This is a genomic window from Blastococcus sp. CT_GayMR16 (assembly GCF_004570875.1).
GTDB lineage: Bacteria > Actinomycetota > Actinomycetes > Mycobacteriales > Geodermatophilaceae > Blastococcus_B.
The window spans coordinates 109809-167479 of the sequence record NZ_SPQK01000001.1 but is presented as its reverse complement, the minus strand read 5'-3'; the positions used below and the strand labels follow the sequence as shown (position 1 = coordinate 167479).

Genomic DNA, 57671 nt, shown 5'->3' with positions numbered 1-57671 from the left:
CCGCGGTGCCGGGCTGGCGACCTTGACCAAGGTCGACGACCTGCTGCTGACCGCCGGGCGGCGGCAGCGGCCTTCGCGCCCCGACGAGCCGCCGCGCCCGGTCGCGGTCCTCGATCCTTTCGGCGCCGCACCTGGGCTGCCGGAGCTGGTGTGGGATCCGGTCGCCGGCTGCGTCGATCCTCGGATCGCCGAGCGACGAGCCAGGGCGTTCGCTGCCGGCACCGTCGCCGGCGCGGTCACTGGAGGCCGGCAGGACAACGCCGCCCGGTTCTACGCCGCGGAGACAGCCAAGGTTCTGCAGGGATTCCTGCACGCGGCGGCACTCACCGGCCGCAGCCTGGAGAACGTCCTGGAATGGGTTGCCAACCCGGTCGCCGCCGAGCAGCCCGCCGAGATCCTGCAGCAGCATCCCCACGCAGCCCGGTTCTGGGACGGGCTGCTGATCGGCGCCCTACACGGCAGCCCGGACACCGTCGGCAACACGGTGACCACGGTCCAGCAGGCGATGGCGCTGTTCTTCCAGCCGAGCATCAGGGCTCGCTGCGTGCCTTCGCGCGGGCGGCCGACGACCGATCTGGCCGACCTGATCGCCCGGCAGGGAACGGTGTACCTACTCGGCCGGGAGGACCCCTACGCCTCGGCGGCACCGCTGATGACCGCGGTCGCCGAACACGTCCTCGACACCGCCCTGCACGTCGCCGCCACCTCGCCGCACGGGCGGCTGACGCCGTCCTTCCTGGCATGTCTCGACGAACTGCCGTCCACCACGCCGCTGCCGACCCTGCGGGTGCGGATGGCGAACGAGCGCGCGCTCGGTCTGTCGTTCATCTACGCCGCCCAGACCTGGAAACAGATAGTCGTCTCCTACGGCGAGGACGAGGCCCGCTCGCTGTTCGGGCTCACCAACAACCTCGTCATCTTCGGCGGCGGCAAGGACGTCCACTTCTACCGGGAACTGTCCGACCTGCTCGACGATGTGCGGATCAGCCGGCGGACCGTCACCGACGGGCCCGGCGGCATGGGCACGTCCCGCTCGGGCGAAGACGTGCGGGTGCTGCGGCCCGGCGACATCCGTCGCATCCCCGAGCGGCACGCCCTCGTCGTCGCAGGCACGGCGCCGCCGATCATCGCCCGGTTGCGACGCTGCCTGGACGGCAAGGACGGTCAGCAGCTCGGGGCCGAGCTTGACGCCGCCCGCGCGCGCGTCCGCCGTGCCCGCCCCGACGCCGACGACGTCGAGCAGCGCACGGTTGCCGCGCTGGCCTACGCCCGCGACCACCGGCTCGGCCCGAGCCGGCACGTTGTCCGGGCCGACCCGCTGGCCGCACCGCAGTCGGAGACGCGGTCCTGGTGATCGTCCTGCCGTTCCCACCGCCACCCCTCGCGGTGCTACATGCGCTTGAACTTCTGGGGAACGCGCGTCGAGGCGACCGAGGGGGAGCGGCCCAAGCCAGCGCCGTAGCAGACCTGGAACGCCCCTGGGAGCCGGCCGCCTGCACCGGGGAGCTGGGCACAGCCGTCTGGACCTGGTGTGACGACGTCGTCGCATGGATCAACCACGAGTACGCGTGGCGGCCCGCGCAGATGGTCCCAGTCTGCTGGCCCCACCACGCCCACATCGCCCGGGAACTGCCCGTGCTGGCGGTGCTGCGGTGGGAATCAGAGAACGCAGTAGGTCCCCAGCTGATGGAGGAATGGAACCGCTACGCCTTCCCGATGTTCTGCGACCGCATGGCGCAACGGCTCGGGGAGAGCACCTGCCGCACCGGCCGGCACCAGGACTGGCCAGCCGAAGGCCGCTACACTGCCTCCCTCGACGCCTCCCCTCGATGATCAGCGCAGAAGCCAACGGCGCACCGCGAGGGCGCGGGCCGCCAAGGGCCCTCCCACCAGCCGGGTCCCTGGGTGGAGGTCTGGCTGAGCAGCCCGCGATTCGCCGTCTACCTTGCCGCCACCGGCCCCGATCGGGACCGGGCGCTGTACGAGTGAAACGCCCAGTTCAGTGCCGCGCGGCTCCACGACTTGGCGCACGTGGAGGTCGGTTGCGCCACGCCTAATACGCCAACCTGTCCGCTCGCTGGCCCCGGCCGCTGCATTGGACGCTGGCTGCAGACACCGTCTTCGCTCCGGTCTATCGCACGAAGGGACGACGCCGCGCCGACGTCAACGACAAGCCCCCGGGACAGCCTGCGCCATGCGGTCACCAACGCCGGCGGCCGGAACGCCCCGCCAGATCGTCGCCGAGCTCCTGTTCGGCTTCTGGCGCTAAGTCGACATGTCGACCTCATCCGTCGACGCGCACGTACGTTAGCCGACGGGCTTCGATTCTCTCCGCAATGTGCAGTCACTGGCCCCCACCCGCGGTGTGGGGGACCAAGCTTGACTCTCTCTTTGGATTCTGTCAGTCTCTCAGTATCCAAAGTGAAAGAGAGGAAAGTAGCCATGCGCCGAGTGGAAATTGATGAGCAGGTGTACGAGAGGCTCGCCCAGCACGCGGTCGGCTTCGAGACTCCAAACGACGTTCTTCGGCGCCTTGTCTTGACGGACGAGCTGCATGTCTCCGGCAATGGCGCGGCGGCCGACAGCACCCGCCCTGCAGCTGCAGTGCCTCCGAGCCCGCCGACGCCGCTACCGGGAGCTCTCCAGTTCCTTGTTGCGGCAGGGGCCGTGAAGCCGGGAGATGGACTGGTGCATCGTCAGGTTCGAAAGGGTCGGAGCTTGGCTGGCCAGGTAGATGAGCACGGGTGTATCCGAACTGACCTTGGGCACTACCGCGAGCCCTCGCCGGCGTTGAGAGATCTAGTGGGGACGCAGATCGATGGCTGGGCGTATTGGACGCACGAACCGTCAGGGAAGACGCTGCGACGGCTCCGAGAGGAGAACGGCGGCAAGCCGCGCGGTCGGCGGCGGTAGGCCTCTACCGGCCGAATCCCTTCATGTGACCCCACGAGCCGGCTGCGTCGTCGACGTCATCCTCAGACAGCAGGAGGTACCGCCACTTGCCGTCGGCCTGACCCGAATTGTTAACCGTGTTGGCCCACGTCAGGGCGGCGCGCCGCTTGGCGACCACCTCGGCGGAAGTCATCTCGCGGTTCATCTTGGTCTCGACCAGCCAGCAGGTCCTCTGGTCGTCGATCTCCTCGATGACCACGAGGTCAGGGTTGTACTCCCGTCCTTCGATGGTCCACATGATCGGGATGTCGCCACGGTGCAGGCGGGCCCACACGATCACGTTCTGATCGTCGTCGACCGCTCGGGCCGCCTTGAACTCGGGGGAGGAGTCAAACCACGCGAACTCGTAGAGGTTCCTCATCCACCCGTTGAAGGCGACCCCGCGTCGGAACGTGCCCTCGTGGCTTTGCTCGTGGAAGCGCTGAACCTTGCGAATTTTGTCGAGGTTCGCCACGCGTACCTCATCGGAAAACGTAACGTCCGCGGCCGAATACCGCCGCAACTGGTTGGCGATCTCGTCCTGCAGGCGACGCGCGGCGCGGTCGAAGTACGCGGATAGGTTCCCCTCTGCTGACACTCCCATCGCGTCGACGACCGTCTGCACGATGGACTTTGCGGCTGCAACCTCCCCGGACCTGCGCTCAACGCCTCGGACCTGCATAACCCGCTCAACAAGATTGCGCCGCAACTCCTCCAGCGGTAGGTCGAAGGACATGGCTTCGACGTCGCCTTCAGCACGTCTCGTCACGATCCGGCCCTGCTCGGCTTCGAGAAGCGTCCGGCGAAGCGTGCTGCCCCCCTCCTGAGTCAGCGTGGCGCCAAGTTGCGTGAACGGCGTCAAGTCGTGCACCTGATTGAGGGAAACGGCACGGGGCTGCGGGACTCGTTCCACATACGGGATTTGAATGGGTGCCCGCTCAACGAGTGGACTGTGCTCACGCGTCTCGTTGGCTGCCTCGTTAGCCCGCTCCTCCGCCTGCCGCACGCGCTCCTCGAACGACTGGACCGTGGCGGCCGGAGAGTCGCGTTCGGCGCCGGTGTTGTCCTCCGACGTCTCGGCGTCCCCCGTGGACTCGGTGCTCGCCGAGGGCTCGGTGGTCTCCCGTTCGTGCGGGTCGGCGAACGTGAGTGGCGCCTCATCGGTTTGCCTACGCGCGACCGTGCGGCCGTCGCCTGTCTGCCGGGCAGCGAAGTAGACCCGGTGATCGACGAAGGCCCTGTTGAGTGATTCGCGACGCCGCAGCAGGTCCTCGTAGCGCTCGTGTGCCAAGACCTCGACCGTATCGAGCATCTCGTCGTAGGTGTACGACCCGAACGGGAGCCTCATTCCGCGCCCGAGCGTCTGCTCGGTGAGTACGTCGGAGACGGACGGACGCATGGACGCGATGACATAGACGTTCTTGACGTCCCAGCCCTCTTTGAGCATGCCGACGGCCAGGATGATGCGGACCGGTGAGTTTGGGTCCTCGACCGCGTCCAGCGCTGCGAGGGCGTCCTCCTTTGCGTCACCACTCAGTTCGGAGTGGACAAGAAGCGTCGTTCCGATCCACTGGCCGCCGTCAAATGACTGCGAGTCGATCATGTCGCGGAACTCCTCGGCCCGCTCAATGCCCTCCGCGATCACCAGCATCACGGGGTTGACCAACGGCAGATCGTTCTCCACGCAGTGAGCGTGGGCAACCCGCGCCTTAGCTTTGAGAAGCGTCACGCCATCGAGCAACTTTGTGCGATCGTCGTGGCGGTCATCCTGGCGCGCTACGAGCACAGGGGTTTTAACGTACTTGTCCTCGATCGCAGCCGAAAGCGGATACCGGTAGATCACGATGCCCTCGTCGGCCCGGTCGGGGGTCGCGGTTACACCTACGACGACCTCTGGGGTGAGGTTGCGGATAGTGCGTGAGAAGGCGGCCCCGCGGTAGCAGTGGTGCTCGTCGGCGAGGATCACGAGGTCGTCGAGATTCGCCAAGAACTCGTAGAAGGATCCGCCGAGTGTTTCCTGATACTCGTGCGTCGCCCTGCCGTCGCCGGTGGCGGAAGTCAACGCCTGTACGGTGAAGATATACAACTTCGTACGGCCGGGATCGCGCATCACGGCAAGCGTGGCGGGACTCGAAAAGTTGTCCTTTGTCACGACGTACGGATCCGACCGCAACAATTGCGTAATCGACTTCGCGTGCCCCGGGGTGAAGTTGTTGACGGACTTGTCTCGGATGGTCCGTCCGGGAGCCAGTAACAGAAAATTCCGGGCGGGGTCGGCGGCGCCGGCCAGATACTCCATGATCCCAGCCATGATGTAGGTCTTCCCCACGCCGGTGGCGGAATCAACGATCATCTCAAGAGGGCTCTCGCCGCCCTCTACGTCGTAGTGCTGCGAGATAACGTTCACGACTGACTCAAGAGCGAGTGCATTTGGGTCGCGGAGGGTGAGTCGGTGACGAACCTCAGCCACGAGATTGCTGTCGACATTCAGGTCCGGCATCACGCCTCCTCGGCATTCCCGTCGATGGCGCTCAATTCAGCAACCCGGCGCCTCTTGAACGGTGAACCCTTTGCGGCCTTATGTCGGTACGAGTCGAGGACCGAGTCGGGGATCGCCTCCAGTCGGGAGCCAGGACGCTCGCGCCGAAGCTTCGTGACAGCCTCGTCGTCGTACTGCGTCGCCCATACCTGCACGACTTCACCTGAAGGCACTTGGTCCAGTATTGAGGCCACAGTGCCCCCTCCTACGAGGCCGTCGATGACGACGTAGCGGACGCTCCCCTTGTGCGCAGCAAAGATTCCGTTCGGCTCGTAACGGACCTCCAATTGCGCGCACATCGCCTTCGCAAGTTCGCCCCGCGTAGCCCAGTCCGCTAGGACGATGACCCCGTCGATCTCCTCGAACATGGAGGGACCGACCTCGAGGTGGGCAAAGCCACCGCCGCCGTGCCACATTGTCGTCTTGCGGTCTGCGGTCGCCGTGCGCTGCAGGATGGCCGAGCGAACAGTCTTCGTGATGTCCAGCGCTGTCAGTTCAGCCGCGGCGACCTTGCGTAGAAGGGCTGTGAGCACCTTGGTCTCTGCCTCGTCTAGCGGACTGTCGCCAAACTTCTTCGCCGCGCGGAGAACCTTCTGGAGCTCCCTATCAAGCGAGATCGTGAGCGGGGAAGGCGGCTCGACCGGCTGGTCAGGCTCATCTTCGACCAGATCGAGGTCGTCCACGTCCGCGGGCTCGTCCTCGTCGAGCGGCTCGTCCTCCAAGGGCTCGTCTGCTGTTCGGAGCACCTTCCGGAGCACCTTCTGGAACTTCTGGGCGTCTTCCGGTTCGACACCTGGCGGAAGCGATACTCCAGCGGCTGCGACACGCTCCTTCACGACCGTCACACCTCCTGGGTCGCCCCCGTTAACCAACTTGACGAGGCGGGGCTTGGTGTAGGTATTGACCGTCGAGGGGAGTAGTTCGCTCGTTATCCAGCGTCGACCCATCTTGTGTGCGACGGCGGCGGTGGTGCCGGAGCCGGCGAAGCAATCCAGGACGATGTCGCCGGGGTCAGTCGCGAGGTGAATCACTCGTTGAATCAGGCGCTCCGGCTTGGGAGTGTTGAAAGGATTAATGCCGGGAAAAAGCCGCTTAGTCTCGGCTTTGGAGTTTCGGTTCGAACCAACTACATTAAACGGCCAGAAGGTTCTGGGGACTAGCCCTTCGGGCTTGTAGCCCTTGACCTGAATCAGTGTGCCCTCATTTATGAAGTAGACCTCGGGGAGGACGCCGTCCTGCTTCTCAGTCGCCATGAGCTGAGCCTCGTCAGGCTCCACATCAAGCAACATGGCTTCGACGTCTCGCATATCACCGATCGGTAGATCGCAGATTCTCGCACGGTCTTCGGCGTCGTCGAGAAGGACGCGCTTATAGGGGGCCCACTCGTTTAGTGCGGCCCACATCCGCTCCTCTCCCAGACGCCAACACCCACTGGGGGGCGGGTAGAGAAGCTCTCCGGTGAACGGCGACTGGACCGCGTACACCATGCCCTGGTGGGTCTTCGCTCCCGGGGCGTGACCGGGTTTGGGCAGCCAAGGGTGTGGGTCACCATCAGGGCTGCTGTAGATCGCATCCTGAGCGGCTCGACGGGGGAGCCTGTTGGGACGCCAATTCTCCGACCTCGAGTAGACGAGGAGGTAGTCCTGGTCCGTCGAGAACTGCTTGGCATCGTTCCGACTCGTGTCGGCCTTGCCCCAAATGACCGTCCCAACAAAATTCTCTGGACCAAGTTCTTCGTCCATGACGGCCCGACAACGGTGCACCTCGGCGTCGTCGAGGTGCACCCATATCGACGCGTCCGCGGCCAGAAGGGGCTTGATCTGTCGGAGGCGATCTCGCAGCAATGTGAGCCAGATTGAGTGCTTGATATTGTCTTCGTAGTTATCGAAGGTCTTGCCCGTGTTGAACGGCGGGTCGACGTATACAAGCTTCACTTTATTGACGTACTTCTCCGCGTACTCGGGAATCTTGTTGAGCGCATCTAGTACGTGCATCGCGTCACCCGTAATGAGCAAGTTGTCGTCGGTGGGCTCCGGCAACCCGTCCGGCCTATCGCCAGGAGTCGGCGCCTCGACGCGATCAACGAAATGCAGCAGTCGAATCTCTGAGACTCGGTAATCGGACGTCTCAACGAAGGTGTAGTCGTACTGCCCATCTCCCGTGGACAGAATGGCCTTGTCCTTGTCGGTCCACGTAAGTTCGAGTCCGCCATTGTGCTTTGCCACTACTCATCCGTTCCAGTCAGCTGGCTGCCGTACATCACGCGTTGGAGATCCGAAGCCTTCACGGGGGAGCGTCAGTAACCCCGCCCCGAGTCCGGCTCGCCAGCTAACCACGCTGTTCAGCGTTGGCCGCGCCGACTCTCGGACGCCTGGTGGGGCCGACCCCGTGAGCCTGGCTTCTGGCCCCACACTTGCCCGCAGGCGGCCGGCGGGCCGGTGCGGGCGACCGGTAGGAGACCTTGAGTGACGAAGGTCCACCCCGTCCGACGACGGTTAGCCTCCGTGGTGTCGGCGGAGGGCCGTCTCGTCACGGTCTGCCAGCCAGGCAGCCCGCCACCGAGCACGTCTCGTCCTTCTTGCTTGCACGGGGGTGATGAGCTTGCCAGATGGTTTTCATGTCGGCCGTCTTCTTCGCCTCCCGCATCCGGGTGAACGCGTTGTCGGAGTACGCACGATGCTTCGATTGGCCGAAGACGAAGTCGTGGAAGCACTTGGTGTCCTTGTCAACGGCCAGGTGCACACGCAGCGCGGCACTCTTGGGGCCGGTGAGTCCGAGATCTTCCGCCAGTTTCGTGGCGGTGCGATGGAACTTCTTCTGAAGGTCGACCTCGCGGATTCCGGCAGCCTCCTGGGCCTCGTCAGCCAAGTAGCGCACCGGTGCGCCGTGGGTCTTGGTGAAGTGCACTGTCACATTGATGCCTGCGCCCTCCACCGAGGTCCCGAGTCCCTCAAGCTTGGGAAAGACCTCGGCGCGGCTCTTCTTCAGGCGGATGCCCTTCTCCACCCGATCCACGTCCCGGCTAGACACGCGCGTGTCCTCGTCATTGTGAGCCTCCATCGCCAGGAGCGTGCGGATTCGGGCTCGGGCCCGCTCGCGCGCCCGGCGGCCGGGCTTGAGGAGCGCGGCGATCTGGCTGAACTCCTCGTCCAGGAGCAGCGTCAGCTCCTTCGGTGCGTCGGTCGAGATGGGCAGCACGCGTGTAGGCAGAAAGCTGGCCAACTGCTCTCGGAAGACTCGATCGAGGACCTCGTCGAAGATCGTTACGCCGGCTCGGGCGTACCGGTAGAGAATCTGCTCGCTGACCTCGTTGAACCAGTGCTGTTCGTCATCCCTCATCGCGTCGATTGCACGAAGGGTGCCCGCGTCCTCGGCGGTCAGCTTGATGGCTGCATGCCCTTCCGCCTGGCTAAGGCATGACTCGAACCCGATCGAACGCCCGGTCCGCTTGTCGAAGACCTTTGCGCCGTTCTGCACCAGGGCAGACTTCAGAAGCATCTCGAACGAGTGCTGGAGGCTCAGGAGGACCTGCGTCACCCGCCCCACGTCACTCGGTGAGTTAAACGCCGTCGTGGCCACGGTGATCGAGGAGATCGCCTTGTCGTGCAGCACCTGGGCGTCCCGTTTCACCCATGCATCGTGCGGTCCCAGTCAAGCGGGAAAGCCGAAATCCATGGAAGAGAGGCTGCGGAAGCCAATGGGAGGCGTGGCGTCGCCCGCATCCGAGATGGCCTAGAACTGTCGGAATGCTCAGGTGTCACATCCGTTGGCGTGCCCGCGGCCGAGCTGGGACGCGAGGATGTCGGCCCGCGGATGCAGCCCGCTCGGCTGCGTGCGCGCTATCGGTCAGCGTCCCCGACGCTGCCTCCGCGGCGGACTTCACGGGCGCGGAGGGTTCCATCCTCGCGTCAGTGGCCAGCTCGGACAGCTGGCCAGCGATCAGTGTCCGTGCCGGCACGTGCGCACCCTCTGTCCGAGCTCGAGCGGCGTTGAAGACTTCCGACAGCGCGATGTCGGGCGCGATGCCGGTGCTGGCCACCACTCGAGTGAGGTGCGCCGGCCAACTGGTTGACGGGACGGCGGCGATGACCTTCGCGGCGCGGCGGACGGCGTGCACTTGGCCTTCGACGGTGTCCAGCCGGTCGGCGTAGACGGCGACGCGGGCGTCGATGAGCGCGCTGGCCAGGCTGGGGGAGGCCGCGAGGGCCTGACGCAGAGCGGGTGGTCCGGCTGTCTGCAGCAGCTCGGCAGGGTCTTTGCCACTCTGGATGGCGAGGCTGCGGGGGTCGTCGCCACGGGCGGTGAGCTGCCAGAAGATGCGCTGGGCGGCCTGCTGTCCGGCCCGGTCGGCGTCCGTGGCGACGATGACGCCGGGCTTTCCGTCGCCGCGGAATGGGCGAAGCGCCTCGGCCTGTGCGTCGGTGAAGGCGGTGCCCAGTGGGGCGATGCCGACGTAGTCGCCCTCGCTGGCGAGGGTGACTGCCAGCGCGTCGAGGGGACCCTCAACGATGACCGGGACGGCGCCGGTGGCCAGCGCGGCGGCCCCTTCAGTCAGGCCGTACAGCTCGTGGCCCTTGGTGAACAGGTAGGTCTCGGGCGTGTTGAGGTACTTGGGGACGGCGTGGCCTCCGTCCTGGTCGTGGTCAGGATTGCGGCGGCCGATCCAGCCGTGGATCTCCGCGCCGTCGCGGATGGCGAAGACGAGCCGGTCGCGGAAGCGGTCGATGACCCGGCCGGTGGAGGCGTAGATGCCGAGGCCGGCGGCGACGATCTCGGCGTCGGTGGCGCCGAGGCGGCGCAGGTGACTGGTTAGCGCGGTCCAGCTGTCGGGGGCGTAGCCGACGGTGAACCGGTCCTCTCCCGTCAGATCGGTGCCGAGCCGGTCGGTGAGGTAGGCGGGTGCCCAGGATTCGCGGTATCTGGCGCTGAAGAAGTCGGCGGCCTGCTGGTTGAGCTCCAAGAGACGGTTCCGGTCAAAGCGAACTCCCTCTTCGTCAGCCCGGTCGGCTGCGGCTCGGTGACTCGTGTCGGCGGCCCGGCGGTCGCGTTCTGTAGCGACGGGGTGCTCGTCAGCGGCCGCGTCGTCGCCGTCCAGATCCTCATGGAAAAGTTCGGCGTCGTCGGGCTCAACCAGGCCGGCCAGCCAGTCGTCGTCGGCAACTCCGTCCGCAATGGGCAGCTGCTCGAGGTCGGCCGGCGGCGTCGGCGCGTGGGCGCGTGCGGCGGACGCCGGGTCGGTGAGCACGCCGACGCGCCAGACCAGGGCGGTGGCAAGCTCGTCAGGGCGCAGTTGGTCGTCGTCGGGATGACCGGCGCGCAGCAGGTCATGGGCCGTGGACAGCACCTGGTCGGGCTGCCAGCCGGCGCGGCGGGCGGCGGTGACGGCGGCGACCAGCGCGGGCCAGGCAGGGTCGGCGACAACACGCTCGGCGGCGGCAGGGCCGACGATGTCGGCCAGGACCGGGGTCCAGTCCGGGCGCAGCGTCTCGGAAGCGGAGGCACCGGTGGCGGTCATCGCGGCGGGGGAGAGGTGCCCGCACAGTCGCCACCACAGCGCCGCGGCGGGCTGCTCGTCCGGCAGGGGATGTTCGGCCGCGACGGCGCGGGTAAGGGCGGTGATGTCGATGCCGGCGCGGTCGGCGGCGGCGAGCCGCTCGGCCAAGACTGGCCAGTAGGGATCGCCGGCGATGCGTGGGTCGATGCTGTCGACGAGCGGTGCCCAGCGTGCGGTGAGCGTGCGTCCATCGCCGAGCAGCCGCGTGACGCGGTCGTCAAGCGCCCGCTGGGTTCGGGCGTCCGCGGCGCGCGGCAGCGCCGGGCCGGTGGGACGGCGGTCGGCGTCGTCAACGCCGTGGGCGGTGCGCCAGACGGCGAGGTCGGCGACCAGCTGGGGATCGCGGTCGATGAGCGGAAGCGCCCACACTGGGGCGCTGGTCGGGGTCCAGGCGCGTGCACGGGAGGCGACGTCAGCGGCCGGTGAGCTGACCTGGTCGGCGGAGTTGGCGAGGTAGTCGCCCCACTCGAGGTCGTCGCCCAGCGTCTTCGGAAGGGCGGGCAGCCACGGCAGGGGGCCGGTCCCGGCAGAGTGGCGGCCGGTGGGGTCGATACGCCAGTCCAGGACCGCGGCCACATCATGGGCGTCGTCCAGACGTCGATCCGAGGCCAGTGCCTGCCGGAGGACGCCGGCGGGATCGCGACCGGCAACGGCGCACAGCGCCAGGTGCGCGCGCAGGACGGGGTAGGCAGCCTGCGTGGTCAGGCCCGGCACCGCGGCGTCGGCGGCGGCGTCGACGGCCTCGAGCGCCGCCAGGCCTAGGCGGTCCTCCGCGGCGGTGTTAAGCGCGTCGTAGTACCGATCTGCGGCGCAGGCGAGGAGAGCGGCGGGATCGGCCAGCGCGCGGGCCTGGCCGGTCGCCGAGCTCGGGGCGCCGTCGCGAGCGAGCACACGAGTCAGGACGTCGACGGCGGTGGGCGGCAGCAGCGCGTCGCGGGTGATCACGCTGTGCGGGTCGCCGTTGCCGGCGGTGGTGAGGAAGAGGTGGTTGGCGTGCCGGCCGCGGGTCAGGGCGACGTAGAGCAGCTGGCGGGACTCCTCACCGGTGGCGACGGTGTAGCAGGTGTCGGCGGTGAGGCCTTGTGCGCCGTGCACGGTGGTGGCGTAGCCGAGGCTGACGCGGTCGGCGACGTAGTCGGCAGGCAGGGTGAGGCGCCGTCCGGTTCGCTGGTGGACGACGTCGAGGGCGCCGGTGTCGCGGACGGCAGTGACCGTGAACCGGTCGCCGTTCTTGACCCAGTCGGTGGCGCTGATCCGAAGGGCGCGGTCGTTGCGGCGGGTAATGACCGCTTCGCCGGCGGAGGCTTGTGAGGCGTCGGCGAGGGTGACCTGGGGTCCGACCGGGCCGTTCTGCTGGGCGAGGCGGTCGCGGCGGGCGCGGGTGTTGAGTTCGGCGACCAGCTCGCGGGTGGGCGCCAGCATGATGGCGTCGCGCCCGGCGGCTCGGTCGGCCGACCAGGCGGTGTAGGCGTCGTCGGTGACCGTGGCCAGGTCGCCGACGTGCACCCGTCCGTGATCGATGTAGTAGGCAAGGGCGGCCGGGTCGCCGTCGCGCAGCGCCAGGGACGCGGCGCCTTCGGAGTGGTCCGGGGCGCCGGTTTCGGGGTCGGTGAAGCGCAGTACCTGCGAGAGGGTGACGGCGCCGTGGGTGGCGATGATGTCGCGCAGCACTCCGCCGGCGCCGATCGCGGCCAGCTGCTGGTCGTCGCCGATCAGCCGGACCGACCCGCCGGCCTCGGTGACGAACGCGATCGCCCGGGCCAGGTCGGGAGTGCTGGCCATGCCGGCCTCGTCGACGACCACGAGGCTGTCCGGGCCGATGCGCTCGACCCACGGCGGGACGGCGTTGCCGGGGGCCAGTGCGTGGATCAGCTTTGCGAGGGTGTCGGTGTCGGTGCCGACTTCTTCACCCAGCACCGCGGCCGCCGCCGCCGAGGGAGCCAGGCCGACGACGTTCCCGCCGTCAGCCCGCCATGCCGCGGACAGCGCACGCAGGGCGGTGGTCTTGCCGGTGCCTGCCGGGGCCAGTGCCAGTTGTACCCGGGTGCCGGAGGTGGCCAGCTCGCGGACGAGCTGAACCTGGCCGGGGTTGAGCTCGACCCGGTTGGCGGTGGACTCCAGCAGCGCGACGTCGACGGCCGCCGTCGGCAGCACGCGTCCGTCGCGGCGTCCGGCCGCGGCGAGGATGGTGCGCTCGGCGGCGAGGATCGCGGTCGAGGTGTACAGCGTCGAGCCGGCCACGGTGTAGACGGAGCTGCCGTCCGAGCGGCGCAGCGCCGGGGGTTCGGTCACCGGTTCGCGGCTGCCCATCGGCGTCGACAGCGACAGCGCTCTGTCGACGACGGCGTCGACAGCTCGGTCGAGGTCGGTCAGCCGGATCGCGGCGGCGCGGGCCTGCCGCTCCGCTTCGGCGCGGACGTGGTTCACCTGCCAGGTAGCGCGCGAGCTCTGCACCGCCGACAGCACGTGAGCGGCGGTCTGGTCGACCCACCTATCCGTCGGGAGCTTCGGCAGGGGTCCGCGGCGGGGGGCGAGTGCCTCGTGGAGGTAGTCACGCAGGCCGCTCTCCCCGCCCAGCACCGCCAGCGCCTCGGTGCGCCAGGCGGCGCGCTGCTCGACGTAGGAGCGGGGCTGGTGCTTGCGCTGCCGGGTCTCCAGGTTGGCCCGCTGCGCCAGCGACACGGCCTCCTTCGGCGTCGGCGGCCGCCCGTGGTCGGCCTGGAACTGTGCCGACAGCGCCGCGCGGCGGGTATCGATCGACGCTCGCCGCGAGGACCAAAGCCTGGGCAGCTCGCCGTCTACACCGACGATCTCCCGCACCGTCCGCTTGCTCGGATCGGCGCCGGGGCGGTCGGCGAAGCGGACGCCGAGCCGCTCGGTGAGCAGGGCCTGCAGGCGGGTGTTGTACCGCTCGGAGGCCGTGACGTTGTTCTTGTATAGCAGCCGACCGTCCAGCGCCAGCCACCGCCCGTCGCGGGTCTGCACCTTGTTGCTGACGGCCACGTGGGTGTGCAGATCCGGGTCGCCGGCGCGCGAGTCGCGGTGGGTGAACGCCGCCGCGATCAGCCCGCGCACCTCCACCTGCGCCACTCCGTTTCGGCCCGTGCGGGTGTAGGCGGCGTGGTCCTCCAACCAGGTCAGGGTGTCTGCCACCGCGTCGGCGTGCGCCTGCTCGATGACGGCTGCGACTTCTGGTGGAGCGATCGCCCACAGTGTGGAGACGCTCTTGACCGGACTGAACGCCAGGTCGTACCCGGCGACCGCGGTGGTGGCCTGCCGGGAGATGCGGGCCAGATGACCGGACAGCTCACGGGCGTCGGCCGGCGGACGGCCGTAGGTCTCGGCGAACATCGCCGAGGCCAGCTCGGTGCGGATGCGGGCTCGTTCCTCGGCCGGCATGGGGGTGTCGGCGGACAGGCCGAGCGCGGTGTTGCGGTCGCGGAACGCCCCTGCCGAGCGACGGTGGAACATGTTGGCCTGCTCGTGAATGCGGTAGGGCGCGCCCAGGCGGCTGGCCTGATCGACCTGCTGCGGGTTCTTCCCGGCCAGCTGCGCGTCGCGCTCGATCTGGTCGGCGTTCGGGTGCCGCCCCTCCCCGAACAACGCGACCATCTGCGCCTCGGTGACCCGATCACCCACCGGAAAATCGGGCACGGCGGCAAGCCCGCGTCCCATCCAGACGCCCGGAGCCTCGCCCTTCTCGCTGTAGTACGCGCCCAGGTTGTCGAAGCCTCGGGTCGTGGCGTCGTGCGCAGCCACCTGGCGGGTCAGATACGTGTATCCGTCCCCCGCAGTGAGCTTGTGCAGCGTCATCACGACCCGAGAGTCGCGAGCACCTATGCCATGGTCCGGCCCCTCGGAGCATCGAGAGGGGCGGTTCGGGCCGTGATGCATGAGGTGTGTCAGGTCGGAGGGGGCGGGGTGACGCCTGCTGCGGTGCCGGGCTGCTGGGGGTGACGCTCGGGTCGAGAGCCGTGTCATGAGGCCGTGTGATGATCCGGCGGTCGGTCTGCTGGACGAGCGGAGGAAGCGGTGGCCAGAACAGTGAGTCGGCAGGCGGCGGCGCTGACGAAGGCGCGGGAGCGACGACGGGCGCTGGACGCCGCCCGCGATGAACACGACCGTCGGATCGAGCAGGCGACAGCGGAGGCGCTGGTGGCCCTGGAGGCGCGAAGCGAGGCCGAGCAAGCCTTGGCGGCGGCGACGGCGGCGCTCGGCGAGACGCTGCGCACGTTGCTCGCCGAGGGCGTGCCGGCCGAGCGGGCGGCCGGGCTACTGGAGCTGGACACCGCCGAGGTTCGGCGGCTGATGAAGGCGGCCGACCGGCCGTCGCCCGCTGCCGCGAAGCCGGTCGCGACGCTGACTTCCTGACGGCCGCAGCCGGAGCCGGAGCCGCCCGAGTGGCGCACGGGCTGTTGAGGTGACTTGAGCGGTGCTACCGAGCGGTCGGGGACTCGCAGGCCGTGCCACCATCGGGAGCGCTGGAGCTACCCGGCGCGGCGTCATCGAGATCGAGGACTGCGACGAACCGGTGGTGACGAACTCACGGCCGATGCGAAGATGCGCCGGTGGGGCACTTCTCCAGCGACCGGCTGCGGCACGCTCGGCTCGCCGCCGGGTTGACCCGCGAAGACCTCGCCCAGACGGCTGGCGTGCGCTCGGCCGACCGGATCCGGGACTGGGAGCGGGGCGCGCATGCGCCACAGGCGCGGTACGTGCCGCGGCTGGCGGCTGCCCTCGGGGTTGACCCGGTCGTTCTGTACGACGTCGACCCGGCCCGGCCTCCGCTGCGGGTACTGCGCTTGGCCCGCGGCCTGTCCCTGCAGCAGCTGGCCGAGCTGGCGGGTGTGCCGATCATGACTTGCCAGCGCATCGAGCAGGGCCTGGGCCACCGGCACGACCTGACGGCGCTGAACCGGGTATCCCGCGTTCTCGGCATCCCTGCCGGCTAGTCGATCGGCGGGGCCGCGTCCCGCTGCTGCACTACCGGAAGACCGCCCCCGGCGGCAAGAAGAGCAGCCCCTTGGATGGCCTCCACCTCAACGCCTGGCCAGCCGAGTGGTCCGCCGAGTCCACAGATCTCCTGACCTTGCTTGCGCGCCTGGTCGACGCCGAACCGGCCCAGCAGGACCTGCTCCATCGAGTCCTCGCCGGCCCCCTGCTGACCCGCTCAACGCTGATGGGACACGGTGTGAACTGGCCGGTGACGTCAGCCGATCGCAGGCCCCGACTTCGCGAGCCCCGTAGCGACGGAGCCATCGTCGGATCGCCTGTTCTAGGAGATCGTTTCCCGTGATCAGCACGGCAACGGCCGTCCCGCTGGGGTACACCCGAGGGCAACCTCTACGACCTCGACGAGCTGCCCGCGGTCGTGGCTCGCCGCGCGGGTAAGACCGACGACGCCTCGGTGACCAAGGGGCGAGCGGGTCGCTGGACGGAGCGACACGTGACCACCCCCAGCCCCGTGGGCGTCACCCGCAATCGCGGCCCTCGGTTCCGCGGCGGCCTGATCGGTGCCGGTGCGGCCGCCTGTGCCGTCTGCTGCGCCGCACCACTGCTCACACTGCTCGGCATCGGCGTCACCGGGGCGGCCGCCACCGCGCTCACTCTGGCCTTCGCCAGCCTGGCCTTCGGGGTCGTGGTGGCCGGAGCGACCCTCGCGGCGATTGTGGTCCGCCGCCGGCAAGCCCGGCGCAAGGCGTGCGCTGATGGCGCCGCGGCTTCGGCCATGGGTGCCGTGCCCGTCCAAGTGCTCGGCACCCCGCCCGATCCCTTCTGAGCACTGCCGCTGTCCGGGCCCGCTGAGCCGGGCCAGCTGGTGAACGTGCGATCGGAGCACCTCGTGGAACTGCGGTTCGGATGGTTGTCTGGAAATGGGTTCCGGTTATGTCGTCAGACTTGGGCCCATCGAGCTCGTGCCTCAACCGTGCCACAAGCACCGGACAGGTCCGGTGGTCCCGGGCCAACCGGGGCGGCAAGACTGAGGCACGAAGGCAGCGCCAATAGCCGGCTGAGCTGGACAGACGGGCATACGGGCTGGCCAGTACCTGGAGTGGGTGACCGGGATCGGGCCGGCATGGCCAGCTTGGAAGGCTTGGGAGCCGGAGCGCCATCTTTGCTGGTCGGCGCCAAGTCGAGCCCCGGCCGTGCCCTCCGCGTGCCTCAGTGCACACGGCGACAGGAAGAGCGGTTCCTCGCTGTCGCTCGGCCGCTACCAGTCGAATGCCGCAGTTCGTTGCTGCAACCGCGGCCGCGCTCGGGCGGCGGGGCTACAAGTGGCTGGCCCGCTGACGGGCCGAGAGACCAGCCGGGCTGTCGGACCGGCCAAGTCGCGCGCACCGGGTACCAGGCAAGACGCCGCCCGCGCTCGAGACCCAGGTGCTGGCGCTGCGCTCGCAGCGCAAGCTGGGGCCGGCCCGGATCGCGCCGCTGGTTGGACTGGCGCCGTCGACGGTGCACGCAGTGCTGCAGCCGGCACGGCATGCACCGGCTGGCCTGGTTGGACCGGCCGACCGGGGAGCTGTTCCGCCGCTGCGAGCGCGCCCACCCGGGCGAGTTGGTGCACGTCGACGTCAAGAACCTCGCCGTCATCCGTCCCGGTGGTGGCTGGCGCGTCCACGGCAAAGGCTTGGCCCAGCACAACCACACCCGCACCGAGCAGCTGGCCGGCCGTCAGGTTGGCTACAACTACGTGCACAGCTGTCGAAGGGACGGATGTAGGCCGCCCAATTCGTCGGCCGGCTGGCTGCACACCTACAACCATCACCGCAGCCACACCGCGCTCGGCGGACAGCCCCCATCAGCCGTCTCGCCGTCAACAACGCTGCTGGGCAATACACCTATCGGGCGACGTGGGGGGGGGACGTGGCCGTGGATGTCGCCGGTGATGGCGATCGAGGTGTGGCCGAGGATCACGTCCAGCTTCAGCGAACACCGCGGGTGAGCGTGAGGCTGCCTGAGTGCCGCAGCGTGTGCAGCCTGGCGTGCGGCAGCCCGCCCTGGCGGCGGCCTGCCCGGCAGCGCCGGTCGAGTGCGACTCCGGCGACGAGCATGGCCGGAAGGAACGGCGCCGACCCGAACGCCCGTCAAGGCACGAAACTCAACCCGCCGTTCGGTTACCGCCTCATGCGACGGAAACCGATTCGACAGTTGACGGAAACATGCTCGTGCCCCTAGCGTCGCTTCTTGCGCGGACCACCGACATCGCAGGGTCGATCTCAGGGAGAACGCATGGCCGTTCTGGTGCACGACTTCGTCTACTCGGCAGTGCAACGGTTCAAGGACCGGCTGGCCCTGGTCGACGACCGCGGGACGACCACGTACACGGAGATGTGGGACCGGAGCTGCCGGCTGGCCGGGGCGCTGGTGGAGCTCGGTGTCCAGCCGGGGGACCGCGTCGTGGCGCTGATGAACAACTGCAGCGAGTGGGTCGAGATCGACAACGCCGTGTCGATGATCGGCGCCGTGCGCGGGCGCCTGAACTCCCGGGACTCTTCCCGGGAGTTCACCTTCGTGCTCGAGGACGTGACGCCGACGGTCGTCATCACCGGGCCGGAGTTCACGGCACAGGTGCAGCAACTGGTCGACACCGGCGCCGTGCCGAAGATGCGCGTCGTCGGTCTCCGGGACAGTGGCGACTACGAGCAGCTGGTTGCCGAAGCCAAGCCGTACCAGCCCGAACCCCTCGGGGAGGACGAGCCCTACCTCGTCTTCCACACGTCCGGCACGACCGGCCGCTACAAGGGTGCTGTGTACAGCCACCGCAACTGGGTGAACACCTACCGAAACATCCTGGCGACCATCATGGGCGAGGTCGGACCGGATTCGGCCCTCCTCCATGTCGGTCCGCTGTCGCACCAGTCCGGGATCCTCACCTCCCCGGCCCTGTTCCGGGGGGCCCGGTCGGTGATGATGTCCCAGTTCGACCCGGAACGGTTCTTCGAGCTGGTGGAACAGGAGCGGATCACCCACACGATCCTCGCGCCCGCGATCATCAATGCGCTGGCGAGCCATCCCGCTGCCGCGTCGAGCGACCTCAGTAGCCTGCGCTGCATCTACTACTCGGGTGCGCCCATTGCGCCGACGGTGCTGCGCAGGGCCATCGACGTGTTCGGCCCGATCTTCCTCCAGGGCTACGGCTCCACGGAGGGCGGCACGATCTACAACACGATCCTGTACCCCGACGAGCACGTCGAGGCGCTCAAGAGCCACCCGGAGCGGCTGAGCTCCTGCGGCCGGCCGAACCCCTTCTTCGATGTGCGGATCGCCGACCCGGACGGCAACCCGGTCGCTGTCGGTGAGATCGGGGAGCTGATGGTCCGCGGCGACGCCGTGTCGCAGGCCTACTGGAACCAGCCGGAAGCGACCGCCGCCGTCTACGTCGACGGATGGTTCCGCATGGGTGACCTGGCGACCCAGGACGCCGACGGGTACATCACGATCGTCGACCGCAAGAACGACATGCTGATCAGCGGCGGGCTGAACGTCTACCCGCGGGAGGTCGAGGACGTCATCGCGGCCCACCCCGCGGTCAACGAGGTCGCCGTCGTGGGGGTGCCCCACGAGAAGTGGGGGGAGGCGGTGATGGCGTGCGTGTCCCTGCTTCCGGACGCGACGCTCACCCTGGAGGAACTGCAGCAGCACTGTCGCGACGCCGGCCTGGCCAACTACAAGAAGCCCCTCTTCCTCGAGGTCGTGGCGGAGATCCCGAAGACGGCGGTGGGCAAGGTCTTCCGCCGCGCCCTTCGCGAGCCGCACTGGGAGGGGCACGATCGCCGCGTCGGCTGAGCCGGCACCACCTCCGCTCCTGGGAGGTGTGCGGGTCATCGACTTCAGCTCGAACCTGCCCGGTCCGTACGCGACGCTGCTCCTGGCGCAACTCGGTGCTGACGTGGTCAAGGTCGAGCCGCCGGGCGGTGACCCGGCACGGGCGTTCCCCCGCCTGTTCGCAGCGGTCAACCAGGGCAAGACCAGCGAGTGCCTCGACCTCAAGAGCGAGGCCGGCCGCGCCCGCGGGCGCGAGTTGGTGAGGGACGCCGCTGTCGTCGTCGAGGGATGGCGCCCGGGTGTCGCGGCCCGGCTCGGTCTGGGGTACGGCGACGTCCGGGGCGAGTACCCGGACTCGGTGTACGTCTCGATCTCCGGCTACGGGCAGACGGGGGACCGGGCCGGTGCTCCCGGTCACGACGTGAACTACCAGGCGGAGGCCGGGATCCTGGCCGTCGACCCGACGCACGTGCCCGCCGTTCCCGTGCTGCCCGTGGCCGACATGGCGTCGGGGCTGTTCGCGGCCTTCGCCGCGTGCGCTGCCCTGTTCGCCGTCGCCCGCGGCCAGGGCGGCCGGTTCATCGATGTCTCGATGACCGATGTCGCGCTGACGTGGACGCTGCCCCGGCTCGACCTCGCGGACGGGGGCGACGTCTTCACGAGAACGCCCCACTACGGCGTCTACGCCTGTTCTGACGGACGGGCTCTGGCGCTCGGCATCGTGCACGAGCAGCACTTCTGGCGCGGTTTCTGTCAGGTTGTGGGGCTCGACGACCTGGCGGGGGCGACGTACGAGCAGCGGTGTGACGATCCGCGCCTTCGCGCGGTCGTCGCGGATGCGGTCGCCGGGTGGCCGAGGGACGAACTGCTGGCACGGCTACAGGCGGCCGACGTGCCGGCCAGCGCCGTCCGCATGCCCTGGGAGGCGGTGGGCGCGGAGGCCTTCGCGCACCGGGGGACGGTCCATCGAACCGCCGGCACGGCGACGATCGGCCACCCTGCGCAGTACACCCCCGGCGGCGGCGGCGCCGCCGGGCCGCTGGCCGCCGCGCCCGCGGCTCAGCGGTAGCCGGAGAACCGCGGGGGCCGCCGCTCGGTGAACGCCGCGACGCCTTCGCCGGCCTCGTCCGTGGCCATGTAGAGGTCCAGCGTGTCGAGGGCGAGCTGGGCCCGCCCGGCGATCGCCTCACTGGCGGCGTTGAAGGAGTGCTTGAGCACCTTGAGGGCCGTCGGGCTCTTGCTCAGCATTCCGTCCGCCCAGCGCCGTACCTCGGGCCGCAACTCGGCGAGAGGGACGACAGCGTTCACCAGACCCCAGTCGAGAGCGGTGTGCGCGTCGTACTGCTCGCACAGGTACCAGATCTGGCGCGCACGCTTCTCGCCGACGACCCGCACGAGGTACGCGGTGCCGAAACCCGCGTCGAACGACCCCACGTTCGGCCCGACCTGGCCGAAGCGGGCGTTGTCGCTCGCGATGGTCAGGTCGCACAGCAGGTGCAGCACGTGCCCGCCGCCGATGGCGAGGCCGTTCACGGCGGCGATGACGGGCTTCGGCACGTCGCGGAGCACGCGGTGCATCGACTCGAGTTCGAACAGGCCTGAGCGGCTCGGGCCGTAGTCACCGGTGAGCTGACGCTGCTTCACGTCGCCGCCGGAGCTGAACGCCTTGTCGCCTGCACCGGTGAGCGCCAGAACCCCCACGGAGGGATCTGCCCACGCGCGTTTCACGCAGTCGACGATCTCCTCGATGGTGCGGTTGCGGAATGCGTTGTAGCGCTCCGGCCGGTTGATGGTGATCCACGCGAGGCCGTCGTCGACCTCGTACACGACGTCGGTGAGGTCCGGCTGTCCCGTCATCGCAGGTCGCCCTTGCGCAGACGCGCCATCACGGGCGCCAGCAGGTCGTACTGCCGGTGGTGGTCGACGGCGGCGGGATGCAGCAGCAACTCCTCGACGCCGCTCGCGACGAGGCCGGCCAGGTGTGCCGTGACCTCGTCAGCGGTGCCGACTGCGACGTAGCGCTCGACCTTCTCGAAAGGAAGCCGGTACTGCCCGCTCACGAACGCCGCAGCCTCGTCGCGGCCGGTGTCGTCCTCGCTCACGTGCACGAAGACGTGCAGACCGACGCGCGGCACGGGACGGTTCTCCTGCTCGGCGAGCTGATGCAGCTGCTCGCGCGCCTGGAGCACACGACGCTCGTCTCCCCACATCCCGAGCCACCCATGGCCGAACCGCACGGCCCGCCGCAGTGCCCGCTCGCTGCGGCCGCCGATCCAGACCGGTGGCATGCCACCGGTCGGGAGCAGGGCGGGAACCTGCAGGTCGTAGGGCGCGGGGACGGTGGCGCGCCGGCCAGAAAGGAGATCCGGCAGGGCGCCGAGGACGGCGTCGCTCCGTTGACCGCGTTCCTGCGTCGGCACCCCGCCGGCCGCCCACTCCTCGGGGTTCTCGCCGCCCACGCCGATGCCCAGGACGACCCGCCCCCCGGACACGGCCTGCAGGGAGGACACCTGCTTGGCCGCCCAGGCAGGCTGCCGCAGCGCGAGGAGCATCACGCCGAAGCCGAGTCGGACCCGCTCCGTGACCGCGGCCGCCATGGCGAGCGTCACGGTCGCCTCCACGACAGGTGTGTGGAAGGCGAGGTGATCACCGGCCCACACGACGTCGGCGCCCACGCGTTCCAGGTGGCGGGCCGCGGCGGGGATGTCGGCGGTGCCGGTTCCGACCGGGTCCGCGATGGGCAGCATCACGCCGAGGGCGGTCACCACCCCGCCGCCAGTCCGCCGTCCACCACGAGTGTCTGGCCCGTGAGGTAGGACGATGCCGGCGCCGCGAGCAGGAGAAGGGCGCCATCCATGTCTTCCGGGACCCCCCACCTGCGCGCGGCCACACGGCGGAGCACGCGCTTGTCGAAATTCGGGTCGGCTCGCAGGTCGGCGACCATGTCGGTGTCGACCCAACCCGGGCAGAGGGCGTTGACCGTGACTCCTCTGCTCGCCCACTCGACGGCCAGCGACCGCGTCAGGCCGTTGAGCCCTGCTTTCGATGCCGCGTAGGGGGCGGCCCAGGCGTCGCCCACCAGGCTCAGGACGCTGCTGACGTTGATCACGCGCCCCCAGCCCCGGTCCAGCATCCCGGCGGCCAGCGCGCGCGTGAGGGTGAAGACGCTCCGCAGGTTGACGTCGAGTACGGCGTCCCAGTCCTCCGTCCGCAGCTCGAGAGCAGGGGCGGGACGGGACAGGCCGGCGTTGTTGACTAGGATGTCGGCGCCACCCCACGCGTCGGCGACCGCCGCCGCCACCTCGTCGACACCGGCCTCGCTCCTCAGGTCGGCCGGCACCACGAGGGGCACGTTCGTGAGTGTCTTCGCGACCTGGTGGAGCTGGTCCTCGCTGCGGGCGACCAGTGCCACCGTCGCCCCGGCCGCGTCGAGCGCCTGGGCCGCGCGAGCGCCTATGCCCCGGCTGGCGCCGGTGACCACGGCGCGTCGCCCCGCGAGACCGAAGAGGTCGTCGAGCAACGCCGAGCTCATGGAGCGGGTGGACGGAACAGTCTCAACAGGCTCGCCGCCGTCGTCTCATACATCGTCTCGTAGTCCTTCTTCCTCTTCGCCCGGAACCAGACGGGCACGTAGTTCATGGCGCCGTGCAGGCAGTGCACCGCCGTCGACTCGTCCTCGACGACGAACTCACCGCTGGCGATGCCGTCGCGGATGACCGTGCGGAAGGCCTCGTCGTGCTCCTTGCGCAGTTCCTTGGTGCGCTCGCGGTAGGACTCCGGCCAGTCCAGGGGTTGCAGGAACAGCTGTGCCATCTGCGGGTGCTCGCGCACGATGCTGTCGAGCTGCACCCGGATGAGTGCCGTCAGCCGCTCGCTGGCAGTTCCTTCGCGGTTCTGCGCGGTCGCCATCAGCCGGTCGTTGACCAGTTTCCCGACCCACTCGAGACAAGCAGTGACGAGTTCGTCCTTGCTCGGGAAGTAGTGGTAGAGCGAGGCCTTCGTGAGGTCCAGCCGCTCGGCGATCTCGTCGAGGTTCGTCTGGTGGTAGCCGCGCTCGGCGAGCACGTCCGCGGTAGCCGTCAGGATGTCCAGCACCTTCCGGTTACGACGTCGTTCGACCCTGCCCGGACCCTCTTCGTCGACAACTTCAACCGTGGACACGTCTACTCCTCAACTGAACGCCGGGTTGCAGCGAGGCTTGCCCAGCCGACAGCCACGGGCAACATCGGTCAGGGCAACGCTGCCGTTCTCGCCCAGCCGGGCTCGCGCGGAAGCTGTTCAGCGATGATCTTCTGCTGGATCTCGCTGGTGCCACCGCCGATGGTGAACAAGCGGGCGTCTCGGTAGAGACGCTCGACCTCGTACTCGCGGATGTACCCGTAGCCGCCGTGGACCTGTACCGCCAGGCTGCTCACGCTGTTGGCCAGCCTACCGCCGACGAGTTTGCCGATCGATCCGTCGACGACCGCCGGCCGACCGGCGTCCACGAGCCCGGCGATGTGCCGGTAGAGCAGGCGGCACTCGAGCAGGCCGGCGGCAATGTCGGCCAGCATCCCCTGGACGGGGCCGTGCCGGTCAAGGGACTTCCCGAACGCGGTCCGGTCCGCGGCGTAGCGGCTCGTGAGCTCGAGCGCACGCGCGCACATGCCGGCGGCGATTGCGGGGATCGCGAGGCGCTCGTAGTCCAGGACGTCCATCCCGATCTGCCATCCGTGGCCGACGGGGCCGAGCCGGTCGTCGTCCGACACGATGACGTCGTCCAGGACCAGTTCGCAGGTCGGCGAGGAGCGCAACCCCATCTTCTCCAGCGCGCGCGGGACCGTGATCCCCGGCAGATCCATGGGAACGACGAACGTCGTGAGCGTCTCGCGAATGCCGGGGCCGCCCGTGCGGGCCAGGACCAGCAGGCAGTCGGCCACCGTGGCGTTGGTGATGAACATCTTCCGGCCGTTGAGCCGCCAACCGTCCGGCGTGCGCTCGGCCTTCGTGGTGATGCTCGCGACGTCCGACCCGGTGTGCGGCTCGGTGACTGCCCAGGAGCCGATCATCTCTCCATTGGCGATCGGCACGAGCCACTTCTGCTTCTGCAGCTCGGAGCCGTGCAGCGCTACCGCCCGAGAGAGCAGGTAGGTCGGCATGAGGGACATGGCGAGCCCCGCGTTGCCGTAGCCGAGCTCCTCGATCCCCTCGTGCAGTGCGAGCGAGTTCGGGCCTGTGCCGCCGTACTCCTCGGGAATGACCGCGCCGTAGAGACCGAGCTTCCCGGCCTGGAGCAGCAGCTCACGGATGAGCGGCATGTCCTGCGGGTGCTGGTCGAGCTCATGGCTCCTCGGGATCACCTTCTCCTCGGTGAACCGCCGGATCGTCTGCGCGAACGGTGACGCCGCGCTCGCGCGGGTGTGGGACATGGTCGCTGTCACGCTGTCTCCTGGTCTCGGAAGCGGAGCTCGGTCCATTCGGGGTGGTCGACGAAGTCCGGCGCGACGCGAGCGCCGATCGCCGGGGTGGTGTCCATGCGGGCCACCATGCGTCCGCCTCCGTCGAGATCGACGGTCGCGACGGTGTACGGGACGTCGGCTGCGAATGCCGCATCGAAGGCTCGGTGAACGACGATGTAGGAGTAGACGGTGCCGGTGCCCGCCGCCTCCTCCTCGCTCCACTCCGGATGCGCGCAGTAGGGACAGGACGGAGTGGCGGGGAAGCGTCGCCGGTTGCAGGACGTGCAGGCCTGCAGAGTGATCCGGTGCTCGCGGAGGGCCGCCCAGTACTCGCGGCTGTCCTCGTCGGGCAGGGGGCGTGGCGGTGCTGCGGGGCGTGCGGCGGTGGTGGTCACGGAAGGCTCCTCGTCATCGTCCGGTGAAGGCGGGGCGACGCTTCTCGGCGAATGCCCGGAGGCCTTCGGGAGCGTCGTCGCTGGTGAGGCAGTAGCGGCCGGTCACCTCTCGCTCCAGCCGCATGCCGGCGGGAATCCCCGTGCCTTCCCAGAAGGCGGTGTTGAGGACGCTCTTGGCGTTCGCCACCGCCAGTGGGGACTTCTTGGCGACCTCCTTGGCGAAGGCGATCCCGGCGTCGACGAGCTCGTCGTCCGGGACGACCTTGCTGACCAGGCCCCAGTCGAGCGCTTCCGCGGACGGCAACAGGCGTCCGGAGAGCACCAGCTCACGGGCTCGAGCCGGTCCGACGGCCCGGGGGAGCAGCGTCAGGACCCCACCGCCGCCCATTTGCCCGAACGGCAGGTGGGCGTCGCCGATCTGGGCGGACTCCGCGGCGATCGCCAGATCGCAGGACAGGATCAGCTCGATCCCGCCGGCGACTGCGATCCCGTTCACCAGGGCGATCACGGGTTTGGGCTGCTGGGAGATGCGGCTGAAGACCTCGTGCAGGTCCGCCAGGAACTGCGGGAAGTCCTGCGGGTCCCGTTGGAGCTCCTGGTACTTCTTCATGTCGCCACCCGCGGAGAAGGCGCGGCCGGCACCCGTCACGGCGATGACCCGGACGGCGGAGTCCGCAGCCAGCTCGTCGAAGATCCGTCCGAGGCGACGACCGGTATCCCAGTCGAGCGGGTTCATCTCTTTCGGGCGGTTCAGCGTCACCAGCCCCAGGAGTGATCCGTGCTCGTCGACCGGCAGTCGGTCGACGAGGATCGTGTCGTCGGTGGTCACGGGCGTCCTCCGGAGATTGCGGCCGCGGGCAGTACGGGGCCCGGCGGATCGATGGTCGGTGTGGACTCGAGGGCGTTGCGGAGCCATTCCGGTAGCGGCGCCGACGTCAGGGAACGGCTCCTGCCCGTGCCCGCGAACGTCGACCAGACGTGCCAGCTGCCGACGTGCAGGACAGGCGTCCCGTCGTCGATGCGTCGTGCGGTCGCCGCGATGCCGAAGGACGTAGTCCCGATACGCGTCGGGTGCAGCGAGAGCCAGAGCTCGTCGTCGACCGAGATGGGCGCGGGATACGTCGCCGCGGAGGCCACGCAGGGGCAGGCCGCGTCGCCCTCGAGCATCTCGCTGATCGCATGCCCGGTGTCCTTCAGCCAGCCGGTGAACAGCTCTTCCTGCCATCGGTAGGCCGCCGGGAAGTACAGGATCCCCGCCGCATCGACGTCCCCCATGGTCACCCGGCGCCTGGCCGAGAACAGGTGGAGTCGGGGTCCTGTGGTCACGGCCGCACATTAACACCGAGTCGGGAATCGACGTCAAGGAAAAACTTTGACCGGATGGTTGACGAATGAATCGCCCCGCTCCTATGGTCCCGGTCACACAAAGGAGGTGCTGATGAAGACCGCTGCCATCGCAGGCGTTGGGTTCACGGAGCTCACCAAGTCATCCGGCCGGAGCGTTCTGGACCTGGCCACCGAAGCCGGCCGCGCGGCCGCCGAGGACGCCGGACTGCCGCTGTCGCAGATCGACGGTGTCGTGAGCTTCAGCGTGCTCAACGACTCGGTGTCGAGCGAGGCAGTGGCGACGTCACTCGCGCTGCCGGGGTTGCGCTTCGTCATGGACTTCCAGCAGGGCGGCCAGTCGCCCTGCTTCATGGTTCAGCAGGCGGCGATGGCGGTGGCGCAGGGATACGCCGAGAACGTCCTGGTCTTCCGGGCGCTCAACGGCCGATCCGGTGTGCGGGTAGGGAGCGGCCAGTTCCCCGGCGGCGCGTCCCAGTACCGCTATCCGATCGGCTACAACGCCTACCTGATGTACATCGCCATGTGGGCGCAGCGGTACCTGCACGAGACGGGGACCGACCCACGGGCACTGGGTGACGTCGCAGTGGCCCAGCGGGCGTACGCCGAGCTGAACGACCGGGCGATCCTGCGGAAGCCCCTGGACATGGAGTCCTACCTCGCGTCACCGATGATCGCCGACCCGTTCCGCGTGGCCGACTGCACGAGCGAGGTGGACGGCGCCTGTGCCGTCCTCGTGACCAGCCTCGACCGGGCCCGCGACCTGCAGCAGGAGCCGGCGGTCATCGCCTCCGCCGCCTACCGCGCCGGAGCTCGACCGGGTCTCGACATCGGTGACCAGCTGCTCTACGACGACTACACCCGCAACTTCACCGACCTGCTCCGCGACGAGCTCTACGGCCGCGCGGGCATCTCCGCCTCCGACGTCGACTTCGCCGAGATCTACGACTGCTTCACGGCGGTCGTCCTCATGGGCCTCGAGGGGCTGGGCTTCTGCGACCGGGGCGAGGCGGGCGACTTCGTGCGCTCGGGGGCAACCGCTCTCGACGGGAGTCTGCCGGTGAACACCCACGGTGGCCTGCTCGCGGAGGGCTACCTGCACGGCATGAACACCGTGGCCGAGGCGGTCCTCCAGATCCAGGGCCGAGGCGGGTCGCGTCAGGTGAGCCGGCACGACGTCGGCGTTGTCACCTCGGGCGCCCTCGCAGACGGCTCCGCCCTAGTTCTCACCACCGACCGCTAAGACGAAGAGGAATCGGCGTGAACGCGTTGTCCAACCGGCTCACCGAACTGCTCGGCATCGAGCACCCGATCATCCAGGAGGGCATGGGCCCTTACAAGACGAACAGCATCGCCGCTGCCGTCTCCAACGCCGGAGGCCTCGGCACGGTCAGCATGCCCGGGATGACCAAGGAGCCCGGTCGGGGCTCGGAGCTGCTGCGCGACAACATCGCCTCCGTGGCGTCGCTCACCGACCGCCCGTTCGCCGTGAACGTCCCGGTGGGCCGGGACGGCAGCGGCGTCGTCCTGCCGGTCAGCGAGGCCTACATCCGGGCGGTCATCGAGGCGCGGCGCAGCGACAGCGCGATTGAACGCCAGCTCGTCGCCCTCACGACCAGTGCCGGGTTCCCCGGCGAATTCCGCGACATGATCCGCGACGCCGGCCTGATCCACATGCACAAGGTCGGTTCCACCCGCCACGCGCTCAAGGCGCAGGAGCAGGGCGTCGACGTCGTCATCGCGTCGGGATACGAGATGGGCGGGCACACGCATGCGTCGCCGGTCCACACCTTCGTCCTCGTTCCGAACGTGACCGAGGCGGTGTCCGTCCCGGTGGTCCTCTCCGGTGGCGCGAGGGACGGACGCACGCTTGCGGCCGCTCTCGCCCTGGGGGCGAGCGGCGTGGCCATGGGCACCCGATTCATCGCCAGCAGCGACAACACCGACTGGCACCCCGCCTACGCGCGAAAGATCGTGGATGCGCGGGAGGGCGACGACGTCGTCTTCCCGGCCGTCTACGGCCCTGCCCGCGGACTCCGGAACGCCGGCGTAGAGCGTCTGCTCGAGATCGTGCGGACCAACGAGATGACCGACGCCGAGCTGATCCGCTGGAAGGACGACGGCCTGATCCGCGCGCAGGAGACCGGCGACGTCGACAACGGGATCATGGCCGCCGGGCAGGTCTCGAGCGGCATCCACGAGGTCATCGACATCGCTGACTTCGTGCCCACCATGGCGGCCGAGGCGGCCGAGATCCTCAGGCGGCTCGCCGGCGCTGTCAGCCCGGCTCCCGTCTCCTAGGGGTGAGGAGGCCGTGGGAGCCGCAATGCCGCTCGCGCTCGACGTGTCCGACCTGGAACTCCGGTTCGGTGGGCTGACCGCGCTCTCCGGCGTCTCACTGCAGGTGCAGCAGGGTCACATCGCATCGCTGATCGGTCCCAACGGCGCCGGCAAGACCTCGCTCGTCAACTGCGTCACGGGCTACTACCGCCCGACGTCGGGCCGGATCAGCTGCTACGGCACCGACGTCACGGGCTCCTCCCCGCACAAGGCGGTCGCGGCCGGCATGGCGCGGACCTACCAGAACATCGAGCTGTTCAAGGGGATGTCGGTTCTCGACAACCTCCTGCTCGGCCGCCACCGGCACCTTCGGTCCGGATTGATCAGCGGCGGTCTCTACTACGGCCGAGCCCGCAGGGAGGAACTCGCGGCCCGGGCGGCGGTCGAGCACCTCATCGACTTCCTGGAGATCGCGCACGTCCGGCGGACACCGGTGGGGCTGCTGCCCTACGGACTCCAGAAGCGGGTGGAGCTCGGACGCGCGCTCGCCGTGGAGCCCCGCCTGCTGCTGCTCGACGAACCCATGGCCGGCATGAACCTCGAGGAGAAGCAGGACATGGCCCGTTTCATCCTCGAGACCCGGGAGGAGCGCGGCGTGACGGTGCTGCTCATCGAGCACGACATGGGCGTCGTCATGGACATCTCGGACCACGTCGTGGCCCTGGAGTTCGGACGTGTCATCGGTGCGGGGACGGCCGAACAGGTGGCGCAGGACCCGCGGGTGATCGCGGCCTACCTGGGCGGCCAGCGGGCCGAGGGCGACGGGGAAACCGGGGCGTCCCTCGTGGGCGCGCCGCAGGGGGCACCGTCGTGACCGGCCCGCGCACCCTGCCTCAGGCGCTCCAGCAGGCGGCGGCCGAGTGGCCGGAACGCCCCGCTCTGCGCGAGAAGGTCCTGGGCATCTGGTCGCCGACCAGCTGGCGGCGTTACCAGGAGCGGGTCAAGCACTTCGCCCTGGGCCTCTCCGCCCTGGGCGCCGAACGCGGTGTGCGAGTGGCGATCCTGGGGACGAATCGGCCCGAGTGGTTGGTCGCGGACCTCGCTGCGCAGAGCCTCGGGGGCGCGGGCGTCGGGCTGTTCGTGGAGTCCCTCCCGGAGGAGGTCGCCTACGTCATCAACCACTGCGACGCCACCGTCGTCGTGGTCGAGGACCAGGAGCAGGTCGACAAGATCCTCGAGGTCCGGGACCGGCTCGAGAAGGTCACTCACGTCATCTACGACGACCCGCAGGGCATGAGCCGCTACGACGACCCTCTGCTCATCTCCTTCAGCGACGTCGAGCGCCTGGGTGCGGAGCTCGACTCCGCCGAACCGGGTAGGTACGACGCCGAGGTCGCGCTCGGCCGGCCGGACGACGTCGCCGTGCTGCTGTACACCTCGGGCACGACAGGTGCGCCCAAGGGCGCGATGCTCTCGCACCGGAACATGGCTGCCGCCATCGAGCAGTTCCTCGCGGTGGAACCCGTGGAGCCTTCGTTCGAACTCGTCTCCCACCTGCCCATGGCGTGGGCGGGGGAGCGGCTCTGGTCCACCGCGGGTCACGTACTCAAGGGATACCGGGTGAACTTCCCGGAGTCCAAGGAGACCATCCGCGGCGACATCCGGGAGATCGGGCCGCATCACATCTTCGCCTCGCCGGCGATGTGGGAGGAGTACCTCTCGACGGTCGAGATCTCGGTGGGGGACGCGACGCGGCTCAAGCGGGCGCTGTACCGGTGGGCTCTGCCGATCGGTCACGCCCGAGCCGAACGGATGTACCGCGGGGAATCGGCCGGCCTGCGCGATCGGCTCGTGACCGCGCTGGCGGACCTGCTCGTGTTCCGGCCGCTGAGGGATCAGCTCGGACTGCTCCGCGCGGCGCGGATCTACTCCGGGGGTGCGGCGCTCGGGCCCGACGTCTTCCGCTGGTACCACGCGCTCGGCATCCCGATCAAGCAGGTGTACGGCCAGACCGAGGTCGGCATCGTCAGCGTCCACTGGGACCAGATCAAGCCCGACACGATGGGCAGGCCGGTTCCCGGCGCGAGCATGCGGACCGGCGACGACGGCGAGATCCTCATCGCCGGCGACAGCGTCTTCCTCGGCTACTACAAGGACGACGCCGCCACGGCGCGGGCCGTCAAGGACGGTTGGCTGCACACCGGCGACGAAGGCCACTTCGACCAGAGCGGCCACCTGGTCGTGGTCGACCGCATGAAGGACGTCGCGAAGCTCCGGTCCGGGCAGCGCTTCAGCCCCGCCTTCGTCGAGAACAAGCTCAAGTTCAGCCCCTACGTCAAGGAGGCCGTCGCGTTCGGCGACGGACGCGACCACGTCGTCGCCCTGGTCAATGTGGACGGCAAGAGCGTCGGCAAGTGGGCCGAGCAGCACGGCATCTCCTTCACCACCTACGCGGACCTGACCCAGCGGGCCGAGGTCCTCGAACTGATCCGGAGCGAGGTGACCCGGGTGAACCGGGATGTCCCGGAAGCGAACGCCATCGTCCGGTTCTGCGTGCTGCACAAGGAGCTGGATGCCGACGACGGTGAGGTCACGAGGACCCGCAAGGTCAAGCGGAGCCTCGTGGCAAAGCGCTACGGCTTCATCGTCGAGGCGATGTACGCCGGCCAGGACCTCGTGCCCGTCGAGGCCGAGGTGACCTATCGCGACGGCCGTCAGGCCGTCGTCAAGACCGAGCTGCACATCGTCGACCCGCGGGTGGCCCCCCTGGAGGCGATCGCATGACGCTGTTCCTGCAGCTGCTGGTCAACGGCGTGCTCATCGGCATTCTCTACGCGCTGCTGGCCCTGGGCTTCGTCCTCATCGCGAAGGGCAGCGGCGTCATCAACTTCGCGCAGGGCGAGCTGGTGCTCCTCGGGGGCTACCTCGTCGCGGTGCTGCTCGGCGCGTCGGGCGAGAACGTCTTCGTCGCCCTCGGGGGGGCGATGGCGGTCATGGTGATCGTGGGGGTGGTGATCGAGCGCGGCGTGCTGCGCCCGCTGGTCAACGAGCCGCTGCTCTCCCTCGTCATGGCCACGATCGCGATCGGCACCGTCATCCGTGGTGTGGTGCCGTTGATCTGGGGGACGAGCACGAGGTCGGTCACGACGGTCTTCCCGACCGGGACGCTGGAGTTCGGCGGCATCCGCGTCCAGCAGCCGGTCCTGTGGGCCGCGGCGTTCGCGCTCCTCTTCATCGGCGCCTTTGCGATGTTCTTCATGCGCTCCCGCATGGGGCTCGCGATGCAAGCGGTCTCCGACGACCGCATCGCCAGCCAGTCCCTGGGCGTCGACACCCGGCGGATCAACGCCATCGCCTGGGGCACGTCCGGCGTCACCGCGGCCTTCACCGGTTACGTCTGGGGCTCCGTCCTGGGAGTCGACCCACTGCTCGGCATGATCGGCATCCTCGTCTTCCCGGTCGTCATTCTCGGGGGCATCGACTCGATCGCCGGCGCCCTCGTCGGCGGAGTCGCGGTGGGCATCGTCGAGGGGATGGCCGGCGGCTACCTCGACCCCATCGTCGGCGGCGGATTCAGCCTCGTGGCGCCGCTCCTGCTGCTCCTGATCGTCCTGATGGTGCGCCCCTACGGCCTCTTCGGTCGACGAGAGATTGAGCGGGTGTGACGACATGCCACTGCTGACCACGCAGACCGGGCGTTTCCGCGACAGCTATGTCGCGGACTCCCGCATCAATGACACCGGCAGCAAGAAGACCGTCGTCCTCGGTGGTCTCATCCTGCTCTTCCTCGTCGTCCCCATGGTGGCCGACGACTACCAGCTCGGGGTCCTGAACCTCATCGGGATCGCCGCCGTCGGGGCGCTGGGGCTGAACATCCTCGTCGGCTTCACGGGGCAGATCTCCCTCGGGCACGCGGCGTTCGCGGCCGTCGGGGCCTACACCGCGGCAAATCTGAGCCTGCGCCTGGGATTGCCCGCACTCATCGCGATTCCCGCGGCCGGACTCATGGCCGGGGCCGTCTCGCTCCTGTTCGGCGTGGCTGCCCTTCGTGTGAAGGGCCTCTATCTCGCCATTGCCACGCTGGCGGCGCAGTACTCGATCGAATGGGTCCTCAACCACTGGTCCTTCGCCACGGGCGGTTACCAGGCGACGCTCTTGATGCCGCCGTTCGCCATCGGGCCGTGGGACAGCGCGACGACCGTCGGCAAGTACTTCCTCATCATGGGGATCCTCGCCCTCGGTGTCCTGTACGCGGAAAACCTGTTCCGCAGTCGGACCGGTCGTGCGCTGGTGGCTGTTCGTGACCAGTATCTGGCTGCCGAAGGCGTCGGCATCAATGTCTTCCACTACAAACTCCGCGCGTTCTTCATCAGTTCCGTCTACGCGGGGATCGCGGGTGCCCTGTACGGCTACAACGTGGGAATCGTGACGACGGAATTCTTTCCGCTGGTCCTGTCGATCCAATTCCTGGCAATGATCATCATCGGCGGCCTGGGCAGCATTCCCGGATCGATCCTGGGCGCGGCCTTCGTCACCCTCATTCCCATCGTCCTGCGGGACGGGCTTCCGACGATCGGGATCTCCTTCTCCTCGGACATCGAGGTCTATCTCGTCCAGGTCCTCTTCGGACTGACGATCCTCCTCTTCCTCGTCCTGGAGTCAGGAGGCCTCTACCGACTTTTCAACAACGTCCGGGACTACTTCCGGATGTGGCCTTTCTCGTATTGACGCCGCGCGGTCCGTGTCGGTGCTGGTCGCAACTCTCCCTCGTTGCGAATCCCAAGGAGGAAACATGCAGGGCAAGAGATGGACTGGATCCGCGCTGTTGCTGACCGCGATGTTGCTCGCGTCGGCGTGCGGCGGAGAGGCCGAATCCACGACCACGGACGCCGCAGGCGACGAGCTCGGCAGCAAGCCGGCCGTGACCGTAGGCATGACCGGCGTGCGCGTCGGGCCCATCCCGGCCATCGGCCGTGGCGTCGGAGACGCGCTGAAGGACTGGTTCGCCATGGTCAACGACCAGGGCGGGATCGACGGCCGTGAGGTCGTGTTCGAGGAGATCGAGTCCGAGTACGCCGTCCCGAAGGCAGTCGAGGCCTACACCAAGCTCAAGCAGGACGGCGCGGTCGCCGTCATCGCGATGGGCACGCCGCTCGCCGCCGCGATCATCCCGATGAGCCAGGCCGACAAGATCATCACCATCAACCCGGGCGTGGGGCTCGTCGACAGCGTCGACGGCAACAAGTACCCGTACGCGATGCCGGCGACGCCGACCTACGCGGCGCAGATGTCTGCGCTGACGCAGTGGGCCGTGAACGACTGGGAGGAGAAGGGGGAGTCGGGGGCGCCGAAGCTCGCCTGCATCGGCTGGGACAACCCGGCCGGCAAGGAGGGTTGCGCCGCGATGGACGCCGCGGCCGAGGAGCTCGACGCCGACGCCGTCGCCTCGACCTTCATCCCCCCGGCGGCGGTCGACGCCGGCCCTCAGGTTCTCGAGGTCAAGCAGGCCGACCCCGACTACATCCTCACCGGGACCGGCGGCAAGACGCCGACTCTCGTCGTCAACGGCGTGCGTGACGCCGGTCTGGACGTGCCGCTCCTGACGTGGCACTGGGGACTGAGCCAGGACGAGATCGAGGCCGGCGGTGAGAACGCCGAGGGCTACATGGGCTCGTCGATGGCCAAGATGCCGCAGTCCGACCCCGAGGCCCTCCAGATGCTGCGCGACTGGTGGGAGGAGAGCGGGGAGACGCCCAACCCGGTCGCCGACGAGGTGTTCTACGGCCAGGGCCTGGTCATCGCCACGATGCTGGCGAAGGCCCTCGAGAACGCCAGCGAGCTGGCCGGTGACGGCGAGATCACCGGGGAGCTCCTCAAGGCCGGCTACGAGTCGATCGAGGACTTTGACGGCTACGGCGTCGCCTGTCCCACCACGATCACCGAGGAAGACCACGGCGGTGTGCGCGCGGTGAACATCTACCGGGTCGAGGACGGCGCGTTCGTGCTCGTCGAGGACTGCATCGAAGGTCCCAAGCTGGACATCGAGCCGTAGGCCGTCATGTTGACCCTTGACGGCGTGGAGGTCGTCTACAACCGCGTGGCGCTCGTCCTCAAGGGAGTCTCGTTGCGCGTCGAGGAGGGCTCGATCGTGGCCCTCCTCGGCGCCAACGGCGCCGGCAAGTCGACCGTGCTCAAGACCATCTCGGGCCTGCTCGCCGCCGAGCGCGGCGAGGTCGTCCGGGGCGAGGTGAATTGGCAGGGCAAGTCCCTGTTGCGGATGCCGGCCTCGCAGGTCGTCGAACGAGGCGTGGTCCAGGTGCTCGAGGGACGGCGGGTCTTCGAGCACCTGACCGTGGAGCAGAACCTCCTGGTCGGTGGCTATCGGCGCGGCTCCCTGCGTGCCGCTCGGCAGGCACTCGACGTTCCGTACGCCTACTTCCCGAGGCTCAAGGAACGGCGCGCCCAGCGGGCCGGCCTGCTCTCCGGCGGCGAGCAGCAGATGCTCGCCATCAGCCGGGCGGTCATGTCGAACTGCAAGCTCGCTCTCCTCGACGAACCGAGCCTCGGTCTGGCGCCGATGCTGGTCGAGGAGATCTTCGAGATCGTGCAGCGCCTCAACGCCGACGAGGGCCTGACCGTGCTCCTCGTGGAGCAGAACGCCGATGCCGCCCTGCGCATCGCCCAGCACGGTTACGTGCTGGAAGACGGGCGGATCGTGCTCGACGGCACGGCTGAGGAGCTGCGGGCGAATCAGGACGTCGCGGAGTTCTACCTCGGCCTCGCGGGCGTGGGGTCGCGCCGCAGCTTCCGGGACGTGAAGACGTATCGACGACGGAAGAGGTGGTTGGGATGACCGTCGTGGCTCCGCCCTTCGACGAACTGGAGACACGCGACGAGGCGACCCGCCGCGGCGACATCGAGGCGCGGCTCCCGGGTGTGCTGGCGCGGGCGTGGGAACGTGCGCCGGGCTGGCGGCGGTGGCTCGAGGCGGCGGGTGTGCAGCCGGCCGACATCACCTCCGTGCAGGACCTCGCACTGCTGCCGGTGCTCCCCAAGCGCGAGTTGCAGACCATGCACGCCGCAGATCCTCCGTTCGGCGGGCTGCTCACGGTCGGCCTCGGGGAGATCCCCCGGCTCTTCATGTCGCCCGGCCCCATCTACGACCCGCAGCACGGTCGCAGCGATGTCGGCGGCTTCGCCCGTGCGCTGCACGCGGCGGGGTTCGGCGCGGGCGACATCGTGCTCAACACGTTCTCCTACCACCTGACCCCGGCCGGGCACGCGTTCGACTCGGGCGCCGTCAGCCTGGGCTGCGTCGTCGTCCCCGCGGGGGTGGGCAACACCGAACAACAGCTGCAGTTGCTCGCCGACGTCCCGGTGAGCGGCTACATCGGCACGCCGTCGTTTCTCGACATCCTGCTCACCCGGGCACAGCCGCCGTGGCGGTTCCGCACGGCGCTGGTCGCCGGCGAGCGCATGACGGCCGACCTCCGTGAACAACTGGAGCAGCGCAGCGGCGGGCGGGTGTCGCAGACGTACGGCACCGCGGACCTGGGGCTGATCGCCTACGAGTGCGGCGCCAGGGACGGCTATCACCTCGGCGAGAGCCACCACGTCGAGATCTGCGACCCCGCCACGGGGGCACCGCTCCCGCAGGGGGAGACGGGCGAGGTCGTGGTGACGACCTTCTCCGACATCTACCCGATGCTCCGCCTCGGCACCGGCGACCTGTCCCGTGAGCTGCCGGCCGGATGCCGCTGCGGCCGGACGTCACGGCGTCTCGAGGGCGTACTGGGCCGGGTCGGTCCCGGCGTCAAGGTGCGCGGAATGTTCGTCTACGACCACCACGTGACCCGGGCGCTGGGCGCCACCGCCGGGCGGCTGGTCGTCAGCCGGGACGGAAACCAGGATTCCGCCGTCCTCGAGGTGGAGTCCCCGTGTGCGGTGCCGGAGGCAGTCCTGACGGGTGCCTTCCGGGACGCCGCCAAGGTCCGGGCGGAAGTACGGATCGTGCCGGCAGGAACGCTTCCACAGGGAGGTCCCATGATCATCGACGAGCGCACGTGGTGACGCGTCCGGACGCTGCCTCCTCACGGCTGGGCATCGTCCTGCTGGGCGGAGACATCGCCACCGCCACACGCCTGACCACCCGAGCGGAGTCCGCCGGCCTGGACTCGGTCTGGACGACCGAGTTCTACGAGCGCACGGCGATCGTCTCCCTTGCGGCCATGGCGCAGGCCAGCGAGCGCGTGACGTTGGGGAGCGGCATCGCCTACGCGGTCGGCCGCTCGCCGCTGGTGCTGGCGGCAGAGGCGCGGGACCTCGACGAGCTCTCCGGAGGCAGGCTCGTCCTCGGACTCGGTACCGGCACCCGCACGATGCAGCGGGACTGGCACGGTGTCGACCCGGAGGCGCCGGCGACCCGGGTGGAGGAGCTCGTCCCCTTGCTGCGCCGGTTCTGGACGATGGACGACCGAGGCGTCGAGCACCAGGGCCGCTTCTACAACGTCCGTCTCAAGCCGACGGTCGAGGTCCGGCCGCCCCTGCGCAGTGACATCCCCGTCTATCTCGCCGGCGTCAATCCCCGGATGGTGGAGGCCGCGGGCCGGGTCGCCGACGGCCTCGTCGGACATCCCATCTTCACGCGGCGGTACGTGGAGGAGGTCGTCCGCCCGGCACTGGCCACCGGCACGAAGGTCACCGACCGCGGCGACCTCGAGATCCCGATCGCCGGGTTCGTCATCTGCTCCATCCATGACGACGTCGAGAAGGCCCGCAACGACGCGAAGGCGCAGATCGCGTTCTACGCCGTCGTCAAGAGCTATGCCGGCGTCTTCGCGCTGCACGGGTTGGAGCGGCATCTGGACGAGATCCGCGCGGCGTGGGCACGCCGTGACGAAGCCGGGATGATCGCGGCGGTGCCCGACGAGCTCGTCGACCTCATGGCGGTCACCGGACCGCCCGACGAGGCGAGGCAGAGGTTCGAGGCCGTCTTCGACGGCCTGTACGACGACGCCCTGCTGTACTCGCCGAGCTTCGGGCTGTCGCCGGAGCGGTTCAGCGAGAACCTCGACGCGATCATCGACACCTTCGGTGGTCGCGCGTGACGCGCCCGGCAGGTCCCGATGACCTGACCGACGTCCGGTACGAGGTCGAGGGCGGACTCGCCTGGATCACCATCGACCGCCCGGACCGGCTGAACGCATTCCGGGCGCAGACGATCGACGAACTCATCTGGGCCTTCAAGACCGCCTGGGCCGACAGCACCGTCGGCGTCGTCGCCCTGACGGGCGCCGGTGACCGAGCCTTCTGCGTCGGCGGCGACCAGAAGCAGCGGCAGGAGACCGGTGACTACGGGCCGAGCGCCTCGGGGCTGTTCGAGATCGAAGCCCTGCATCGAGTGGTCCGCGACATCCCGAAGCCGGTCATCGCGGCGGTCAACGGCATGGCGGTGGGCGGCGGGCACGTGCTGCACGTCATCTGTGACCTCACGATCGCCGCCGAGCACGCCACGTTCGGGCAGGCGGGTCCCAAGGTGGGCTCGTTCGACGCCGGCCTCGGCACCGCCTACCTGGCCCGGATCGTCGGCGAGAAGCGCGCCCGCCGGATCTGGTACCTCTGCGAACAGCACTCCGCCCGCACGGCGGAGGCGTGGGGCCTGGTGAACACGGTGGTGCCGGCTGCCGAGCTGGCGGCCGAGGTCAGGCGCTGGGCCGACATCATGCTCGCGAAGAGCCCGACCGCCCTGAAGGTGCTCAAGCACTCCTTCAACGCCGACAGCGAGTCCATCGCCGGCATCGGCTCGATGGCCTGGGACACCCTCGACCTCTTCGTCGCGTCCGAGGAAGCGCGCGAGGGCCTGACGGCCTTCAACGACAAGCGGCCGCCCGACTTCCGCCGGTTCCGGCCCGGGTCCGCCTCGGCCGGCGGGCCACCGCCGTGACCTCGCTCCGGGTGCGGCCGGACGGCGACGCGGACTGGGAGCAACCGGGCGTCTTCGAGGTGGCCCCCGGCGTGTACCGGATTCCCCTGCCGCTGCCGAACGACGGCCTGCGGGCGGTGAACGTCTATGCGCTCATGGCCAACGAGGACCTCGTGCTCGTGGACTCCGGATGGGCCGTCGACGATGCCCGCGAGCGCCTGCGACAGGCCCTGGACGTCCTGGGGAAGGCGTTCACGGACGTGCGACGGTTCCTGATCACCCATGTCCATCGCGATCACTACACGCAGGCGATCCTGCTGCGCCGGGAGTTCGGTGCGCCCGTCGCCCTCGGTGCGGGGGAGCTCCCGGCGATCCGCGCCGCGCAAGACCCTGCGCGCGAACCGCTGCAGCACCAGTTGCTGCATCTTCGTCGTGGGGGAGCGGGGGCGATCGCCGACCGGCTGTCCGCGATGGGGAGGCTGGAAGACGTCAACCCGAAGGACTTCGAGTACCCCGACTCGTGGCTCCACCACGGCGATGTCATCCCGGTCGACGGACGGGTCCTGGACGTCGTCCCGACGCCCGGGCACACCCGCGGCCACGTCGTGTTCCACGACGTCGAGGGGAAGCTGCTGTTCGCGGGTGACCACGTCCTGCCGAGCATCACGCCCTCGATCGGCTTCGAGCCCGTGCTCTCGCCCGACCCGCTGGGCGACTACCTGCGGTCGCTCGCGGTGGTGCGCGCGCGGCCCGATGCGATGCTGCTCCCGGCGCACGGGCCCACCACGCCGAGTGTTCATCGGAGGATCGACGAGCTCGTGGCCCATCATGGCGCGCGGCTGGAGCAGACCGAGACCGCCGTCACGGGCGGGGCCGCCACGGCTTTCGACATCGCCGGAAGGCTGCGGTGGACGCGCCGGGAGAGGCTCCTGTCCGATCTGGATCCGTTCAACCAGATGCTCGCGATCTGCGAAACGGTCACGCACCTCGATCTCCTGGTCGCACAGGGGAGGCTCGCCCTCACTGTGGAGGACGGGGAGCACCGCTACGGGTCGCCGGGGGGAGCTGCCGCGTGAGGGTCGACCTGAACGGCCGGACGGCCGTCGTGACGGGGGGCGCGTCGGGGATCGGCCGGGCCGTCGTCGAGGCACTGGCCGGCTCGGGCGCACACGTGGCCATCCTGGACAGGGACGGTGCCGGGGCGCAGCGGGTTGCCGAGAGTCTGGGCGAGGGAGTCGTCGCCATCGAGGTCGATCTGACCGACCGGCAGGACGTCGCGCACCTCGCGGATGCGGTCGAGCAGGCCCTCGGGCCGGTCAGCATCGTCGTCAACGCGGCCGGCTGGGACCTCGTGGAGCCCTTCCTCGACAACTCGCGTGACCTCTGGGACCACCTCCTCGCGCTCAACTTCATGGCGCCGGTCGATGTCAGCCGCGTCTTCCTGGAACGGATGGTGCAGCGCGACGCGCCCGGCCGGATCGTCAACATCGCGAGTGACGCCGGACGCGTCGGCAGTTCGGGTGAGGTCGTCTACGCCGGGGCCAAAGGGGGTCTGATCGCCTTCAGCAAAGCGTTGGCGCGGGAGACCGCGCGGTACGGGATCACCGTCAATGCGGTGTGCCCAGGACCGACGGACACACCGCTCTTCCGGAGTCTGCCCGACCGCATGCAGGCTGCCCTGATCCGCGCCATCCCCCTTCGTCGCCTCGCGCAGCCCGACGAGGTGGCGGCGGCCGTCCTGTTCTTCGCTTCGGACTCCGCCTCGTTCATCACCGGGCAGGTTCTCAGCGTGAGCGGTGGACTCACGATGGCTGGCTGACCGGCGGCGGAACCGTGGCAACGCGCTGGAGGGTCGTGGCTCTGTCGGCCACCGTGGCTGTCAACCCGGGATTGGGTCGGCATCGCTCGTCTGATTCTGCGAACAAGACTCGAGTTCACCCGGGCCTGCACCGCGTCCTGACGAGCGTGCAGCAGGAGCGCAGGCACCGCCGCCGCTCCAGCAGCGGTCGACGACTGCCCATCAGTACTGCCCCAGAGAGGTTCTGACAGATGAAGGTCGACTACCAGCTCGACGTGGCCCCGGAGCGGGTGCTCCAGACCGCCCGGCATATCGAGGAACAGGGGTACGACGGTGTTTCCCTGATCGAGGCAGCGCACAACCCCTTCCTCGCCGCCGCCCTCGTCGCGTCCGCCACGTCGCGGGCGCAAATCAGCACGGGCATCGCCGTCGCGTTCGCCCGATCACCGATGACGCTCGCGGTCACCGCCAACGACCTCCACCTGCTGTCGGAGGGCCGGTTCCTGCTGGGCCTCGGCTCGCAGGTGAAGGCGCACATCACCCGTCGCTTCTCGATGCCCTGGTCGCAGCCGGCGGCTCGCATGCGTGAGCTCGTGACGGCGATCCGAGCGATCTGGCGGACCTGGCACGAGGGTGTCCCGCTCGACTTCGAGGGCGAGTTCTACCGGCACACGCTGATGACACCGATGTTCAATCCGGGCCCTAACCCGCACGGAACGCCTGGCATCCTGCTCGCCGGAGTGGGCGCGGCAATGACCCAGGTGGCCGGCCAGGTGGGTGACGGGCTGCTGTGCCATGGGTTCACGACGGAGCGCTATCTGCGCGAAGTGACGCTGCCCCTCGTCGCGGCCGGCCGCGCGTCGGCGGGCAAGTCCATGGACGGCTTCGAGGTGGGCGGCATGCCATTCGTCGTTACCGGAGCAGACGAGCGGGAAATGGCAGCAGTGAAGCAGGCGACCAAGGAGCAGCTCGCCTTCTACGCCTCCACACCGGCCTACAGGCCGGTCCTGGACCTTCATGGATGGGGCGATCTGCAGACCGACCTGAACGTGATGTCCAAGGCGGGCCGCTGGCGGGAGATGGGCGATCTCGTCGATGACGAACTGCTCGACGCCGTCGCGGTCGTCGCGGAGCCCGACAAGGTCGCCGCAGAGATCCAGCGCCGCTATGGCGATGTGTTCACGCGCCTTCAGCTGTACGTCAAGGGACCGCTGTCCGACGACGTCCGGCGGACCGTCGTGACCGACCTGAGGGGCTGAGCCGCGCCGCGCGGACTGGAGCAGGAAAATCCTTTCGCCGCTCTCCCGCGGCGAGGTCGGGTACGTCGCGACATGCTCGCGCGCTGCCGGACCGCTCTGGTCTGAACCTGCTTCGTCCCGTGGCTGACCGGTTCACGGTCGAGGACCCGCGGCACCGCGTGCGGGCTTGATCGGCCCGGGCTGGTCACTGCCGAGAGCGGGTGACCGGGATCGAACCGGCATGGCCAGCTTGGAAGGCGAGGGCTCTTGACAGTCATCTGCGCTGGTCAGGCGGGCGGCAGGCCCCGGACCGTGCCTTCCCCGTGCCTCAGTGTCCAGCGGGCGCTCGGTGTGGGCAGGCCGCAGGGGCCTGGCGGAGGTTCCTGGCCGCAGGCACCTCGACCCCCGACCTAGCAAGGGGGTCCATAGCCGAGACGACCGCGGCACCACGGCGACGATTCACCCGAAGTTGGGGCAGTCCCGTTGGACACCGACGCCGAGTGGGCCCCGGTGTCCGGAAGCGGTAAGGGGTGGGGTGGCCACCCGCCGTAGGTCAAGTTGTGCGCCATGACGCAGGCAGGACCGGCCAATTTTACGGTTCCCTCGAAGGGGTGGTACGTGACTCGACGGCTCTGACCTCCGAGGAATCGTCAGCGCTCGCACTTACAGTCGCAGAATGACCTTCGAGGACCTGGACCCCGACCTGCTGTGGGAGCCGATGTGGGTTGGGCGACCCGCTGGTACGCATTTCTCAGCCGGTGGCACCAGCCCGCTCGCGCGTTCTGACGACACGAACAAGCTGGAGACACAGGCGGTCTTCGGGGGTCCCGTCGACGAGGGCGAGGGTGACTCCGGCCTTCTCAGGGTGGTCGTCGGCCTCGGCGTCGGCGTCCTGCTGACCATCGGTGGTCTCAAGGGATTGCCGAGCCTCACGAGCTGGTGGAAGGACCGCGCGGCAACGGCGGCCGAGCCCGCGCGAGCGGTAGCAAGTGGCGACGAAGCCGTCACGTCCGAAGCGCCCTCGATGTTGGTCGCGGCGTTCACGAGCGAGGTCGAGGTCGCCCTCGAAGGGCACCGGACGAAGATGAGCAGCGCGGAGGCGCGGCGCCGCATCGTGGAGATCATGCTGGCGGCGGCCGTCATCGCCGAGAACGTCAGAGCACTCTCGGGCGCTCAGCTCGAGGACGACGCTCACTCGAAGCTGCGAAACGCCCTTGCCGAACTGGCGGCTCCGGACGTCGTGGACTACGTGAACCGAGCGCTCGCGGCAGACTCTTCCCTGCTCGATGACCGGACGTCGGGTCGTGTCGTGGAGCTCTTCGGGGGAGGGCGAACCGTCGACGGGCAGTACGTGCCGTTGTGCAACGACAGGGTCGCCGAGGTACTCAGGTTGCCACGGGCTGCCTGATCACCCAGTCAAAGCTCCGGCCCCGTGCGTGGGCAAGAACGCAGCGCGATGGCGCTGGTTCGGCCGGTACTCCCGCTACAGCAACTACTGGAGGGCCGATCGCCGGTGGTGGCGGGCCCTCCTAGGCTCGTGCGTGCCTGGCTGCCTTGCGTCGCCGACCGGGTGCCCAGGCTCCTGTGGCCCACCTTTAGCCCTCGTCGTTCCCGACCGGGCGCTGCAATCGCTGGGTAAGCCCTGCGGCTACTCGGTCCCTCGAGCTACGAAGCCAGCTTTCATCGACCGCAAAACCACGGCAGATCGTGAGCCGTATCGGCTTTGGCGACGCCGGTCTCCGGCTGCAGTCTCCTACGCTCGATCAGCAGGCTACTCACGTCCTGCACCCCTCCAGGAACCGTCAGTTCGGCGATGGAGGGTCGCTTGTCTCGACGCTCATCCCACGGGTACTCGCCGATGGGCAGGAAAGGCCTCGGTCCACGCTGCACCTTCGCGCCGGGATGGACGGCGCCGCTGTTGTACGGCGACAGTTCGACGATGTGGCCATATCGCGCCAGGAGCGCAGCGGTGTCCAGGACGAGCATCTCGTGCGCTCGGTCCCGGTAGGGGGGCGCGTTCCTGAGCCTGAGCAGCGGCGGCTCATCGAGGAAGAAGAAAACTCGGTGGTTGAGTGCCCAGTAGTACTCGGATACGTCCATGCCTACCAGCGTCCGGCGCAGGACTGTCTCGTTCATCGGCTTGTTGTCGCGTATCCACGCGGTTCCAACGTCCGAGCGCTCAAGGCGCCTCATCTCAGGCCGGCGCTGGCACAGCAGGCGCTCGCGGTCAGGGCCGACGACTCCGTACACGTCGAGCAGCGATGCCGTCGACAAGAGCCCGTGGCGCTCGATCGACGGCCAGGCCCCGATCTCCGTCAGGTGATACAGCCGCGGCCAACGCTGCTCGAGGACGCTGATCGATAGCGACGACGCCATGGGCGGACGATAGCGGCAGCGACTCACCTAGCTACTGGCCTAGCTACTGCCCAGAGTTCCCTTGGCTTGTCCGGAGGGGAGTCCGGCCACGTGAGCGGCCCGTCGCGCAGAGACTTGGCTCAGGACTCGTACTGGTACACGGTGGTGATGAGTCTGGGTCCGCCGATGACATTCGGCGCCTTCTGGGTGAGCTTGGAGGTCGTCGGCTCGATCGGGGGGACTAGTTAGGGGGAATGCGCCTCCTTCGCGCGTTGGGCACCATGAGGGACGTGAAAGTTGGCGGCTTGCTGACCAGGTCACGATGACGCTCACGGAGCGGGACGTAACACCACCGCGCGTCGGGCCCCCGCGGTGGGTTGGCGCGTCACTCGACGTGAAAGAGGGCCGCGACCCCCTCGGGTTACAGACGACTACACAGGACCGTCTGATGCCCCGGCTGCTCCCAGGGATCCTCGAGTTGTCTCGGCAGGCCCGGTACTTCTCGTTCCATGCCTACCTCCTCGACAAGTATCGAGAGCTACGCCTTCCCGCCGACGGAAACTCGCTGTCAACGTTCATCAAGGCCCGCGAGTGGGAGTACGGCCTCGCGGTGCTGAATTGTCCCCACGGCTGCGAGTACGGGCCGGTCGGCGCCCAGAGCCTCCGCGGCATCGTTAACAACCAGGAACCGCCCTACCCGCGAGGCCAGTCCGTGGAGAGCGCCTTCGGTGGCTATGGGCTCTACTACCGATCCCCGCTCGCCGAGCTCGGCATCGTCGCCCGAGCCGGCACGCTGCTCGGCGACACGCCGATCACGGTGGACGTGCTCTACGGCACCGACCGCGCCCGCAGGCTCGCTTCCACGTTCAGAGATGCCGTGGCAGGCACTGAGTACGCGACGTCGTGGATGCTCACCACCGATCCCATCCCGCGGGACGTCCTCGTCGAGTACGCCCGCGTCGCTTGCCTCTGTCAGCTCAGCGAGCGCCGAGCCGAACGCGATGCGGTCCATGATGCGTTGTTCGGCGAAGATCCCGACCCACCACTGGCGCCCGCGCCGGCGGCGCAGCCCAGCGACGACGCCGCCGAAGCGGGCGAGGAGGACGCGGCGGATATCGCCGCCGTTGCGACCGGCGCGGCGGTGACCCAGCGACGACGCAGCGTCGCCCATTACCTCACGCTTATCGACGGCGATCCCCAGGTCGTCGATGATGAGGGCGCTTACCGGGAGGCGCTGTGGTCGCCGCCGTTGCCGTACAGGTCCGCCGACCACGAGCGAGTTGCTGGGCAGTGGGCCGGGCTGGTGGCCAAGGACGTCTGGCAGGACGCGTTGTGCAGCATCTGGTCTGAGTTCTGCCGGGCTGGGATCAGGGCGTCGCTGACCGGACAGGGCGAGGGACTCACGTGGGAGCGAGTTCGGTCGATCGCCAGGGAGATGGTCGGCGGCCCTCCGGCGTTGACAGCCGACCTGGCGACGGCGGAACTCGTCGCACGCGTCGCCGACGGCGGTATCTCGCTCCCCGGCGTCGAGCTGCCAGTACAGGATGCGCCACTCGAGGTGCTGCGCGCCGCCACCGACACCATCGACACTGCGACCAGCGGGCTGATCGTGTTCCTGGAACTCCACCGCCGGGCATCCGGCCGCACCGACCCCGGCTGGATCCTCTCTTCAAACGTGCGGTCCAACTGGCAGCCGTCGCTGGCCACCGTCCTCGAAGCGCTTAACACCCACCTGTCGGAGGCACCCACCGTTGCTGACACGCTTTGGTGGATCGTGCACCGCTTCATCGTTAGCGTCCACGAGCGGATCGCATACTCGAAGTTGCCCGAGCACACGTTCCGCTTCCGCTGGGAGGACGGCCGAGTCAGGTTCTTCAACAACGGCATCGGGCGGTTCCCCCTCGCTGCGATCCGCAATGAGCCGCTGTCCCGGCTCACCGCGGACCTCGGCCTGTGGGACCGCGACAACAACGATGCCGTGCTGACAGATCGAGGGCGGGCGTTCATCGCGGAGACGCTCCCGTGAGCCCCGGCCCGCCGGACAGCGACCCGGCACTCGTCATCAAACCGATCGCGGAGCTGTTCCACGCCGACTGCGTCGCACTGTGGGCAACCACGTACAACCTCGACCTCGCCCTATTCAACGAGTACCTGCTTGGCCGACTCGGTGATCCACCGCTCAACGCCGTCGTACTCGCCGACCGCGACCGTCTCGACGCCAGCCTTGACGCTGTACCGCCCGAACGCATCGAGATCCTCGGGCCCGTCAATCGCCGGTGGCTGCTGCGCGGTGTTCGCGTCGGGCCCGGCCGCTTCCATCCAAAGTCGTACCTCACCGTGACGGCACGCACGGCGAAGTTGCTCGTCGGGTCGGGGAACCTGTCGACCAATGGCATCGACGCCGGGCGCGAGGTGTTCACCGCCTTCGTCGCCGGGACCCCGCACGGGGACGCCGCCATTCGCACCTGGCGGTCATGGATGCGCCGGCTCATCAATGCCGTCGACGACACCCTCCTCGCCGAGCGCTTCACCGACCTCGAACAGCGCCTGCCGAAGTTGTCCGGACCGAGTGCGGTCGCCGACTCCCCGCTGTGGCACAACCTGGACCGGCCGCTCGCCGACCAGTTCTGTGACACCGTGATCGCCCGTACCGGCGCGGTCGACCAGCTGATCGTCACGGCGCCCTACTACGACGAGGCGGGCGACGCCTTGGGCCGTCTCGTCGACCGCCTCAGGCCGAAGCGACTAATCCTGTATTTCGCCAGCTCCACCAATGTGGACGGAGGCCGTCTCGCCGCTCGTCTCGCCGGCGGGGGAGCCGAAGTCGAGACGCTCGCCTACGTGCCGGACCGCTTCACTCACGCCAAGCTCGTCGGCGCAGTCGCGGGGGAGGAGGGCTGGCTCCTCTCCGGTTCCGCCAACCTGTCCCACGCGGCACTCACCCTCCCAGCCGGGCTGGGCAACGTCGAGCTCGCGGTGTTCGCAGACCTCTCGCCGGACGTGCTGCGACACGCGTTCTCGCCTCCTGAGACCACCGCCGAGCCGCGGCCGTTCATGTCCCTCGCCGACCTGACCTTCGACGCCGGAGGCGAGGCGCCAGCGCCTCGACCGATCCGGATCACCAGAGCGACTCTGCTCGCCGACCGTCGCGTCCACATCATCACCGAGCCAGCGCTCGGCGACACCTGGCGTCTCGCGGACCACGCGAGCACTCAGGCTCTCGTCCCAGACGGGAAGGGGTCGACTACCGCCGCCCCGCTCGTCGGCCCCCTCGTGCACCTCGTTGACGGCGTCGGCGAGGTGGTGTCGAACCACGTCGTCATCGACGACCCAGACGCGCTGCACCGCGTCCTGCAGGTGGGCGAGAAAACCGGCACCGGCCGGCCAGCCGAGCTCACCACTACCGACCTCGACACTCCGCTCGGCCAAGCGCTGCTGTTCCTGCACCGCAACGTCGTCATGGACGTCTCCGAACGCGCCGGCGCCGGTGGTGCTGGGGACGTCTCCCGTGACGAGGCCGCTGGCAATGACGGCGACGATGACCTGTGGAACCGGCTTGAGCGGGAGAAGCTCGGCCGGGATCCGCGAGCTGGTACCTACGCCCGTCTGCTCGGGCAGCGCCTCTGCGGAGGCGACGGCGTCGCGGAACCGTTGATCGAGCTCCTCGAGGCGATGCTCGCCCGGGCACCCGGAGAGGCTTCCCCCGCCCGCTACGCGTCGCTGCTCCAGCTCATCGCACGTAACGCTGAGTCCGGGACGGGGGCGCGCTGGTCCGCGACGGCGAAGGTGCGCGTCCGCGCCCGGAATGTGCTGCGACGGTGGGCGGCTGCCCAGACCGATCCGCGCCTGTCCTGGGTAGACCCGCTCGCCCCGCTTGGCAACCTCTCCATGGTCGCGACGATCTTCGCTCAACTGTGGTGCCACAAAGCACTCCCCGGCGCCGTCATCGAGCTGACCAGCGACGACCTTGACGATCTTTGGGCCCGTTGGTTCCGGCCGTTCGTCGGAACCGGCCAAGGGGATGGCTGGCTCGACCAGATCGATCTCACCGACCAACGGATCCAAGTGCAGCTCGGCGGTGACTTCTCCCGGAGCATTACCGCCCTCTGCTGGCTCGCCATCCGGCCCGATGACAGGCGCCGCGAGCGAGTGGTCGCCTGGCAGCCGTACCTGCAAGCCGCTTTCGACAAAAACCTCGTCGACGTCGACGATGGCACGGTCGAGTTCCTGGCGGCCACCGGCCACCCGGTCGACCGTGGCCGGGTCGAGATGGATCTGCTCGGGGCGCTCGAATTCATCGACGACATGCTCTGGTGTGACCAGAGGGCAGCGGCCCTCGGCCTCATCCAGCTGACCCTCGAGGCGACCTCCGCTGGTCAGCGCACCTCGGTTCGCCTCAGGGTCAAGGGTGTCGAGGACCCGTTGAACGACCCGAGACTCCCTTCCTTGGTCGTCGCTGTTCGCCAGTATCGGTCCACCGACTCGGTTGCCTTGTTCGGCGCCGATTACGACTGGCGCATCGTCGCCGCGACGGGCGAGCCCCTCCTGTTCAAGGCGGGTCTGGGCGCCCCGCTCCTAGAGTCCTCGCCGTTGGAGGTCGGCACCGTCGAGCAGCTCGCGGTAGCCAATGGCATCCTCGCCGACCTGTTCCCCGCCGACGCCCGGGTGGCGTAGGTCTTGGAAAGTCGTCCCAGGTTGGCCTCGCGGGGAATGAGCCTCGGGACGGGGGCAGGGACGGGGACGGGGACGGGTCATGGGTGGGCCAGCGTCGGCTTAAGAGACGGCAGAGTTGCCGTCACGCCCGTCCGCGTATCCGCGGGCGGGATCCGGTCCGGGAGAAGCCCGCGAGGCGAGGAGACCGACGCCAAGCAGCCGGGCGGTGAGAACGGCGATCCCACCGCAGCCGATGCACGGCCCAACCCGGGTCCAGCAGCGCGACCATGCCGTTGGCGAGATGCCTTGGCTGGCAGGTCGCTGCTGGGAGGTCGCAGCTGGGTAAGACGTCGGAGAAGAACGCGACCGGCAGCAGGTTGGCAAGGCCAGCTGCGGTCACCGCCTTGCTCAAGGGCAACACCGCGGTCAGCGCCAGCCCGAGCGCGCTGAAGGCCGCGGTTCCGAGGATGAGCAGCCCGGCCCCCCGACGGCTGCCTGGTTTACGGGTTCTGCAGGTGCAGCTGGGGCTCCGGACAGGAAAGCCCCAGCTGCGCCTGCGCGGCTGCTACTTGCCGCTGCCGCGGATCGCTGCGCCACCGACCTTCTTTGCCTTATTGGGGTCGACCGGTGGCTTCGGGGTGCTGCCACTTGTCTCGCCACTGGTGTTGGCGCGGGTCTTCTCCGGGTTGTATGCCATGTCTTCTCCCTCTGAACACTCTCTGCCAGGACAGGCAGAAGTTCCCTCGCCGGGTCACCGAGCCTGTTGTATCGCCCAGCTATGCTCGTAGCCGGTGGCGTGAGCCGGCCAGCAGCCCATCTGTTGGATCGCCTCAACGGCGGACCGCATTAGCGAGTCGTATTCCGAGTCTGGAAGATCGCCGCCAATGACGCTGACGACAAGCCTCTCCGCACCTATCGCCATCCATCCGCCATGGGTCGCAGCGTCAGCCATTACCTTGAGGAACCCAGACCGGTCTGACAGTGCGACTTGGTAGGCTCGAAACTCTAGGTCCCCAGGAAGTGGTTGGTTCTGCGGGTCGAACGAGAACCGGCCGAATCCTTCTAATTCGCCGATCAGCGAGGCGCCCGCCTCTCCTGAGTTGCGGCCCTGACCGCGCTGTCGACCAAAGATTGCCATGCGATGTATCACCTCTGTGTCGTGGCGGGATGCGTTTGCGCGGCTCAGGTTGTTGGGGAGACCAGCAAGATGGCGAAGGTGCATGGTCCGCCGCCAGGCGCCCGACGCCCTCGTCAAGGCAGCGACTCTAGAACGTCGAACTCCTTGAGTCGCGTCGTCTTTCACGAGCAGTGGTCCGAAAACCAGACGAAACCCCTAGAACTGGCAGTGGAACAGTCCTCGCGTCAGTTCAGACGCGAAGGATTCGGCGAGTCTCGTGACCGTTAATTTCGTCGACGGCCTTCCACCTGGAGGCCGGCGAACCAGTGGCCAGCCAGAAGACGAGGGTCGCCGGCCAAAACCAGGTCTTCGCGATGGTCGCGATCGCCCAGCCACCAAACCCGGTGGGGTGGCCGAGGACGAACTCGCGCCAGTCGGGTTGGACGTCGGGGAAACCGACTCGGTGGTAGAGGACGATCCAGGCGATGATGAAGCCGGCGAGGTAGACAAACCCGAGCGCTTCCATGCAGTGCTCCCCCGTGGGTCGTTGCGTGGGCGGGGACTTTGGTGGTGTGGAATCGCTGCGTCAAGGGGTTGAAGAGTCGCCGCCTCGGCGGCCTGCGTGTCGCTCGGCGTGTCGACGCTATGGGATGCCCGTGGCGAGGAGGGGCAAGCTGTCAACATCGCTCAAGTCCGTTCGGTCGGCATCCGGGCTCTGGAGCCGTCGCAGAGAACGGTCGAAGCGCGGGATCGCCAGGTGGGACCACTGGTGCAACAGATCGCAGCGGACGCCTGGAACCTCGGTCTTCTCCGTGGGACCCGCGTTTCATGTGGCATGCCGCGGGCGATAGGGAGGACGACTGTCGGCGCCGCAACTCGCGACACGTTCCTCTTGACCCGTATCACTCCCTACCGGAAGGTCACTGCTTACGGGGGATGCGGTGGTCGCAGCTACGGCGGTTGAAAGGGACGGGTTATGGGATGGTTCCGGGAGAAGACCGCCGGGCGAGGCCGGACCGCGCCACTGCAAATGCCGGACCAGCTAGCACAAGAGGCAGCCGACCAGTACGGGAACCGAGACTTTGCCGGGGCGCTGCAGACCTACGGCCGAGCGATCGACAAGATCCACACAATGTGCGTGATGGCATCGCCCGGTTCCCGGATCAGATCGCCCGGGCCACAGGATCAGCCGATTCTCGACGGTTTCAACAGCTCGCTGGGTGCTGCGCTAGCCCTCAATCCGCGGCTCGACGTGGCCACGGAGGTCGAACGGGCGACTGCCTACCTTCGGCAGGTCGCTATGGAGAGTCCTGGCGAGGCGCCACGATACTTCGACGCAATCGAGCGGTTCGAGTCCACCTACAGGGCCGGCGCCAAGTGACGTCACCTGCAAATAGCGAGGCGGGTCCCACATCGGGTTGCATCGTTGATGCAGGGAGACGACCTTTCTGTCAGAAGTGACACGACGCTGGCGGCAGTCTCGGTGCGGTGCAGTCTCGGGCCTTTAGGCGAGGGCGGGAATCGCGCGGACGGGACGCCCCACCCAACGCCGCGGGATCGCGTCACAATGCCGCAAAATTGGATCTATTGGTCATCCGCATCTGCAGCCGACGGAGTGCTTGCGTTCTGCTCGGCCCGGTCGGGCTGGCGCCGCACTAGCGCCCGCCGGTAGGTCGGCGCGCGGCGCTGGTGGTGCTCGACGCACCGGCCGACGCGGCTGGCGGCCATGGCGTGGGCGGGGCGATCTCGGCGTCCAGCTCGTCTACGCGCACTGGGACGGCGAGGCTTCGTTGCTGCGCGGCCGGACCTGGGCATCGGCCCGGGCGGTCCGCGGCCAGCCTCATCCGGACGAGCGCTGCGTCCAGCTCGGCGGGCGTGCACCGCGCGGCCGTCGGGGCCGCGGCCTGCTGTCGAGCGCGCAAGCTTGGCCTGCTTGAAGTCGGCCGGGCGGTCCGCGTCCACCGAGCTCCGTGGCTGCCGACCGCCCCCGCAGCAGGGAGATGCGCGCGCTGACGAGGCGTAGTGAGTGATGCGTGTAGGCATGAACGGTCGCCGCGACTCGGTACCAAACGCGCACAGGCGCACCGTCGCCACGCTCGGCAGCGCGGTGAGCGTTCCTGGTCGCCGTTCGAGTCGCTCAGGCTTGCCGACCGTGCTAGCTTCCGGGCCCGACCCGCTCCCAGTAAGGAGTGCAAATGGACCTGTTCGAAGACATGATCGTCACACTGCCGGCAATCGAGGTGCCTGGCACGTATGACCCGGAGGCGCAGACCTGGAGCGTCGAGTGTGAGGCTCAGCGCTCCCCTCAGAAGCATCACCAGGAGAACTGAGCAGCTGGGGGCAGGGTCGCGCTCGGCTGCGCGCCACTCGGCCCTGTCTCATAGCTGGAAGTCCTTCTTCCTGACATGAATGTGGCGAACGATCCCTCCGGATACTGCGTTCTCGAGGGTGTGCTCAAACCGGGGCACATCAGCCCGATATTGGCTGAGCTTGCCGAGCTAGCTGAGCGCGACGCCGCAGCGGGGGCATGGCGCTCCCAACGGAAGCTCCACGTGGAGCATCTGTTGGACGCGGGACCCACATTCGACCGCGTTTGGTTCTCGGACCGATTGCTCGCGGTTGCAGCCGCTAGTCTCGGACGCGACTTCTACCTTCTGGGTGCTAGATACCGAGCGCCACTTACTGATGCCGGCGAACAAGTTTTGCATGTTGACGACCCGGGCACCCCCGGCGCCATTCCGCGGTTGCTCAACGTCATTGTGCCGTTGGTCCCCTTTACGGCTCTCAATGGCGCGACCCGTGTCGTCCCTGGGTCGCACGTGTCAGAAACACCGCCGACCGCTCCCGAGGACCCGCTCGAACCAGTTCCTGGTGAACGCGTCCTCCAAGTGGGGGCTGGCTCAGCGATATTCTTTGGCGGCGGTCTTTGGCACTCCGGTACAAGGAATCGCACGGGCCAGCCGAGACATGCTCTCGCAATCTCCTACGCGCGACGCGGGTCCAACCTATCTACTGTGCCACATGCAGCCGAGGAGACTCTTAAGCGGCTGCCGCCAGGGCATGTAGCCATGCTGCACCCGTGACTTCAGGAGGTGCGGCAAAGGGGATGACTCCTCGACGGGGGCGGAAGGACGTTGAAGAACACTCCCGATTAGATGTGGTCGCGTTCATCGACCCCTCGGTTGCCCCGCATCCCTCCGCCCACGACTCCGCTCGGCCACGATTTGGTGCCTTCCGGGCGCAATGGTCACTTCTGAAGGCCCTTGCATCTCAAACTGATAGCGTTGCTCTTACTCTTGTCAGCACACCCGAGGGCGAAAAACGTCTCGATGAAAGCGCTCGCCACTGGCTTGGTGCGCCCGTTAGAACAATCAACTATTTACAATTGCCGACGTTAACCATCGACAGCTCCCGGACGATCATTCACCACGTCGGCCAAGTCTTCGACCAGGCCCCGTACGCAATTAGAAGTGCGCTGGGCAGGCGCATCCCTGTGACTTCCAATCACCACTCCCTCGGCTATTCGCATTTGTTGCAGGCCGCGTCCGTCCTAAACCGCGTAGAAGCGCAGCCAAAGGACGCCATAATCGCCTCTTCGCCGCATGCACGGCAGGTGCTCGAATGGATGATAGATGCTGCCGCGCCAGAATGGCCCGGCAGCATCCCAGTGATTCCGCTCCCAGTGGAAGGGCGACCGCCAACAATTCCGGAAAGAGTTGCCGCCCGGGAGCGCTTCGGTCTTCGACCAGATGACATCACTATACTGAGCCTTGGGCGCCTCTCGCGTTCTGACAAAGCAACGCTAGAACCCCTCCTGTGGAGCTTCGCCGAGATATGCCAAGGCACAGGCGCGGCGGCTCGCCTTATGATAGTCGGCGACGACTCAAGCGGTTACGCTGCAGAACTCTCAAGGGAAGCGCAGCTCTTTGGCATAGCAGAGCGTGTGCAAATTCTTGCCGATGTCGACGACGACGTTCGTACGCAGTCGCTTTGGGCAGCCGACATATTTGTGGGGCTCTTCGACAGTCACCAGGAGGCCTTCGGACTCACCGTCGGCGAGGCGCAGATGGCAGGCCTTCCCTGTCTGGTGTCTGACTATTCTGGCGTAGGCACTCTTATTCGCGACGGCGTGACCGGTATCGCTCTCCCCACAACACACCTCCGATCGGACCGACTCGAGGACATGTGGCGACACCTCCTCACGTGGGAGGCCGACCATCTCCACCATGCACAGTTGGTCCGGGTGGACCGTCGCGCCCTATCAAACGGCCTCCGAGCGCTCGTGGAACACCCCGAACATCGTCGACGAACGGCTACCGCTGCTCGCGAACACGCTCTGACGCAATTCGCACCAAGGTCTATTGCAGAGCAGTACGTTAGTCTCTGGCGGCGCGGCGGTGAGAGGACCCCTGCCGACCGCTTCCCGACTGGTGAGCCGTCGGCGAGGGAATCCCGTGTCGGCCCTTTTCAGAGCTTCGCGAGTCAGGTATTGGATCCATCGATGTACCTGGTTGCATGGCAACCGCACCAGCGCTTCAAGGTGACGGACCTAATCGACAACGTCATCAGCGATCTTCCTGGAGCTGGGGTAATCGAACGCTGCGCCAGGGTGCTGGCGTCAAATGGGTCCTACGTGCAGCCTCATGAGTTGGCTCAAGCGGCTGGGGTTAGCGACGATGCGACACTTCTAGCCATCGCGATCTTGTCGAAGTATGGCTATGTGGAGTTCATCCCCAGGGGAAGTCCAGGTTGCGGAGGAGGTCCGATTGATCGCCGTCTTCTCACATAGGAAAGGAACGGAAGCCGACCGCGTTATTCGTCATCTAAGAAGCATCGACGCCCCGGCGGTTCGGGTCAATATGGGCCATGGCGAGGCTAGTGTTGCAATCGGGTTGACCCCAAGTGGCACCACATTCAACATCAATTGTGACGCGCGCGAAGTCGCAGGAAGCCAGATATCGGCCGCCTGGCTCCATCAACTGCCGATGGAACAGGCAAGGCATGGAAATCCGCTCGCCAGAGTTGCTGCGGATTCGAGCCGTCTTCGTCTGTGGCAGGCCGTTATGGAACTCGTGGAGCCCTCCTGCTGGCTTACCAAGCCCGGCGCCCTCCAACTGGCCGCGAATAAGGTATTGCAGTACTCAATGGCGCGTAAAGCTGGGCTGCAAGTCCCCCCAACGGTCGCTGGTAATGAGATGGTGGCTGTTGTTGCATCACTCGGGACCCAGGTTTTGGCGAAGTACCTAGGTGATTCCGCCGCGTTATGGAGCGCTGGAGATACGGGTCACGCGGCGACAACGGTCGAAATAGATCTAAGTGGCGCTAAGGACGACTCTCTGATCGCCTCACCGGCCTTGTACCAGACTAAACTCGAATCCGAGCGAGAACTACGTGTCGTCATGATACGGGGTGAATCTGGTGCGGCGCCACGCGTCTTCGCGGCGGGGACGTCAAAGCCTGCCGGCGTACTAGACGTCCGCCTCGTCGACGGCGGCATGTCAAAGTATTCGCCTTGCACGCTCCCCCAAGAGGTGTTGATGAAGCTGGAGTCATTGCTTGCCAGCCTAGGAGTTGGATTCTGCTCAGCCGACATCTTGGTGGACTCGGAGGCGCGACATTGGTTCCTCGACCTGAATGCAACGGGCGCCTGGTGGTGGATCGACGATCTGTACGAGGGGGCAGTCACAGTTGCAATCGGGGAGGCTCTCGTCTCGAAATCCGCTAACTTGGCGAATTGGGAACCTCCACATGATGATGCGTAGCCGGCCAGATATGCCTTGGCCCTCGGTTGCGGCTCCTAGGTCCTCCTGGGCTCAGCTGGCTTCGATCGACGGGCCCGTCTGGTGCTCCGACAAACGCACTTGGATCGTCCACAGTCCGCGCGACGTGATGCGTATCTGCAACGATGTCGCGTCGTTCTCCAATAATGTCCCTGGCCACCGGGACGTCAGGCTTGACTTCCTTCTCACGGTGGATCCGCCTCAACACTCGTTCGAACGGGGCCTCTTCATGTCCCACTTCTCCGAGGTGTTTAGAAGGGTCCGCAACGAATCTGCTGGGCTGGTTCGCGAGGTGGGCGGTCGGCTTGACGGAGGCCGCTCCGTCGACATCATGAGCCAGTACTGCCGGCCTATCGCAGAAAGTGTTCGAGATGCTGTCCTGGCGATCAACGGACCCCCACACGGGCCGTCGCTGGAGGCGCGAGTCGAAGCCTTATTGGGGGGAATCGGCGAAGCGAGCAGCGCTCGCATCGTCCCGCGCGCAAAGCTGCCTCCGTTGGCGGGTCTGCATCTCGACCTGGTTGAGTCGGGGCGTCCGGTTCATCAGGTGGACGGTCAGATTGCCGGTCTCGCGGCCGCCCTCTTGGTTGCACTGGAGGACACCTTGGCGTCCGCGATCGGGTTGGCGTTGCTGTCAGGCGTCGAAGGGGATGGCTCGAGAAGAGGCAGGAGACGGTCCGCAATCATGGAGGACAGTCCGCTTCTTGGTCTTTACCGAAGCGTGAGACGGGACGTGGAGGTCGCCGACCAGCGGTTGCAGCATGGAGAACTCGTATTTGTCGCCTTCGCGGCGGCAAATCACCAGACGGCGCTCAGGGGGGAGCCGTGGCCGGACTATAGCTTCGGGTGGGGACCGCATCGCTGTCCGGCTCGTCATCTCGTCAACCGCGTGGTTACCGACGCCGTCGGATATGGAAAGGATCGGTTCACGGTGGAAAGTAGGCGTCCCATCGAAGTGCGCGAGCACTCACACTTTCGCGCGCCGCTGGAGATCGTTGGACGAGTATTGCCGGGGGTGGGGTAGTGGTCAGTCCCTATGCCTGGGCTGACGTCGACTGGATACCGGAAGCCGCGCCGTTGAAGACGGCTCCGTTGCTTATCGATAGTCCTGGCCCTCAGGTGCGCCCTGACGGTGGGGTGCTGGGTAAGGCCCGGCACCGAGTGACACCGTATGAAAGTCGCCACGCTTGGCCTAGAGAAATAGTCCTGACGATGGAAGGTATGCATCGCTATACGGTGCTCAGCGCATGGATCCTGGATTATGCCGAGGGAGACTTCTCTGGTCTGCACTCGGACCGTCCGGACTCGGCAGTAACCGCGCTGGTAGCACTAGGCGACCTGTCGGACCCACTGGTCTTGTGCGACCAGCTCATAGGGGAGACTGATGAGTCCCTATTAAGGCATGCACTCGAGAATCCCTTCCCCCCGGGGCTCGATGTGATCCTCAGGCAGGATCGCTGCCTGTTAGTCCAGGGGAGTATTACTCCGCACCATAGGCCGCCGGTCACCTCGCCATGTAAGATCTTGTCAATATCGCTGCGACAAGTCTCGTAGTAGTGCG

44 protein-coding genes (1 of these 44 only partly in view) are annotated in these 57671 nt (G+C 68.1%); 28 read left to right on the top strand and 16 right to left on the bottom strand.

Annotation, left to right across the window (positions count from 1 at the left end):
* A protein-coding gene (locus E4P38_RS00830) for a TraG/TraD/VirD4 family protein (RefSeq protein ID WP_135129821.1) crosses the window boundary here: on the top strand, positions 1-1354 show its 3' portion. It extends 167 nt beyond the left edge of the window; the window shows 1354 of its 1521 coding nt (coding positions 168-1521); the start codon falls outside the window, past its left edge; it ends in the stop codon at positions 1352-1354.
* A gap of 1563 nt (positions 1355-2917) precedes the next feature.
* On the opposite strand, the gene E4P38_RS00815 is transcribed toward E4P38_RS00830, so the two are convergent.
* From E4P38_RS00815 to mobF, 4 genes are all read right to left on the bottom strand, one after another.
* The gene (locus E4P38_RS00815; protein ID WP_135129819.1) at positions 2918-5431 is read right to left on the bottom strand and encodes a DEAD/DEAH box helicase family protein; all 2514 of its coding nucleotides are present in this window, start codon (positions 5429-5431) and stop codon (positions 2918-2920) included.
* The gene (locus tag E4P38_RS00810) at positions 5431-7695 is read right to left on the bottom strand and encodes a site-specific DNA-methyltransferase (protein WP_135129818.1); all 2265 of its coding nucleotides are present in this window, start codon (positions 7693-7695) and stop codon (positions 5431-5433) included. The genes E4P38_RS00815 and E4P38_RS00810 overlap by 1 nt, the downstream gene beginning before the upstream one ends.
* A 304-nt stretch (positions 7696-7999) precedes the next feature.
* Complete coding sequence (locus tag E4P38_RS00805) at positions 8000-9100, bottom strand: DUF3644 domain-containing protein (protein ID WP_209308857.1); 1101 nt, start codon at positions 9098-9100, stop codon at positions 8000-8002.
* 127 nt (positions 9101-9227) lie between these two features.
* Complete coding sequence (mobF, locus tag E4P38_RS00800; protein ID WP_245160738.1) at positions 9228-14837, bottom strand: MobF family relaxase; 5610 nt, start codon at positions 14835-14837, stop codon at positions 9228-9230.
* A gap of 219 nt (positions 14838-15056) precedes the next feature.
* Here mobF and E4P38_RS23705 point away from each other — a divergent pair, with 219 nt between their 5' ends.
* From E4P38_RS23705 to E4P38_RS00770, 6 genes are all read left to right on the top strand, one after another.
* Entirely contained in the window at positions 15057-15395 is a 339-nt protein-coding gene (locus E4P38_RS23705) for a hypothetical protein (protein ID WP_135129816.1), read from the top strand.
* 197 nt (positions 15396-15592) lie between these two features.
* A complete protein-coding gene (locus E4P38_RS00790) occupies positions 15593-15976 on the top strand; it encodes a helix-turn-helix domain-containing protein (RefSeq protein WP_135129815.1) in 384 nt (127 codons plus the stop codon).
* 494 nt (positions 15977-16470) lie between these two features.
* Positions 16471-16803, top strand: coding sequence for a hypothetical protein (locus tag E4P38_RS00785; RefSeq protein WP_135129814.1), 333 nt, complete (start codon positions 16471-16473; stop codon positions 16801-16803).
* 702 nt (positions 16804-17505) lie between these two features.
* A complete protein-coding gene (locus E4P38_RS00780) occupies positions 17506-17967 on the top strand; it encodes a hypothetical protein (protein WP_135129813.1) in 462 nt (153 codons plus the stop codon).
* A gap of 287 nt (positions 17968-18254) precedes the next feature.
* Positions 18255-19811 carry an AMP-binding protein gene (locus E4P38_RS00775; protein ID WP_135129812.1) on the top strand — a complete coding sequence of 519 codons (1557 nt, stop codon included), beginning with the start codon at positions 18255-18257 and terminating at the stop codon, positions 19809-19811.
* Positions 19812-19839: 28 nt separating this feature from the next.
* Positions 19840-20859, top strand: coding sequence for a CaiB/BaiF CoA-transferase family protein (locus tag E4P38_RS00770; protein WP_167760381.1), 1020 nt, complete (start codon positions 19840-19842; stop codon positions 20857-20859).
* On the opposite strand, the gene E4P38_RS00765 is transcribed toward E4P38_RS00770, so the two are convergent.
* From E4P38_RS00765 to E4P38_RS00730, 8 genes are all read right to left on the bottom strand, one after another.
* Positions 20850-21647, bottom strand: coding sequence for an enoyl-CoA hydratase-related protein (locus E4P38_RS00765; protein WP_135129810.1), 798 nt, complete (start codon positions 21645-21647; stop codon positions 20850-20852). The genes E4P38_RS00770 and E4P38_RS00765 overlap by 10 nt on opposite strands.
* Positions 21644-22555, bottom strand: a complete 912-nt coding sequence (locus E4P38_RS00760) for an LLM class flavin-dependent oxidoreductase (RefSeq protein ID WP_209308856.1) — start codon at positions 22553-22555, stop codon at positions 21644-21646. The genes E4P38_RS00765 and E4P38_RS00760 overlap by 4 nt, the downstream gene beginning before the upstream one ends.
* Positions 22552-23322: an SDR family oxidoreductase gene (locus tag E4P38_RS00755; protein WP_135129809.1), complete on the bottom strand. Its 771-nt coding sequence runs from the start codon at positions 23320-23322 to the stop codon at positions 22552-22554. Before E4P38_RS00755 ends, E4P38_RS00760 begins: the two co-directional genes overlap by 4 nt.
* Positions 23319-23951: a TetR/AcrR family transcriptional regulator gene (locus E4P38_RS00750; protein WP_135129808.1), complete on the bottom strand. Its 633-nt coding sequence runs from the start codon at positions 23949-23951 to the stop codon at positions 23319-23321. Before E4P38_RS00750 ends, E4P38_RS00755 begins: the two co-directional genes overlap by 4 nt.
* Before the next feature lie 68 nt (positions 23952-24019).
* Positions 24020-25210: an acyl-CoA dehydrogenase family protein gene (locus E4P38_RS00745; RefSeq protein ID WP_167760380.1), complete on the bottom strand. Its 1191-nt coding sequence runs from the start codon at positions 25208-25210 to the stop codon at positions 24020-24022.
* Positions 25207-25623, bottom strand: a complete 417-nt coding sequence (locus E4P38_RS00740; protein ID WP_135129806.1) for an OB-fold domain-containing protein — start codon at positions 25621-25623, stop codon at positions 25207-25209. The genes E4P38_RS00745 and E4P38_RS00740 overlap by 4 nt, the downstream gene beginning before the upstream one ends.
* 13 nt (positions 25624-25636) lie before the next feature.
* Positions 25637-26452 carry an enoyl-CoA hydratase-related protein gene (locus tag E4P38_RS00735; RefSeq protein ID WP_167760379.1) on the bottom strand — a complete coding sequence of 272 codons (816 nt, stop codon included), beginning with the start codon at positions 26450-26452 and terminating at the stop codon, positions 25637-25639.
* A complete protein-coding gene (locus tag E4P38_RS00730) occupies positions 26449-26949 on the bottom strand; it encodes a hotdog domain-containing protein (protein ID WP_135129804.1) in 501 nt (166 codons plus the stop codon). The genes E4P38_RS00735 and E4P38_RS00730 overlap by 4 nt, the downstream gene beginning before the upstream one ends.
* Before the next feature lie 112 nt (positions 26950-27061).
* Here E4P38_RS00730 and E4P38_RS00725 point away from each other — a divergent pair, with 112 nt between their 5' ends.
* The 15 genes from E4P38_RS00725 to E4P38_RS00655 all read left to right on the top strand — a co-directional run bounded on the left by E4P38_RS00725 (position 27062) and on the right by E4P38_RS00655 (position 43613).
* The gene (locus tag E4P38_RS00725; RefSeq protein ID WP_135129803.1) at positions 27062-28210 is read left to right on the top strand and encodes a hypothetical protein; all 1149 of its coding nucleotides are present in this window, start codon (positions 27062-27064) and stop codon (positions 28208-28210) included.
* 17 nt (positions 28211-28227) lie between these two features.
* On the top strand, positions 28228-29268 hold the full coding sequence (locus E4P38_RS00720; protein WP_135129802.1) for a nitronate monooxygenase family protein: 1041 nt from the start codon (positions 28228-28230) through the stop codon (positions 29266-29268).
* 25 nt (positions 29269-29293) lie between these two features.
* Positions 29294-30121, top strand: coding sequence for an ABC transporter ATP-binding protein (locus E4P38_RS00715; RefSeq protein ID WP_135129801.1), 828 nt, complete (start codon positions 29294-29296; stop codon positions 30119-30121).
* Positions 30118-32031: an AMP-binding protein gene (locus E4P38_RS00710; protein WP_135129800.1), complete on the top strand. Its 1914-nt coding sequence runs from the start codon at positions 30118-30120 to the stop codon at positions 32029-32031. The genes E4P38_RS00715 and E4P38_RS00710 overlap by 4 nt, the downstream gene beginning before the upstream one ends.
* Positions 32028-32912, top strand: coding sequence for a branched-chain amino acid ABC transporter permease (locus tag E4P38_RS00705; RefSeq protein WP_135129799.1), 885 nt, complete (start codon positions 32028-32030; stop codon positions 32910-32912). The genes E4P38_RS00710 and E4P38_RS00705 overlap by 4 nt, the downstream gene beginning before the upstream one ends.
* A gap of 4 nt (positions 32913-32916) precedes the next feature.
* Entirely contained in the window at positions 32917-33975 is a 1059-nt protein-coding gene (locus tag E4P38_RS00700; protein ID WP_135129798.1) for a branched-chain amino acid ABC transporter permease, read from the top strand.
* A gap of 64 nt (positions 33976-34039) precedes the next feature.
* A complete protein-coding gene (locus tag E4P38_RS00695; protein ID WP_135129797.1) occupies positions 34040-35299 on the top strand; it encodes an ABC transporter substrate-binding protein in 1260 nt (419 codons plus the stop codon).
* A gap of 6 nt (positions 35300-35305) precedes the next feature.
* Positions 35306-36100: an ABC transporter ATP-binding protein gene (locus E4P38_RS00690; protein ID WP_135129796.1), complete on the top strand. Its 795-nt coding sequence runs from the start codon at positions 35306-35308 to the stop codon at positions 36098-36100.
* Positions 36097-37317: an AMP-binding protein gene (locus E4P38_RS23325; protein WP_135129795.1), complete on the top strand. Its 1221-nt coding sequence runs from the start codon at positions 36097-36099 to the stop codon at positions 37315-37317. Before E4P38_RS00690 ends, E4P38_RS23325 begins: the two co-directional genes overlap by 4 nt.
* Complete coding sequence (locus E4P38_RS00680) at positions 37311-38354, top strand: LLM class flavin-dependent oxidoreductase (protein ID WP_245160704.1); 1044 nt, start codon at positions 37311-37313, stop codon at positions 38352-38354. The genes E4P38_RS23325 and E4P38_RS00680 overlap by 7 nt, the downstream gene beginning before the upstream one ends.
* A complete protein-coding gene (locus tag E4P38_RS00675) occupies positions 38351-39190 on the top strand; it encodes an enoyl-CoA hydratase-related protein (RefSeq protein WP_135129794.1) in 840 nt (279 codons plus the stop codon). Before E4P38_RS00680 ends, E4P38_RS00675 begins: the two co-directional genes overlap by 4 nt.
* Positions 39187-40245 carry an MBL fold metallo-hydrolase gene (locus tag E4P38_RS00670; RefSeq protein ID WP_135129793.1) on the top strand — a complete coding sequence of 353 codons (1059 nt, stop codon included), beginning with the start codon at positions 39187-39189 and terminating at the stop codon, positions 40243-40245. The genes E4P38_RS00675 and E4P38_RS00670 overlap by 4 nt, the downstream gene beginning before the upstream one ends.
* Positions 40242-40988: an SDR family NAD(P)-dependent oxidoreductase gene (locus E4P38_RS00665; RefSeq protein ID WP_209308854.1), complete on the top strand. Its 747-nt coding sequence runs from the start codon at positions 40242-40244 to the stop codon at positions 40986-40988. Before E4P38_RS00670 ends, E4P38_RS00665 begins: the two co-directional genes overlap by 4 nt.
* A gap of 230 nt (positions 40989-41218) precedes the next feature.
* A complete protein-coding gene (locus E4P38_RS00660; protein WP_135129792.1) occupies positions 41219-42226 on the top strand; it encodes a TIGR03617 family F420-dependent LLM class oxidoreductase in 1008 nt (335 codons plus the stop codon).
* A gap of 655 nt (positions 42227-42881) precedes the next feature.
* The gene (locus E4P38_RS00655; RefSeq protein WP_135129791.1) at positions 42882-43613 is read left to right on the top strand and encodes a hypothetical protein; all 732 of its coding nucleotides are present in this window, start codon (positions 42882-42884) and stop codon (positions 43611-43613) included.
* A gap of 272 nt (positions 43614-43885) precedes the next feature.
* On the opposite strand, the gene E4P38_RS00650 is transcribed toward E4P38_RS00655, so the two are convergent.
* Entirely contained in the window at positions 43886-44581 is a 696-nt protein-coding gene (locus E4P38_RS00650) for a hypothetical protein (protein WP_135129790.1), read from the bottom strand.
* Between the two features lie 427 nt (positions 44582-45008).
* Between E4P38_RS00650 and E4P38_RS00645 the strand changes: the two genes are divergently transcribed.
* Entirely contained in the window at positions 45009-46586 is a 1578-nt protein-coding gene (locus tag E4P38_RS00645) for a hypothetical protein (RefSeq protein WP_135129789.1), read from the top strand.
* On the top strand, positions 46583-49234 hold the full coding sequence (locus tag E4P38_RS00640) for a hypothetical protein (protein WP_135129788.1): 2652 nt from the start codon (positions 46583-46585) through the stop codon (positions 49232-49234). Before E4P38_RS00645 ends, E4P38_RS00640 begins: the two co-directional genes overlap by 4 nt.
* Before the next feature lie 544 nt (positions 49235-49778).
* On the opposite strand, the gene E4P38_RS23700 is transcribed toward E4P38_RS00640, so the two are convergent.
* Positions 49779-49910, bottom strand: a complete 132-nt coding sequence (locus E4P38_RS23700) for a hypothetical protein (protein WP_280791033.1) — start codon at positions 49908-49910, stop codon at positions 49779-49781.
* A 670-nt stretch (positions 49911-50580) separates the two neighbouring features.
* Positions 50581-50856: a hypothetical protein gene (locus tag E4P38_RS00635; protein ID WP_135129787.1), complete on the bottom strand. Its 276-nt coding sequence runs from the start codon at positions 50854-50856 to the stop codon at positions 50581-50583.
* A gap of 450 nt (positions 50857-51306) precedes the next feature.
* Here E4P38_RS00635 and E4P38_RS00630 point away from each other — a divergent pair, with 450 nt between their 5' ends.
* A complete protein-coding gene (locus tag E4P38_RS00630; protein ID WP_135129786.1) occupies positions 51307-51711 on the top strand; it encodes a hypothetical protein in 405 nt (134 codons plus the stop codon).
* 814 nt (positions 51712-52525) lie between these two features.
* Entirely contained in the window at positions 52526-52660 is a 135-nt protein-coding gene (locus tag E4P38_RS23695; RefSeq protein WP_280791032.1) for a hypothetical protein, read from the top strand.
* 1577 nt (positions 52661-54237) lie between these two features.
* On the opposite strand, the gene E4P38_RS23320 is transcribed toward E4P38_RS23695, so the two are convergent.
* Positions 54238-54558, bottom strand: coding sequence for a hypothetical protein (locus tag E4P38_RS23320; protein ID WP_245160703.1), 321 nt, complete (start codon positions 54556-54558; stop codon positions 54238-54240).
* Between the two features lie 538 nt (positions 54559-55096).
* Here E4P38_RS23320 and E4P38_RS00615 point away from each other — a divergent pair.
* Positions 55097-56092, top strand: a complete 996-nt coding sequence (locus tag E4P38_RS00615; protein WP_135129783.1) for a hypothetical protein — start codon at positions 55097-55099, stop codon at positions 56090-56092.
* Between the two features lie 124 nt (positions 56093-56216).
* A complete protein-coding gene (locus E4P38_RS00610; protein WP_167760377.1) occupies positions 56217-57134 on the top strand; it encodes a hypothetical protein in 918 nt (305 codons plus the stop codon).
* Positions 57135-57671: the final 537 nt, after the last annotated feature.

Coding starts and splice junctions, on each gene's coding strand:
- E4P38_RS00815 (WP_135129819.1), bottom strand. CDS start 5,431: ATGCCGGACCTGAATGTCGACAGCAATCTCGTGGCTGAGGTTCGTCAC.
- mobF (WP_245160738.1), bottom strand. CDS start 14,837: ATGACGCTGCACAAGCTCACTGCGGGGGACGGATACACGTATCTGACC.
- E4P38_RS00780 (WP_135129813.1), top strand. CDS start 17,506: ATGCACCGGCTGGCCTGGTTGGACCGGCCGACCGGGGAGCTGTTCCGC.
- E4P38_RS00775 (WP_135129812.1), top strand. CDS start 18,255: ATGGCCGTTCTGGTGCACGACTTCGTCTACTCGGCAGTGCAACGGTTC.
- E4P38_RS00765 (WP_135129810.1), bottom strand. CDS start 21,647: ATGACGGGACAGCCGGACCTCACCGACGTCGTGTACGAGGTCGACGAC.
- E4P38_RS00755 (WP_135129809.1), bottom strand. CDS start 23,322: ATGAGCTCGGCGTTGCTCGACGACCTCTTCGGTCTCGCGGGGCGACGC.
- E4P38_RS00725 (WP_135129803.1), top strand. CDS start 27,062: ATGAAGACCGCTGCCATCGCAGGCGTTGGGTTCACGGAGCTCACCAAG.
- E4P38_RS00715 (WP_135129801.1), top strand. CDS start 29,294: ATGCCGCTCGCGCTCGACGTGTCCGACCTGGAACTCCGGTTCGGTGGG.
- E4P38_RS00705 (WP_135129799.1), top strand. CDS start 32,028: ATGACGCTGTTCCTGCAGCTGCTGGTCAACGGCGTGCTCATCGGCATT.
- E4P38_RS00700 (WP_135129798.1), top strand. CDS start 32,917: ATGCCACTGCTGACCACGCAGACCGGGCGTTTCCGCGACAGCTATGTC.
- E4P38_RS00695 (WP_135129797.1), top strand. CDS start 34,040: ATGCAGGGCAAGAGATGGACTGGATCCGCGCTGTTGCTGACCGCGATG.
- E4P38_RS00690 (WP_135129796.1), top strand. CDS start 35,306: ATGTTGACCCTTGACGGCGTGGAGGTCGTCTACAACCGCGTGGCGCTC.
- E4P38_RS23325 (WP_135129795.1), top strand. CDS start 36,097: ATGACCGTCGTGGCTCCGCCCTTCGACGAACTGGAGACACGCGACGAG.
- E4P38_RS00660 (WP_135129792.1), top strand. CDS start 41,219: ATGAAGGTCGACTACCAGCTCGACGTGGCCCCGGAGCGGGTGCTCCAG.
- E4P38_RS00655 (WP_135129791.1), top strand. CDS start 42,882: ATGACCTTCGAGGACCTGGACCCCGACCTGCTGTGGGAGCCGATGTGG.
- E4P38_RS00650 (WP_135129790.1), bottom strand. CDS start 44,581: ATGGCGTCGTCGCTATCGATCAGCGTCCTCGAGCAGCGTTGGCCGCGG.
- E4P38_RS00645 (WP_135129789.1), top strand. CDS start 45,009: ATGCCCCGGCTGCTCCCAGGGATCCTCGAGTTGTCTCGGCAGGCCCGG.
- E4P38_RS23700 (WP_280791033.1), bottom strand. CDS start 49,910: ATGGCATACAACCCGGAGAAGACCCGCGCCAACACCAGTGGCGAGACA.
- E4P38_RS00635 (WP_135129787.1), bottom strand. CDS start 50,856: ATGGAAGCGCTCGGGTTTGTCTACCTCGCCGGCTTCATCATCGCCTGG.
- E4P38_RS00630 (WP_135129786.1), top strand. CDS start 51,307: ATGGGATGGTTCCGGGAGAAGACCGCCGGGCGAGGCCGGACCGCGCCA.
- E4P38_RS23695 (WP_280791032.1), top strand. CDS start 52,526: ATGGACCTGTTCGAAGACATGATCGTCACACTGCCGGCAATCGAGGTG.
- E4P38_RS23320 (WP_245160703.1), bottom strand. CDS start 54,558: ATGGTGGAGATGGTCGGCCTCCCACGTGAGGAGGTGTCGCCACATGTC.